The sequence below is a fragment of the Acinetobacter sp. YQ_14 genome, from assembly GCF_043102985.1.
Lineage (GTDB): Bacteria > Pseudomonadota > Gammaproteobacteria > Pseudomonadales > Moraxellaceae > Acinetobacter > Acinetobacter venetianus.
Window position 1 is genome coordinate 1 of record NZ_JBICJJ010000013.1, and the last position, 55712, is coordinate 55712.

Genomic DNA, 55712 nt, shown 5'->3' on the forward strand with positions numbered 1-55712 from the left:
CGCTTGCAACCCTGTTTTTCATTATTTTCTTTTGCATGTTTCTTTTTTCTACAAAATCATTGTTTTCGTTGTTTTTATCATCTATTTACGTATAAAAAGCAGGCTCTAGGCCTGCTTTTTATTATTTTTATTTCGATTTAGTCGGTGAAAGTCACACGTGCAATCGCTTTTTTGCCTGACTGAATGATTAAAGTTACGTTTTCTTTTACAGAGTAGCTCATATCAACCACATTCCAGTCGACTTTAACAGCGCCACGACCCACAGCGTCTTTTGCAGCGGCAGCATTCGGGTTTAAACCTGCAACTCGAAGAATAGTTGCAATAAACAACTCGCCACCAAACTCAGCACGAGAAATCGTCACTTCTGGTGTATCTTCTGGTACTTCGCCTTCTGTCACACGATTGCCTGCACTCTTATGTGCATTTTCCGCTGCTTCTGCATCATGGAAACGTTCAACCAACTCAAGCGCCAAAATACGTTTGATCTCTTGTGGATTACGACCAGCAGCCATTTCATCAAGTAGAACTTTGATTTCGTCTAATGACTTAAAGCTGAGTAAATCAAAGTAACGTTCAATCAAGCTATCTGGCATCGATAGAATTTTTTGGTACATCGCACCTGGGGTATCAAATACACCAATATAGTTACCCAAAGATTTAGACATTTTATTCACGCCATCTAAACCTTCAAGAATCGGCACAGTAATGCACACTTGTGATTCTTGACCGTAACGACCTTGTAGGGTACGTCCCATCAATAAATTAAAAGTTTGGTCTGTTCCACCTAATTCAACATCGGCTTCAAGCGCAATCGAGTCATAACCTTGAACCAATGGATAAAGGAATTCGTGAATTGCGATTGGTTGATGGTTGCTATAACGCTTTGTAAAGTCATCACGCTCTAACATACGTGAAACAGTTTGTTGGCTTGCCAATTGAATGAGATCAGCAGCAGACTTTTGATTAAACCATTCTGAGTTAAAACGTACTTTGGTTTTATTTGGATCTAAAATTTTAAAAACTTGCTCTTGATACGTTTTTGCATTGGCAATCACCTGCTCTTGTGACAATGGCGGACGCGTTGCACTTTTGCCCGTTGGATCACCGATCATCGCAGTGTAGTCACCAATCAAGAAAGTTACTTCATGACCAAGGTCTTGGAAAGTTTTTAACTTATTGATAAGTACGGTATGTCCTAAGTGTAAATCTGGAGCCGTTGGATCAAAACCTGCTTTCACACGGAGTGGGCGATTCTCTTTTAATTTCTTCAGTAAATCTTCTTCAGAAATAATCTCATGCGTGCCTCGTTGAATGAGAGCAAGCTGTTCTTCGGCGGGCAAGAAATTTGACATCACAAAACCTAAACACATCAGTTATTCAATTTGTGCGATATACTAACATTTTTTCAGCATCTTGCAGGGGAAGTTGTATATGAGCGCAATCTATATTGGTGTAATGACAGGCACGAGCATGGATGGTGTTGATTTTGTTGCAGCTTCATTTGAGCCTCTAATCATTCATGCGACTTTAACGCTTCCATTCGAGCCAGAGTTACGTGATGAGTTAATGGTATTAACATTACCTGATGACAATGAAATTGATCGCATGGGCAAAGCTGATGTGACCTTAGCGCAAATGATTGGTCATGGCATTAACCAACTTATTGAAAATAACAAGCTCGACCGAACTCAAATTAAAGCCATTGGTTCACATGGGCAAACCATTCGCCATCGCCCTGAACATGGTTTCACGCTACAAATCGGCGATCCCAATATTATTACTGAGATTACTCAGATTCCTGTTGTATCAGATTTTCGTCGTCGTGACATGGCGGCAGGCGGTCAAGGTGCTCCATTGGTGCCTGCTTTCCATCAAGCTTTGTTCCAACATGACAGTATCCACCGTGTCATTCTCAATCTCGGTGGAATTGCAAATGTGAGTATGCTACCAGCTAATAATCCTGAAGCCGTTTACGGCTTTGATACTGGTCCAGCTAATATTTTGATGGACGCGTGGTGCCAACGTCATACAGGTCACCCTTATGATGAAAACGGCGACTGGGCCGCGTATGGTCAACCAATTCGTTCATTGCTAGATCGTTTACAAACCCACGAATTCTTTGCAATCGAACCACCCAAAAGTACGGGTCGAGAAGACTTTAATCTTGAATGGCTTGATGATCAAATGATCGACTGGCGCAATGATCTTGATTATGACGAGATCGAAGATACACCCGAAAATGTACAAGCGACATTAATGAAACTCACCACACGTGCGATAAAAAAAGCGATTTATCGTAGTAAAGAATTGATGCCAACGGGTGAAGTTTATGTGTGTGGCGGTGGTGCTTATAACTCGCATTTGCTTGAGCAACTACGTTGGCGTTTACGTAAACATAACTGGTCAGTACAAACTACAGATGTACTCGGTTTAGCACCAACTTGGGTAGAAGCAACAGCGTTTGCGTGGTTGGCAATGCGTTTTGTAGATCAGTTAAGTGGTAATTTGCCAGCCGTAACTGGCGCTGCTGGTGGGCGTATTCTTGGAACGATTACGGCGGTATAAAAGAAATAAAAAAGCTTCTCAAAATAAGAAGCTTTTTTATTGAAGTATCTTTTTAGATCGAGAAAGATGAACCACAACCACAAGTTGTTGTTGCATTGGGGTTTTGCACCACAAAACGAGAACCTTCCAAACCTTCTAAATAATCAACTACAGATCCCACTAGGTATTGATAACTTAGTGAATCAACTAGCATTTTCACATCGCCATTGATGAATTCTGCATCATCTTCGTTAACGCTTTCTGCGAAATTAAAACCATAAGAGAACCCAGAACAACCACCACCTGTTACATATACACGTAACATGAGATCGTTATTCCCTTCACTTTCGCGCAATTGGCGAACTTTTTTAGCCGCATTATCCGACAATTCAAGAGCTTGAGCGTTCATGATAGAGAGTCCTCAGAATTCAGTATGTCTTTAAAAAGAAAAGACCCGATTTAAGTATAACATACTCATTATCGGGTCTGTATTTGAACTTTAAAGTGCGATTAAAGACTTTTTACAAGATTATTTGTAATTCTCTTCTTGCATACCGCATTCAAAATTCTTCGGATTCTCTTTACAACGGAACTGCCATAACAGTTTCATCATGCGTTTATCATAAATTCCTTTTGCTGTCAGGCTGATACGCGCTTCACGCATAAGTTTTTGATAACCAGGTTTATCTGAATCAGGAATTTCCATCCAATATTTCTGCGGAATATCTGCTTTCATTTTACCCAAGATTGTAAATGCACGCGGCAATTGCGACTTCACCCACTCTCTTGATTTTTGTCCAAAACCTTCAGGAAACTTGTCATGACGAATAATTAAATTTCCTGTCACTTGTAGGATAGGATAATTTACAATCGCCCCTTTCGTACCTAAACCTTTATGCAGTTCAAGTGGCTTAAATGCTGCAGCTGGAGCACCAATAATATCAACCTGACCATTATTGAACTTAGCCCCAAAATTCGTAATATCAGAACTTACTGCCTGCGCACCTACTTGTGTTGCCATGATTTTTTGTGCTTCATCATAGTCAAGAACCGCAATTTTTTTACCTGCGGCTTTTGCAACAGTGTTGATATTACGATCATTCACCAAAAGATAAGCATCACCGACTGGAATAACACCTACTACTTCGTATTTACCATTGACCATAGCTTTGGCAAAAGTCGGACTCGCCAAGCCCTGCATAATTTTCACAGCTAACTTAAGATCGGTAATCGCACCAATCGCATCTAAAGAGCCTGTGAACTGGTTAAATTGGCGACCGCGCATCCCTGTAATACTGACACCATCACATTTACCTGCTTTGAAGTCCTCAGCAATTACAGCCTCATTTGTGCCAACACGAAGATCAATATCAGCGCCCCAGTTCTTTGCTGCAAGCTGATAATCTTTCATTAGGGCATACACGTCACCGCTCTTACCCACGAGATCAAATACACAGATTGTTTGTTTGGCCTGAGTACCTGCTGACACAGCAGCAATACCTGTTGCGAGTAATAAAGTTTTAAACCATTGCATCTTATTTTTTCCTTTGCATCTATGCTGATTGTTGTGAATATTCTTAAATTCTGAATGCCACTCAATCCTAGATATGGGTCTCAAATGAATATATGTTCCTATTCAATCGTATTTAATCTTCCTGATTAAAAACATATTTTTAAATCTTCACGATTTCATTTGCTTTTTATGTCTTTATGATTGCTATATTTATTAATAAAGACAATGACTTAAATGACAACATAACAAAAACAAAAAGCCTAGAAAAATCTAGGCTTTAAGTATACTTTTTTGCAATTCTGGATTATTCACCAGGTAAAGCACATTCAAAGTTCGCTTTGTCTACTGAACAACGTGCTTTTTTCAATACAGACATCATACCAGCATCATAAATACCACGCTTAGTGAGATCCATACGACCATCACGTAATAATTTTTGGTACTTTAAAGTGTCTTCAGCAGTTAATTTCATTTTGTATTTCGCTGGGATTTCAGCTTCATAACGTTTGATCATCGAGAAAGCTTTTGGAAGTTGCTTCACAAAGTAGTCACGAGATTTTTGACCAAAACCTGCTGGGAATTTTTCTGGACGAATGACAAGATCCGCAGTCACTTGAAGTACAGGGAAGTTGAACATCGCACCATTTGTACCCAAACCTTTGCTTAACTCTAATGGTTTGTACGCATAAGCTGGAGCACCAACCATATCTACTTGACCATTGTTGAATTTAGCAGCAAAGTTTGAAATATCAGAAAGAACAGCTTGAGCACCTACACGTTGCACCATGATTTTTTGTGCATCGTCATAACCTAATACTGCGAATTTTTTACCAGCTGCTTTTTCAATTGAGTTGATGTTTTTATCACGTACAAAAATATAAGCAGCACCTAATGGTGTGATACCCGCAACTTCGTATTTGTTACCACCAAGATTGGTCGTCATTTTTGCAGCATTACGAGCATCTAGAACAAATGTGATTGCACGTTGTGCGATTTCATTGCTTGGTGCACCACCTAAAGAGTCGATAGAACCCGCAAATTTATTGTATGGACGAGCACGCATTGCTGTCATCGCTACAGCAGCACATTTACCCGCTTTAAAGTTATTGTCCGCAACCTGTTCATCTGTCAGTGCAACAAGGTTCACATCTGCGCCCCAGCCTTTCGCCGCTAAAGCCCAGTCTTGCATCATTTTGTATGATTCACCTGACTTCCCTAATAAGTCGAATACACACACGTCAACAGCTGCTTGAGTTGAAGCAGATACACCTAAGATTGAAGTTGCTGCGATAGCAAGTGCCATTTTTTTCATATTTTTCATCCTTTCACAAACTTTATGTTTGTCTCCTTGTACGAAGCAAATATTAATCATGTTTTATGAAAAAAAATAGAGCTTGTACTCTATTTTTCTTTTAACTTTGTTTAATTTTTGTCCCACCTGATGAATTAAACTTCTTTTTATAAACATATTTGTTATAAAAATTTTTCTTTTAGTTATGACCTTATATGCCATAACTAAAAGGATACTTTTATTCTCCGCTTAACGAACATTCAAAGTTAGTTCGCTCGACTGTACAACGGGCGCGTTTAAGTACGTTCATCATCGTAGAGTCGTATACTCCTTGCTTGGTTAAATTCATACGACCATCACGCAACATCTTTTGATAGCGCTCACGATCTTCATTAGACAGGGTAATCCTCTTGGCATTCATCCCTGCTTCAAGGCGCTGTACTATCGAGAAATTACTTGGTAATTTTTTAATAAACCACTGTCGTGACTGCGCACCAAAATTAGCAGGGAATTTACTTGGACGAATAATCAGATCACCTGTGATATTCACCACAGGGAAATCAAACAATGCGCCATTTGCTAAACCTTTGCTGATCTCTAAAGGTTTATATGCATATGCAGGCGCAGCAATCACATCTACTTTTCCGCTGTTAAACTTTTTCACAAAATCAGAAATATCAGAAGGAACTGCAACTAAATCAATGCTTTCAACAATCGCTTTTTGCGCCTGATCATAATGTAAGTAGGCAAACTTTTTGCCTTTAGCTTTTTCGATCGTATCAATGTTTTTATCACGCACAAAAATATACGCTAGGCCGACCTGAATAATCCCTGCAACCTCAAATTTATCACCATTTACAGTTGCTGTAAGACGATGTCTATTCCGTTTATCAAGTACATAGCTAATTGCTTTTTGTGCAATCGCATTACTGGTTACTGCACCTACAGCATCAACAGACCCTGCAAATTTATTATATTTACGAGCACGCATTGAGGTCATATAGACACCATCACATTTACCCGCATCAAAATCTTTTTCTGCCTTTTCCTCATCTTGATAAGGAATTAACTCGATATCACCCTGCCAAGTTTGTGCAGAGAGTTTCCATTCTTCAATAAGTTTATAAGACTCCCCAGCCTTACCCAATAAATCGAATACGCAAATTTCTTGTTTTGCCTGTACAGGAGTAGCCACGACAAATAGAGTTGCAGCACTCAATGCCCAAAGTCCTTTTTTCATCTTGTTTTCCCTTATTTGCTGTTTTTGCATATTTTTCCATCAGCTAGAGATCAATATAGTCAGCTTTTGATTAAAAGCCCAGCATTTTTCTCTACATACGTCGGGTTTTTTCAGTTTTTAATAATGCTCATCACATTTTTACAAATAGCGAAATGAGCTGACTTTATACGTAATCATTTCAAAGAAATGATTACGTATTCTTAAAAGAGATTTACTCGCCGCCGAGGGAGCACTCAAAACTGGTTCTTTCGACCGTACAACGAGCTCTTTTCAAAACACTCATCATAATCGGATCATAGACCCCTTGTTTGGTGAGACTAATACGGCCATCGCGTAGAATTTGCTGATAACGAACCTCATCTTCTTTAGGGAGCTTCAGTTTATATTTTGCAGGGATTTCATTTTCTAGGCGCTTCACCATCGCAAAGCTTTTCGGAAGTTGCGTTACAAACCACTCCCTTGAACGTATCCCAAAGTTAGTTGGGAATTTTTCAGGGCGAATAATTAAATCTCCCGTGATATTTACAACAGGAAATGAAAACATTGCGCCACCTGAAGCAATCCCTCTTTCAATTTCTAAAGGTTTGTACGCATAAGCTGGTGCGGCAATCACATCAACTTGGTTACTATTAAATTTTTTCACAAAATCTGAAATTTCAGATGGAACTGAAACCATTTCGAGACTATCTACAATCACCTTTTGCGCCACGTCATAATGCAAATAGGCAAATTTTTTCCCTTTGGCTTTTTCAATGGTATTTAGATTTCTATCATGTACAAACACATAGGCCAAACCAAACTGCAAAATACCTGCCACTTCATATTTCTGATTATCCACAGTTGCTAATAAACGGCGCTTATTTCGCTTATCCAGCGCAAAACTAATCGCTTTTTGCGCAACATGATTACTGGTCACGCCACCAATTGCATCAATCGAACCAGCAAAGCGATTATATTTACGTGCCCGCATAGAGGTCATATAAACTGCATCACATCGGCCTGCATCAAAATCATTTTGCGCTTTGGCTTCATCTTGATATGGAATCAAACGAATATCAGCTTGCCAACTTTTAGCCATCACAGCCCATTCTTCAGTGACCTTAAAGGTATCTCCTGCTTTGCCAAGTAAATCGAATACACATACTGTTTGCTTTGCCTGTACTTGATTCATCAACCCCATTGATGCCAAAACAGATAAAACAAATAACCCCTTTTTCATTTCGTTACCCTATAAAAATAAAATGATCAAACACACAAAAAAATTAAAATTATTCGCCCCCAAGGCTGCACTCAAAATTAGTTCGCTCAACAGTACAACGTGCTCGCTTTAAGACACTCATCATCGTTGCATCATAAATTCCACGCTTGGTAAGTCCCATTCGTGCTTCACGTAAAATTTGCTGATAACGGGTTTTATCTTCATTGCTGAGATTTATTTTGTATTTGGCAGGTAAGTCTGCTTCTATTCTTTGAATCACTGCGAAATTACTTTTGAGACGGCTCAAAAACCAAGCTCTTGAGTTTTCGCCAAAATTACTGGAGAACTTGTCTGGACGAATGATGAGATCCATCGTCATATTCACTGCGGGAAAGGTAATGATAGCACCGTCATTACCCAAACCTTTATCAAGCTCTAACGGTTTATAGGCATAAGCTGGCGCTGCCATGATATCGGCCTGACCATTATTAAATTTTTTGGCAATGTCTGAAATATCAGACAGCACCGCTTGACCGCCTAGGCTTTTTACAACGATTTTCTGTGCTTCGTCATAACCTAAAACCGCAAACTTTTTACCTTTAATTTGCTCGATGGTGTTTAACTTTTTATCTTTTACATAAATATAAGCTAAACCTATTTGTGAAATACCTGCGACTTCAAAACTTTGATTGCCAATTTTGCTCGATAAGCGATGACGATTTCGTTTATCCAAAGCAAAACTAATGGCTTTCTGTGCAATCGCATAACTCGGAACAGCACCGATGGCATCAACAGACCCTGCAAATTTATTGTAACTTCGCGCGCGCATTGAAGTCATATACACGCCATCGCATTTGCCTTGTTCAAAATCCTTTTCAGCTTGTGCTTCGTTCTGATAACTCACCAAATCAATATCAGTACGCCAAGTTTTAGCCATTAGCGCCCATTCTTCCATGACTTGATAAGCTTCACCTGATTTCCCCAGAAGATCAAAAACACAAACCCTTGCAGCATTTGTCTGTGTACTCATTCCCAAAAAAAACACTGCCCCCAGTGCAAAAAATCCCTTGTTCATCCTTAAATCCTGTTGCTCTACTTGTAGTCTTGTTACTTATTTTTTCATATAAACTAAATAATAATCTGATTTACACGACAAAAATAGAGTTTTTACTCTATTTTAATTCTTTCCATAAAACTCTGTTTTAAAATTGCCACACTCGATAAAAAGTTGCATTCACAGCTGATCATCTTAAAATGCGGCTATCTATTCGCTATTTTGCACACTCATGATCCAATTAGACCAAGTCTCATTACGCCGTGGCGGCCGTGTTCTTTTCCAAAAAGCATCTATGCAGCTTCATCCAGGCTGGAAAATTGGTTTAACAGGTGTAAATGGAGCAGGTAAATCAACTTTATTTGCAGCCTTACTCGGTGATCTTGTTGCAGATGAAGGTAATCTCACTCGCCCATCGGTGTGGACGGTGGCACATATGGCGCAAGAAATTAAAGCGTTAGAAATGCCTGCATTGGACTTTGTGCTTTCTGGTGACGAGGAATACTGGAGCATTCAAGAACAACTTGCCAATCCAGATCAGTTGAGTAACGATGATTTAGCAAAATTACATGGTCGTTTTGATGAAATTCATGGTTATGCTGCGCCAGCCAAAGCGGCACAGCTAATGGCAGGTTTAGGCTTTTTGGATCATCAATTACGGTTAAATGTTGCGAGTTTCTCTGGTGGTTGGCGTATGCGTTTGAACTTGGCGCGTACGTTGATGAGTCGTTCAGATTTATTACTTCTCGATGAACCGACCAACCACTTGGACTTGGATGCGATCTTGTGGTTAGAAGATTGGTTAAAAGCCTATGAAGGCACATTGGTTTTAATTTCGCATGACCGTGATTTCTTAGATGCAATTACCGATCATATCTTACATATCGAAAATCAAGAATTGACGCTGTACACAGGCAATTATTCAACTTTTGAAACTACACGAAGCGAACGTTTAGCACAACAACAACAGGCTTTTGAAAAGCAGCAAGAGACGCGTGCTCATCTACAAAAATTTATTGATCGTTTTAAAGCAAAGGCAACTAAAGCTCGTCAAGCACAAAGTCGTATCAAACAACTTGAACGTATGCAGCAACTCGCACCTGCACATATTGATACACCCTTTACCTTTAGTTTCCGTGAACCGACAAAAATGAGTTCGCCACTGCTCAGTCTTGATGGGGCAACGATTGGTTACGGCGATAAAATGATTGCTGAGAAAGTCCGCCTGCAAATTACGCCTAACTCACGTATTGGTTTGCTTGGGATGAATGGTGCAGGTAAGTCAACACTCATTAAAACCTTGGTTGGTGATTTACCACTGCTATCAGGTGAACGCAAAGCATCTGAATTACTCAATATTGGTTATTTTGCTCAGCATCAAATGGATGCCTTAGATGCTAATGCAAGTCCAATGTTACAGCTTGCTCGCATTGCGGACAAACAGATCAGTGAAGCATCACTGCGCGCTTTTCTAGGTGGTTTTGGTTTTAGTGGCGAGCGTATGGATACGCCATGTGAAAGTTTCTCTGGTGGCGAACGTGCTCGTCTAGCATTAGCACTGATCGTATGGCAACGTCCAAACGTGCTGATTCTGGATGAACCAACCAACCATTTAGACTTAGATATGCGCCACGCACTCAGCATGGCCTTACAAGATTTTGAAGGTGCTGTGGTCCTTGTTTCACATGAACGCCAGTTAATCGCCAGTGTTTGTGACGATTTACTGTTAGTCCATGCAGGAAAATGTACTGAGTTTGAAGGTGATCTTCAAGACTATGCGAAGTGGTTACGTGAAGCGCGACAGCAACAGATCAACGCTCAAAACGCTTTGCAACAACAAGCTTCGACTACGCAAGCACCAGTTGTCAAAATCGATAAAGAAGCTCAGCGTAAAGAAGCTGCACGTCGTAGAGAAATGACGCGACCTATTCGAAAAAACATCGAAAAAGTTGAAGCTCAAATAGAAAAAGTACAACCTCGTTTAGTGGATATTGAACACGCATTAGCGGATACAACACTGTATGAAGCAAATCGTAAAGATGACCTCATTAAGCTCATGAATGAGCAAACTGAGCTTAAAGCGAAATTAGAGCAGCATGAAGAACAACTATTAGAGCTAATGATGGAACTAGAAGAATTAGAAAGCTCTTTCGAAGCTTAATATGATCTGACCTCATCATGTCATGCGAACATGATGGGGTTTTTCATCATCTATGAAACAGCTGATGTTTAAGATACTAAAAAGTACATTGAATACTTATAAAGTTGTCATGAATTTAGCGACAGACTCAGTTAAGGTAGAAACGATAATTTTCTCGGAAAATTGAGCTTTGGTTTCAGGCTCGATATACTCAGCTCCCATTATTGTAAAGTTATAACTTTCGAGCAAATCCTGAGGGTTAAATTTATTTAATATTTTGGTACTTCAATTTGGTGAGTACTCTATTTTTGGAATCATACAAACTGAATGAATTCTTTAGATTTTATTTTTAATTTTGAACATATCCTCCCTGTCTTGGTTCAAGAATATGGTTTATGGATCTATGCAATTCTTTTTCTGATTATTTTCTCTGAAACAGCTTTTGTATTTATGTTCTTTTTACCTGGTGATAGTCTTTTACTCACCGTTGGCGCATTGTGCGCTGTAATAGAAATTATGCATCTTGGTTATATGATTAGCCTGCTATTTGTCGCCGCGGCTTTAGGTTATATGGTGAACTATCATATTGGTCGTCATTTTGGTGATCGCATCTTCAATATGGATTCACGTTTTATCAAACAAAAGTATCTTCAAAAAACCAATAAATTCTTTTTAACACATGGCGGTAAAACAATCCTTCTTGCGCGCTTTATTCCTTTTGCCCGTTCCTTTGCACCATTGGCAGCAGGTTCTAGCAATATGAATTACACCCGATTCGTCCTTTACAATATTTTAGGTGCTTTTCTGTGGATTAGCGTTTTAGTCGGTGCAGGTTATTTATTTGGACATGCTCTGATTCAAGTCAGTGATTTTGTTGATCCATAAGTTCCACGTGAAACATCTACATTCGATAAAAAAAGAGCTTAAAATCATTGATATCTTAAGCTCTTTTTTATAGATCAAATTCAGCAACGTTTTTTTTGCTTCAATGCATACTCAAATTACTTGAACTGTTGATGATATTCATTGCGAAGCTTGACCAACTTCAAAGCTTCAACTTTAGCATCCTCTAACTGCCCTTTTTCGACCAGTGCAGTCACTGCATCAATTTCAGCAATTAGTTGATCTAAACCACCTTGATAGCTTTTAACCTGATCATTTTCAGGCGTTAAACCTTCCAATTGATGCGGTAAAGATGCTTTGGAAGAAACTGCTGCTTTGCGCATTAAAGCAAGCTGCTTATTCGCCTCAGCCAAGTCATCTGTTTGAGCAAAGGCAGTCATAGTTTTGGCTAAAACATGCATATCTTTCTCAAGTTGATGTGCAGAAACAGCTTGGCTCAGAAATAATGAACCTGAGACCAAAGCACACATCAATATCCGTTTGTTCATGCATTCATCCTTAAACTAAAACAAATCGATTAAGCATCAATATCAGCATTGAGCGCATTTTCTTCAATGAACGCACGACGTGGTTCTACATCATCACCCATTAAGCATGAGAACATACGATCTGCTTCAATCGCATCATCAATAGTCACTTGAAGCATATTACGGTTCTCTGGGTCCATTGTGGTTTCCCAAAGTTGCTCAGCGTTCATCTCACCCAAACCTTTATAGCGTTGGATCATCATGCCACGGCGTGAGTCTTGCAAAATATGCTGCCAAACTTGATGGAAGTTACCGACTTGAATACGGCGCTCGCCTTTCTGTAAATAAGCACCTTCCTCAATTAACTTGAACCAGCTCTTCGAGTTTTTCAACAACCGTGCATATTCAGCAGAATTTAATAGACCAGCATCCAATAAATATGAATGCGGTAAGTTATGTACATACACAGTAACGCGTGGCCAGTAATGCGCTGATTTCTCACCTTGCGCATTTTCACGTTCAAACGCTTCTAAAGTGATTTCAGGACGCAAACTTGGTTGTAATTTTTCAATCGCAGCACGCAATTGCTCAGCCCAAGTTTCAACATATTCATGATCATCATTGTGATCTGCTTTAAATGCCTCTAACTCAAGTAAGCCATCAAGCAAGCTTGCAGGATAACGTTGAGTTAAGCGCTGTAAGCTCTTTTGCGAAACCTGATAGTCTGCAATCACACTCGCAAGTGCTTCACCAGTAATCGCAGGTGCATCAGCACTAATGTGCAATGAAAGTTCATCAATCGCGTTGGAAATCAGGAATGTTTCCAACGCCTCATTATCTTTGATGTACTGCTCATGCTTGCCTTTCTTCAACTTGTACAAAGGTGGTTGCGCGATATAAATATAACCACGTTCAACCAGCTCAGGCATTTGACGGAAGAAGAAGGTCAATAGCAAGGTACGAATATGTGAACCATCGACGTCAGCATCGGTCATGATAATGATTTTGTGATAACGTAATTTGTCTGGGTTGTATTCTTCACGTCCGATACCACAGCCCAAAGCAGTAATCAAAGTACCCACTTCTTGACTGGAAATCATCTTGTCAAAGCGCGCACGCTCAACGTTCAAAATCTTACCTTTCAACGGTAAAATGGCCTGCATTTTACGGTTACGACCTTGTTTCGCACTACCACCAGCAGAGTCACCCTCGACCAGATATAGTTCAGACAATGCTGGATCTTTTTCCTGACAATCAGCCAATTTACCTGGTAAACCTGCAATGTCTAATGCACTCTTACGACGAGTCATTTCACGCGCTTTACGAGCAGCATCACGAGCGCGCGCTGCATCAATAATTTTGCCTGCAATCGATTTTGCAGCTTGAGGGTTTTCAAGCAAATAAGCTGAAAACTCTTTGTTCATAGCCTGTTCAACAGCCGGTTTCACTTCACTCGATACCAATTTCTCTTTGGTCTGTGAAGAGAATTTTGGATCTGGCACTTTGACTGAAATAATTGCAGTTAAACCTTCACGCGCATCATCACCCGTAACTGCCACTTTCTCTTTTTTCAGTAAGCTTTCATTTTCCATGTAGCTGTTTAAGCCTCGGGTCAATGCAGCACGGAAACCTGCAAGGTGTGTACCACCATCTTTTTGTGGAATGTTATTGGTAAAGCAACGGACATTCTCTTGATAACTATCATTCCACTGTAATGCGACTTCGACACCAATGCCGTTGTCTGCATCTGTAGTGAAGTGGAAGATGTCATTCAGATGGGTTTTACCTTCGTTAATGTATTTAACGAACTCAGATAAACCACCTTCATAATCATAGATATGTTCGAGGTTCACGCGTTCATCACGCAGTACGATACGTACACCAGCATTCAAGAAAGAAAGTTCTCTTAAACGACGAGCCAAGATATCAACACTGAAAATCGTTTGGCTAAAGGTCAATTCACTCGGCCAGAAACGAACGGTTGTTCCCGATGTATCAGTTTCACCCACAACTTTTAAAGGATATTGTGGATCACCATGCGCGTATTCTTGCTCATGGATTTGCCCAGCACGATGAATCGTCAAATGCAATTTTTTAGAGAGCGCATTTACAACCGAAACACCTACCCCGTGTAAACCACCCGATACTTTATAGCTGTTGTCATCGAACTTACCACCCGCATGCAGAATGGTCAAAATCACCTCTGCTGCAGATACCCCCTCTTCAGGGTGAATGTCAGTTGGAATCCCACGGCCATTATCTGACACACTGACAGATTCATCTTCATGAATCGTCACAAGGATCTCATCACAGTGTCCAGCTAAAGCTTCATCGATGGCATTATCTACCACCTCAAACACCATATGGTGCAAACCCGTTCCGTCATCGGTGTCACCGATATACATCCCAGGGCGTTTACGAACCGCGTCTAATCCACGTAATACTTTAATACTAGAGGAATCATAAGCCTTTTCATTTGTTTGTTCTGTTTGAGAGACTGATTGAGACTCTGAACTCATGGTTACTCCCTAGTAAATATCTAATCTATCCAAAGATGAGGAAATAAAATTATGGCGCAGCAAGAATGACTTGACCGTGAACAACATGGAATAATTGAAAAGAAATCGACAAATCATGTAAGTGTTTTAATACCGACGCATGGTCTAAGGTTGTCATAAAAACCTGACTTCCTAACTGACTCAGTCGCTCAATTAAACGTTGCTGTGCAGCTAAATCTAACTCTGCTGTCAGATCATCTAATAATACCACAGTTTCCTTATTACTCGCATGCAGCATTGCAATTTGTGACAGTTTTAATGCCATGATTAACAACTTTTTTTGCCCCCGAGATAACACATCATCAGCGTTACCAAAAGGGGTTTTTAAACGCAGATCTGCCCGATGTGGACCATACTCGGTATAACGTCGATCTAGATCTTTTTGATGCTGTTGAATGAGGTCTTGGAGTAATCCTTGCTCAGTGTGAAATCCAGCACTGTACTCCAACTCAATTTCAAGATTTGGCAATAACTGTTGTAAATCCTCTTGGAAAAACTGATTCCATTGCTCCACAATTCCAACACGCTGTGAGTGCAAAATTTCGCCATAGTCACTGAGCATTTTATTCCACGGCTCTAAATCAGCCAGAGTTAAATTACGCCGTGTTTTGAGTAAACTATTTCGTTGCTTTAATGCACGTGAATAATATTGCCATGCAAAATAAAAATCAGGTTCCACGTGGAACATCAACCAGTCTAATAACTGCCGCCGTGGTTTCGCACCATGATCGATAATATCGGTACTTTGCGGATCAATATGCTGAAGAGGCAGTAACTTTGCGAGCTGCCCTTGTGTCGCAATCGTATCGCCATTGACTTTGATGAGCTGCTCACCAGACGCAAGCTTCTGCATTCCGATTCGTTCATTCGCTGATTGCGCAAAAACAATGGCATCTGCGGCATCGTATTGGATGTAATGTTTGGGAATATGGGTGCGAAACGAGCGACCTGTCGCCAATAAATGAATTGACTCTAAAATAGAGGTCTTTCCAGAACCATTTGCACCACAAAAAATATTAAACGGTTGCAACTCATTGAGTGCAACCGCTTTTAGATTCCGTACACGTTCGATATTTAAACGCGTGATTTGCATGATTTAGACTCGAATCATCAATACAAATTAAACTCGCATTGGCATCACAACATAAGTTTGATCTGGATGTGCTGGATCCTGAACCAACACAGATTGATTGGCTTCAGTCATGCTCATTTTCACATCATCACCATCTAAAACACTTAAAACATCAAGGATATATTGTGCATTAAATGACATTTCTAATGGTGCATCTTGATATTGGATCGCTAAATCTTCAACCGCTTCGTCTTGCTCAGGGTTATTTGCGCGGAGTTGTAATGAATCTTGATTAAAGTTTAAGAAAACACCACGTAATTTTTCATTACTTAGAATCGCAACACGTTGCAATGATTGCTTAAAGACATCATGCGCGATAAATACATGCTTATCCCCGCCTTTAGGAATGACACGGCGATAATCTGGGAATTTACCATCGATCAATTTCGTCGTGAAACGAACAACAATATCACCCTGCTCTTTATCACGGCTCGGGGTATTAATCGTGACATTCAACAACTCACGACCAATTAATAAAGTGAGTTGTTCATCTTCAATACTAAGTAAACGTTGTAATTCACCCACCGCTTTACGGGGAACAATCGCTTGAATCGGAGCTGATGCAGTTGATGAAGCCAATACTTCACATAACGCTAAACGATGACCATCTGTCGTCACTGTACGCAGTTGATTTTGATCAATTTCTAACAATGTACCCGTCAAATAAAAACGTACATCCTGAACCGCCATTGCAAACGCTGTTTTTTCAAATAAACGTTTTAATTCACGCTGAGTGACTTGAACTTGTGTACCCTGACTGTTTTCAGTGGTGAGTAATGGATAATCTTCTGCAGGCAATGTACCTAAAACAAAACGGCTATTCCCTGACTTTAAAATACAACGCTGATCTTCTGTGATTTGCAAATCGATCAAGGCCGCAGTAGGCAGAGATTTACAAATTTCAACCAACTTACGTGCAGGTACAGTCGTTTCACCCGCTTCTAAGCAAGCACCTTCTGCTAAGGTCGTACTTGCAACCAATTCAACTTCCAAGTCAGAACCAGTAATGGTCAAAGCTTGTTGCGTAGTTTGAATTTTTACGTTTGAAAGAATGTTCAAAGTATGACGGCGTTCTACAGCCCCCACCACATGTGATAAAACATTGAGTAAACTTTCTTTAGCGATTTTCAAACGCACGATTTTTTCCTCTTACAACGGAAGCTGAATATGAATGTTAGCAGTGTACTATGCTGCACTTAAAAGCAGTTTGCAACTCTGAAAAATAGATTAACTTTGTAACAAGCGAAGTAAATTTTTATAGTCTTCATTAAAAATAGGATCTTCTTCCCGTAAGCTCACCACTTTTTCACAGGCATGCATGACGGTACTATGATCACGACCACCAAATGCCATACCAATTTCAGGGAAACTATCCCCTGTTAATTCACGAGCTAGCCCCATCGCCAATTGACGTGGGCGCGCATAAATACGTGTTCGCTTAGGTCCAGTTAGCTCTTTCAGCGGAATACGGAAATATTCGCTGACCACACGCTGGATATTTTCTACACTGATCGTTCTTGCTCTAATCGCCAAAACATCTTTTAAAGATTCACGCACCACATCTAGATCAATCGCAGTACCTTTAAAACGTGAAATCGCGACCACTTTATTCAAAGCACCTTCAAGTTCACGAACGTTCGCAACCACTTGTTGAGCAATAAATAATGCACAATTTCGAGGTAAATCTACGCCACTATTTTCTGCTTTTTTTAATAAAATTTCGATACGAGTTTCAATATCTGGTGGCTCAACACCAACTGATAATCCCCAAGAGAATCGAGAAACCAGACGCGGATCAAGTTCGGTGAGTTCTTTTGGATAACGGTCTGATGTCAAGATGATTTGCTTAGATTCATCAAGTAAAGCATTGAAAGTATAGAAAAACTCAACAAGACTCGCTTCTTTTCCTGCGAGTAAATGAATATCATCCACCAATAATAAATCTAATGAACGGCAATTTTTCTTAAATTCTTCAACCTTGCCTTTTTGCAATGAGCTCACAAAATCTTGAACAAAACTTTCTGAAGTCATGTACATCACACGCGCATTTGGTTTTGCCTGTAATAAAGCATTACCAACGGCTTGCATTAAGTGCGTTTTACCAAGACCTGTAGGACCGTATAAAAATAAAGGGTTATGCTGAGATGCTCCCAGTTGCGTCAACACCTTGCGACAAGTTTCCGCAGCCATTTGGTTGGAACGACCTTCGACAAACAAAGAAAAAGTAAACAATGGGTTTAACTGTCTTTTCTTTGGAATTTTGCTGACGTTTTGACTTGGTTGGACTAAATCAGGTTCTTTTTTGGCTTTAGTTTGTATTGATGGTGGCGGTGTTGAACTTAGAGCGGCAGTTGTAGTCGCAGGTTGCTCATTAGATGACAAAATCGTTCCTGGGCGAGAATCCACCAAAATTTCGACTTGACGAACGCGACCTTCAGAAAGTTGTTCAGCAAGAATAGAAATTAACTCTAAATGATTGTCTTGAATATAGCGGGTCCAATAAGGGTTAGGTGCATATAAACGCATCACACCATCAACCTCTTCAGCAACCAAAGGACGAATCCACATTGCAAAGACGTTATCAGAGAGCTCTTGTCGCAAGCGAGTTAAGCAGTCTGTCCAAAGCATGTGCATCCCCTATCTATCCATTTTTTAAATTCAAAAAATAAAAACCACGCACCCTCATCTTTCAAAGGGGTCGCCATTCTAACCAAGTTATCCACATCTGTCAGGCAAATTTATAGAACTTTCGCTGAAAAATAAAACATTCGTTAATAAATTTAAATTTAAAAGCACATGTGCATAACTTTTTGCAGAAGCTGTGGATAGTTTTACACTTCAAGTTATCCACAATCCATAAAGTCAATAAAAACACCATTATCCACAAGCTAAACACATGTTTATTTTTAAAAAAAGCCAACTTTCCACAGAATAAATCCACACTAATAAGAATAAATTTAAATTTTAAAATTTGAATTTACTTATAACGATGATTCGAATTGTGGATAACTAAGCATATCGAAATTTAAATTCAAAATCCAAAGAATAAATTTAAACTGAGAAGTATGTTGTTGATAACAATGTTTGTAAGCTGTGAATATAAATGAATTGCGATATAATTTAAATAGATAGCTTGTGTATATTTTTTGTTGCTACTTAAATTATAGAAAATCAGAGAGTTGTAGTTGGTTCAAAACAACACAAACAAAATGTAAAGTTTTTGATTTTTCATTGACAGCGTAAACATTGCACAATAAAATCGCGGACCTTTATAGAAAGATCATTTTGGGAGTTTCGATATGAAACGTACTTTCCAACCATCTGAATTAAAGCGTAAACGCGTTCATGGTTTCCGTGCTCGTATGGCAACTAAAGCTGGTCGTCAAGTTTTAGCTCGTCGTCGTGCGAAAGGTCGTCATAGCTTAACTGTTTAATTACTGTTAAGTAGACCAGACTTGGGTGATGACACTTTACAGTTTTGGCACTGAATCTCGTATTCGTTGTGCTGCAGATTATAAAAGCGTATTTGATGGTGCGCTTTTTAAAGTGCATCAACCCCATTTCCTATTTTTAGCAAAATTAACCGAGCAGCCTAAAAGCCGTTTGGGTATCGTCGTTGCTAAAAAAAAGGTGCGTCGTGCACATGAGCGAAATCGAATAAAACGTCTTGCTCGAGAGAGCTTTCGTTTACATCAAGCGCAATTTAATGCTGATATCGATATTGTAGTGATGCCTAAAGTTGGTATAGAAGCAATCGCAAATAAAGAATTACATCAACAATTAGATTTTGCTTGGCAAAAATTACAACGTTTAGCAAAGAAGCATTCTAAAGTCGTTGTGGCACCCCTCCAAAATTAGAGAATCTCTAATGGTACGTTTACTGCATTGGTTGATCAGATGTTACCAAATCGCAATTAGTCCATTATTGGGTCCTCGTTGTCGCTATATTCCCACTTGCTCACAATATGCAATTGAAGCATTGCAAACACATGGTGCAGTAAAAGGTGTATGGCTATCAACGAAACGCGTCTGTCGTTGTCATCCTTGGGGCGGTTCTGGATATGATCCTGTGCCACCAAAAGCACTTCGTTTTATTTCGTTTCATCAAATAGATTCTCAAAAGCATCACGTTGCTGTACCCTTTCGTGATCGTTTATTCAAGCAAAATCTCTTTAATCATTTGGGATAATAGATATGCAACAATGGGCCAGATTTGCAATTCTTGGAGCCATGTTTGTTACCGCATATTTGCTAATTTTGGCTTGGCAAAAAGATTATGGTCATGCGCAAACAACACCGCAACAACCTGCGGCAGTTGTGACTGCACATGACGTATCTGCAGATTTGCCAAATACACAAAATGCAACAGCGGCTTCAGACTTGCCACAAGCAAATGTGACTACATCGCAAGCCACAGAAACACCTTCTGTGACTCAGCAATTGATTTCGGTAAAAACCGATCTTTATCATCTTTGGATCAATCCGAAAGGTGGTGATATTGTCCGTATTGAATTGTTAAGCCATGACGAAAGTAAAGACAGCGAAAAACCATTCGTTATGCTTGAAAGTGATGCGAAACGTACTTACGTTGCTCAATCAGGTTTAATTGGCTTAAATGGACCAGATAGCAGCCGTAATGGTCGTCCAATGTATGATGTGGAAAAAACATCTTATACCTTGGCTGATGCAAAAAGTGTTGCTGCTCAAGATGGGAAAACCAGTCAAGTTTTAACCGTTCCATTGGTTTTTAAAACACCTGAAGGCGTTGAAGTCATCAAGACGTTTACGTTCACGCAAGGTGATTATCCAATTACGGTAAAACATCAAGTGATTAACCGTAGCCAGCAAAACTGGCAAGGTCAAATGTTTGGTCAGTTGAAACGTGATAATTCGGATGACCCTGGCAAGTCTTCGCAAGGTATTTTCACTTTAGGTACTTACCTGGGTGGGGCATGGGGTACACCTGAAGAACATTATAACAAGTTGAAATTTGCGAATTTTAACGATGAAAAGTTGAATGTTGAAGCCAAAGGTGGTTGGGTTGCTATGGTTCAGCACTATTTCGTCAGTGCGTGGATTCCTGGTGATTTAAAACTTACTCAAGCGAATGGTCAGCCTTATACTGCGAAACTAGAGTCACGTCAGTCTGCTGATGGTATGAATATCATGGGCTTCACTTCTCCAGTGATTAACGTACCTGCGGGTACATCAATGGAAGTGGATGCGAAACTTTATTCTGGTCCAAAAATTCAATCTGAGCTTAAAGATTTAGCTGCTGGTTTAAACCAAACTGTGGATTATGGTTGGTTATGGCCAATTGCGAAACTCTTATTCTTGGGCTTGCAATTCTTCCATAACATCATTGGTAACTGGGGTTGGTCAATTATTTTCTTGACGATCTTGGTGAAAGCGATCTTATGGCCACTTTCTTCGAAAAGTTATCGTTCGATGGCAAAAATGCGTGTGATTGCACCTGAAATGCAGCGCATGAAAGAAGAATTTGGCGAAGACCGTATGCGCTTCTCTCAAGAAATGATGGCGTTATATAAGCGCGAGCAAGTAAATCCACTGTCTGGATGCTTACCGTTATTATTACAAATGCCAATCTTCTTAGCGTTGTACTGGGTATTGATGGAATCTGTAGAACTCCGTCATGCACCTTGGTTAGGCTGGATTCAGGATTTATCTGCGATGGATCCATGGTTTATCTTGCCGTTGATCATGGGTGTGACCATGTTTGTGCAGCAAATGTTAAACCCGCAACCGACTGATCCAGTGCAGGCAAAAGTATTCCGTATCATGCCAATCATGTTTACGGTATTCATGTTGTTCTTCCCTGCTGGTTTAGTGCTTTACTGGATCGTCAACAACAGTATTACCATTTTGCAACAATGGTTTATTAACAAAGGTGTCGAAAAAGACCGTCTCAACAAGGTTGAGTCAGCGTCTTAATCTCGAACTTTTACTGAATAAATCCGCTTAAGATGGTAATCTTAGGCGGATTTTTCTTTGTCTGTATTAAGGGTGCTTGATTACATCATCCTTGCTTTTTCTAGGTGAATTTAACATGCAACATCAAACCACAATTGCTGCGATTGCTACCCCTTTAGGTCGTGGTGGTGTGGGCGTGATTCGTTTGTCTGGGCCAAAAGCTTATGCGATTGCAGCGCAACTGACGCAAAAAAGTCTTCCTGCCGCACGTATAGCTGGTTTTCGTCAGTTCTATGATGCTGATGGTTCCGTCATGGACGAAGGGATTGTGCTCTGTTTTCCGAATCCTCATTCGTTCACGGGTGAAGATGTCGTGGAGTTGCAGGGTCACGGTGGTCCAGTCATCCAGAATGCCTTATTGGCACGTTTACTCGATTTGGGTGCGACTGCTGCAAAAGCGGGTGAGTTTTCCATGCGCGCTTTTGAAAATGGCAAGATGGATTTGGTGCAGGCTGAAGCGATTGCTGACCTGATTGATGCGACCTCACAGGCGGCTGCACGTTCTGCGGTTCGTTCATTACAAGGTGTATTTTCAACCAAAATTAATACGGTTTTAGAAAAACTCATTCATTTACGGTTACATGTCGAGGCAGCGATTGATTTTCCTGAAGAAGAAATTGATTTCCTTGCGGATGGTAAGATCTTAGCGCTATTGGATGATGTACAAGACTCGGTTAAAGCGGTACAGCAATCTGCACGTCAAGGACAGCTGTTACGTGAGGGTTTACAGGTCGTCATTGCGGGTAAGCCAAATGCGGGTAAATCGAGCCTGTTAAATGCACTTGCAGGGCATGAGCGTGCGATTGTGACGGATATTGCGGGAACGACTCGAGATGTGTTGCATGAAAAAATCAGTTTGAATGGTTTACCAATTACTTTAACTGATACCGCTGGTTTACGTGAAACAGGTGATATTGTCGAACAAGAAGGGATTCGTCGTGCCATTAAGGAAATTGAACAGGCGGATTTATTACTACTGGTTTATGATTTAAATCAAGGCGATGAACCGTTACAGCTAGCACGTGAATATTTTGCCGATCATCTTGAGCCGAAGCGTTTACTGTTAATTGGCAATAAATGCGATTTAACGGGTCAGGATGCGACTTTAAGTGATTATCAGGGCTTCCGTCATATCAGTGTGTCTGCTAAACAGGATATGGGTGTTCAGGCGCTTATAGATGCGATAACAGCGCATGCAGGCTTTCAGCCTGAGGAAGACACCTTTATTGCGAGAACGCGTCATTTAGACGCAATGAAGCGTACTCAGCGTTATTTAGCAGAGGCACGTGAGCAACTCGTTGTATTTAACGCGGGTGAGCTGGTCGCTGAATCATTGCGTTTGGCACAAAATGCCTTGGGCGAAATTACAGGTGATTTTAGTGCTGATGATCTATTAGGGAAGATTTTTGGTTCTTTTTGTATTGGTAAATAAATTTAAATAATTTAGAAACTTAACATTATAAGCATTAAAGGAAATTTCTTTTAGTGCTTTTTTATTTAGACTAAAACTGGTTTTTAAATTTATATAATATTTATCATTTAATAATTTTAATTTACTTTTTAATTTTGATTAATATAATTTAAAACAATAATTTGGAAACTAATAAAACTTTATGAATATTAGGTTATATATATTGAATCATTTGATTTTAGGTACATGCTTCTTGATGTTTTCAACATTCACTTATTCTAAAACTGAGATTTATCAATGCCGTGAAAATGGAACCGTAGTCTTTCAATCTAAGCCATGTAAGGGTGTTGGTAAAACAGTGGCAGATAAATTAAAGGAAGAGCAAGAAGCCAAGGATAAAAGACTGGCTGAAATTCAAGAAAAAGAAAAGCGTTTGCAAGAGCGATTAAAGCAACAAGATAAAAAGGAAGTCGGTTTTAAAGAGTTTATTATCAGTTTGAAGAAAAAATTTTCTAGTTATTGGGATGCTTTCAAAAAGAAATTTACAATAGATGCTTAATTTATAACAACAGATTTATTTTATAAAGTATCAAAATAAATCTATCTTTGGGATAGAGTTTAGTAAAAGAGTTAGAAATGATTGCTTATAAAGTGATTTTTGGACCCATTACAAAAACAAGTCGAGAGGATGCAGAATGGATAGTCGAAGATTATATTTCCTCTTTATTTCATAATGGACAGGTATGCGGTGAGAATTTTTTAATCGTACAAGATGGACTACTGTGTTCGTATATTCATTTGCAAGGTATTAATGCAAATCTGAAAGAATATCATTGCAAATATGGCATCGAACGACTGAAACGCGTTATTGAGTTCTTTAGTTGCGAACCATCATGGGAATGTATTGATGATGATGTTCCAGAACAAAATACCCATTGGAAAAATGTTAGTTTCCTTTATCTCTATACTCATATGGATGATTGGTGAATGGTGTGGTTTTAAAATCAAATGAAAATTTATAAAAAAGCGTAGATTTTACGCAAACCTACGCTTTTTTATATTTAAGCTTCTTCTTGCTCTTCAGCTTTTTCTTCTTCTTTCGCCATATTCAGTGCCGTTGCAGCGACAGGTACACCCTCTTGGCGGCTACTTTTCAATTTGATTTGTAAGCGTAATTCATTGACTGAATCTGCATTTCGCAACGCCTCGTCATAGCTAATCGCGCCTTCGTTATAGAGATCAAACAAGGCCTGATCAAACGTTTGCATACCCAATTCACGTGATTTGCTCATAATTTCTTTAAGCACATGGAATTGTCCTTTTAGAATATTATCTGCAATCAATGGCGTATTGAGTAGAATCTCAATTGCTGCACGACGACCTTTACCATCCTCTGTACGAACTAAGCGCTGTGAAATAATGGCTTTCATATTGGATGATAAATCCATCAGCAATTGATTACGGCGCTCTTCAGGGAAGAAGTTAATAATACGATCTAAGGCTTGGTTGGCATTATTTGCGTGTAAAGTCCCTAAACAGAGATGTCCTGTTTCCGCAAAAGCAATCGCATGTTCCATGGTTTCAGTATCGCGGATCTCTCCAATCAGAATGACATCAGGCGCTTGGCGTAAGGTATTTTTCAAAGCGTGATGCCATGAGTGGCAATCAACGCCAACCTCACGATGCGTAATCATCGATTTTTTGTGCTTGTGTACATATTCCACAGGGTCTTCAACGGTGATGATATGACCTGCTGAATTCTCATTGCGATGATCAATCATGGCTGCTAAAGAGGTTGACTTACCTGAGCCAGTACCACCAACGACCAACACTAAACCTCGCTTTTCCATGATCACATTTTTAAGTGATTCTGGTAGTTTTAGTTTTTGAAAGGTTGGAATTTCAGAGGTAATGGTGCGAATGACCATCCCGATTTGAAGTTGTTGTTTGAATACATTGACGCGGAAACGTGAAACATTTGGAACATTAATGGCGAAATTACATTCCCATTCATTTTCAAATTCTAGTCTTTGCTTTTCATTCATTAAACTATAAGCAAACAATTTGGTTTTATCAGCTGTTAGAGCCTGCTGTCCCAAAGGTCGCATTAATCCTTGTAATTTAATACTCGGAGGAAAATCAGCGGTTATAAATAAATCAGAGCCACCATATTCCACAACTTTGGTGAGCATATGGAACATAAAGGTTTTGGCTTCTTCTAATAATTCAGCATTGTACATTGATATACCCAGATTTTTTTAAAGCATTTAGAATTGCAATTAAGTTGGATGAAACTAAAAACACAGATTTAAGAGAACATATCCTTGTTTCTTAAAAATGAAGCAGCGCAATATGACAAAATTGGCGATTACGCTGCTATGAATCTTTGGTTTAGAGAGATGATTTAATTTCGATGAGATTATTCCAAAGATCAACTCTACGATCTACTTGGTTTTAAATTTATAGTAATAATTTCAATGTGATGTGATAAAAATTGTCAGCTTTTTACTTAAAATATGCTTTAACTTGAGAACTCCATCAAATTGATTGAAATGAATAGAACGTTCCACGTGAAACATGGGGCGATTGGTTTGATTTTGGTTGTGACTCCGTAAGCTTTGCAGTCTCAATAAATCAGAGTGATTACAATAGCCGCTGATTTTAAAATTGAGTTTGCGTCATGTTAAAGAAAATTGGGATTTTTTCACTTTTAGGCTGCGTCTCTGCTTTCAGCTTTGCAAATGTGGAAACATTAAAAAGCAATTTGAGTAAACAATATCCCAATATTCAAGTTACCAATATTCAGCCTACTGAAATGTCTGGTTTATATAGTGCCAATCTCGATAATCAGATCATTTATTTAGATGAAAATGCCGAGCATATGTTCATCGGATCAATGGTTCGTCTTAAAGATCAAAAGAATCTCACTAAAGATTTAGTGTTAAAGCAAAATTCGATTGATTGGAAACAACTTCCTCTCAAAGATGCGATCAAAACAGTGAAAGGCAATGGCAAAAGACAATTGGCAATTTTCTCTGACCCTAATTGCCCGTATTGTAAAAAACTAGAGGCAGAGCTAGATAAGCTAAATGATGTCACTATTTACACCTTCATTTATCCATTAAAAACACAGTCAATTGCTGTGTCTAAACAAGTTTGGTGTGAAGCAAATCCTGCATATGCATGGAAGAATCTATTGCAGAAAAATGTTCAGCCCAAAGCCAAAACTTGTGCAAATCCAATTGATCGTAACTTAGAATTAGGTCGTAAATTGGGGGTACAAGGCACACCAACCTTAATTTTTGGCAATGGCTTAAAAATGGTCGGTGGTCGTAGTGCCGAAGAAATCCAAATGATTTGGAAAGAATTAGAATTATAGAAATTCTCCCAATTCATTGATTAACGATGAATTGGGAGTTTTAACCTGAGATTAACTTTTCTTGGTCACAAGATTGTAGATAAATAGAATAATAACAGCACCGATGACTGACGCAATAAAACCAGCCGCTGAATTCTCTGCATATAAACCGAGTAATCGACCGCCGTAGGTGGCAAGTAATGAACCAGCTATCCCTAATAAGGTTGTTACGATGAAGCCTGCTTTATCATCTCCAGGATGTAGAGCACGTGCAATTAAGCCCGCAAAAAAACCAACTACAATTGCCACAATTAGAGACCACATTGTCTTTTCTCCTTGTTTTCACAATGGTATTTGTTGTTATCCTGCTTGATAGAGCTTACTTTTGTCTGTAGTGGATTGCTCACTTATGTCGTATTTTTGTGCAACTTGAGTCAAGTTAAATAAATACTCCAACAAAAAAAGGTGCTTTGCAGCACCTTGATTACAAATGATATCTTAGCAAAAATATAAACCCCAAAAATTTATCTAAAGATTCAATTTGCGAGAGATGTCAAAACATCTTAAAGACCGATCTCACCAATAAATGGCAGATGACGATATTTTTGATCAAAGTCGAGGCCATAGCCAACGATAAAGCGGTCTTCAACTTCAAAACCAAGGAATTTTACATCTAAATCAATTTCACGGCGTGATGGTTTGCTGACCAATGTACATAATTCAATTGAATTTGGATTACGGGTTTGCAGAATTTCCATCACTTTACTTAATGTCCGTCCTGAATCGATAATATCTTCAACGACGAGAACATCTTTACCTCGAATTTGACCATCAAGATCTTTTAAAATTTTAACATCACGTGAAGAAACAGTTGTACCGTTTACATAGCTAGATACAGTCATAAAATCGAGTTCATGTGGTTTTTCAATGGCACGACACAAATCTGCCATGAAAATGACTGAACCACGCAATAAGCCAATCAATACCAGTTCTTTATCACTTTGAGCATAGTGTGCGTTGATTTTATCGCCGAGTTCTTTCACTTTGGCTTGGATCTCTTCACTGGAAATCATTACGCGCATTGCAACAGTCATCGATAGAGTCCTAAAACTTAAAAACAGGAAAAATAAAAAAGGTGTTGACCAGCAACACCTCGAAATCTTGAGTTAATGTGAGAATTCTAAAACAAAATCACACGTCATGCACCTTTTGATGGTGCAGAAAATGTATCATTTTTCGGCGGACGGCTGTCACGTTTCAAAAGAACAGCACAGCCTAAAACCAACAACACCCACCCAAGTCTTTGTTTGGATGTTTGTTTAGTGGGCACTATATGCTTTTTGTCCATAAATATAAGTTGCCTCAATATTACGGTCATCACCCATGGTAAATAGTGCAAATAAGCTATCATCAATCGACTTTGAGCGTGACTGACGCAGTTGTTGCAAAGCTGTTGCTTTGAGGTTGAGCACTACAAAATCAGCTTCTTTACCGACATTAAAGTTCCCTAACTTATCATCTAAGTCTAAGGCTTTCGCGCCACCTAAAGTGGCATGATATAAGGATTCAAAAGCAGAGAGTTTGTCCCCTTGCAGTTGCTGGACTTTATAAGCCTCATTTACCGTTTGTAGGAGACTGAAAGACGTCCCTGCCCCAATATCTGTACCCAAGCCAACTTTAACTTTTTGCTCCCAAGTCTTTTTCAATGGAAATAAGCCACTGCCTAAGAACAAGTTTGAGGTCGGACAGAATGCGATTGCTGAGTCCGTATCATGCATGCACTGCCATTCAGCATCTTCCAAATGAACGCAATGTGCGAAGACCGAACGTTGTCCAGTTAAGCCATAATGGTGATAGACATCAAGATAGCCTTTTTGTTCGGGGAATAAATCTTTCACCCAAGCGATTTCATCTTTATTTTCACTTAAATGGGTGTGCACATAGACATCTGGGAATTGTGCTTTGAGCTGCCCTGCTTTTTCGAGTTGTTCTGGGGTTGAGGTAGGTGCAAAACGAGGTGTAATTGCATACAAGGCACGACCTTGACCATGCCACTTCTCAATCAGTGCTTTAGAGTCGTCGTAAGCGCTTGCTGCGGTGTCACACAGCGCTTCAGGTGCATGACGATCCATCATTACTTTACCTGCGATTAAACGCATTTGGTGCTGTTGTGCAGCTTCAAAAAGGGCATCGACTGATTCTGGATGAACCGTACAGAATACCAGTGCGGTCGTTGTTCCATTTTTGAGTAATTCATTCACAAAGAATTTAGCGATTTCTTGCGCATAAGCTTTGTCTTGAAATTGGATTTCTGTTGGAAAGGTATATGTATTTAACCAACTGAGCAGCTGTTCCCCGTATGCACCGACCATTTCAGTTTGCGGAAAATGGATATGCGTATCAATCATGCCAGGAATGATAAGTTGTTCTGGATAATGCTGAATTTCAACGTTTGTAGGTAGTTCAGACTGAGCATCTTCCCAAGCGCCAAACCAACGAATCTTACCTTGTTCAGTGATCATGATACCATCTTCGAGATAGCGAACTTGATCGGTAATTTCTGCGGCTTGAGAAACAGTGTTTTGAATATCTAAGAAGCGACCACGAATCACCGTGATAGGAGTAGCCAAAGTCATAACAACCTACAATTTTACTTTTTTCGGTTGATTGTACCTGATTTTGCCAAAGTTACTGGATTATTCGCCTATTTTAAGTGCTTAAAACGTGTATAAATGTGAGTCATTATTTGAGTCAATTCATTTTCATTGAATATTGGAATGGATGATTTATCAACACATAAGCAAAAAAGGGCCTTCCATAAAGACCCTTTTTTAAATGCTTTGTGATTATTGCGCTTGACGTTTGTTATGACGTATAGAGAGATAAGCCGTAATACTGAGCACAAGGACAATAAAACCGAGTGAAATCCAAATCGGCATGTGGAACACATCGAGCAATAACATTTTCGCACCGATGAACAATAAGATAATCCCCAAGCCATACGGTAAATAATGCATCTTGGTTGCTGCACTTGCGAGTAAGAAGAACATTGCACGTAGACCCAAGATCGCCATTAAGTTTGCGGTTAAAACAATGAACGGATCACTGGTAACAGCAAAAATCGCGGGAATAGAGTCAACAGCAAAAATTACATCTGAAGCTTCAACAAGGATTAACACCAAGAATAAAGGCGTTGCCCAAAGCACACCATTTTGGCGAATGAAGAATTTATTGCCTTCTAGTTTTGGCGTAATACGCATATGTTTGCGTAGCCATTTCAGCAATTTAATATCTTCGATATTGGTTTCTTCATCTTGTCCTTTGAGGAACTTAAAGCCTGTATAGACCAAGAACGCGCCGAAGATATACAGCACCAAAGAAAACTCTTGAACAAACCAAGCGCCGATAAAGATAAAGATAGTTCTTAGAATGATTGCCCCAAGTACGCCGTAAAGTAAAATTTTACGTTGTAGCGCGGGTGGAATCGCAAATGCAGCGAAAATCATCAGCCACACGAAGACGTTATCAATCGCAAGTGATTTTTCGAGTAGATAGCCTGCGAAGTATTCCATGGTTTTTTGGTTCGCTATGGTTGCACCCAGCGTTTGCTGAAGATAGAACCACAAACCACCGCCAAAGAGCATGGCAACCGTGACCCAAGCAATACTCCAATACGCCGCCTGCTTAATTGGAACATCTTGGTTTTGCTTTTGTTTAAAGCCTAAAAAGTCGATCAATAGCATGACAATGACAATGCCAAAGAACGCAACATACAGCCATAAATTGCCGATAGTTTCCATCACAACTCCCTATCTGGCAAATGGACATAAAAAAACCTTGACCAGTTGCCAGATGAATTAATACATCTGTTTCAACATGATCAAGGTCTTGCCTACATCACAAATGATTGTGATGCTCAGAGTCCGACTTTTTGCAAAGTGTAATGACGAAGCTCTGACACCTAAGTATTTGATCTCTTAGGTTTGGAGGAGGCTACTCCCCTTGTCAACAAATTTTGTATGGATGGTGACATCCAAATATGTGCGTAGAATTACACAAATAATCTATTTAAGCAAATGCTCAACGCATAAATTTTAAACTTGATTTTTGTATGATCGAAGCAATAGGTAAAACAGCCCAGATCGATTAAGTTATACCTGAAGAGCTTTATTTTGTTTTGAGAAATAAGAAATGAGTGTTGAAAAAATACTAAATAAACCCCTGAAATTGTTTGCCCCTCGTGACCCTGAAGAAGCACATCGTGCTGCTACCCCGTTAGAGCTTTTATTTGACCTTATTTTTGTTGTTGCCATTGCGACTGCTGGGCAGCAACTACATCATGCCATGATTGAAGGGCACTTATGGCATGCTCTGCCGACCTATTGTATGGTGTTTTTTGCTCTGTGGTGGGCATGGATGAATTTTACGTGGTTTGCTTCCGCGTATGACAATGATGACACGCTTTATCGTTGTCTTACTTTTGTGCAAATCGCGGGGTCATTAGTGATGGCAGCTGGGATTCCAGCCGTTTTTCAACAACACAATTTCGATGTGATTATCATTGGTTATGTGATTATGCGATTGGCTTTAGTCACTCAATGGATACGTGTGGCAAAGCATGATCCCGAGCGCAAAGTGACTGCTTATCGTTATGCAATTGGTATTGTATTGGTTCAGTTAGGCTGGCTGGTTGGTAATTTTAGCCCCATTCACATGACTACGTGGTTATTTCTCATTCTGGTCTTTTTTGAATTAGCCGTTCCTTTTTATGCTGAAAAGCATGCTGCTACACCATGGCATCCACATCATATTGTTGAACGTTATGGGCTACTGACCATTATTGTATTAGGCGAATCCATCATTGGCAGTTTTGCCGCTACACAGGAAGCCTTTTCGAATCGTGTGATCAATTACCAAGAAGTATTTTTAATTATTGGCGGTTTATTGATGATGTTTGCGATGTGGTGGGTCTATTTTGATCGTAGTCATCATCACCATCAACGCCGTGGTGTGCAGCCGTTTTTATGGGGCTATGGCCACTTTTTTATCTTTATCAGTATTGCTGTACTAGGTGCTGCTTTAGCTGCCGCGGTTGATGTTTCAACACAACATGCACATATTTCAAGCCAAATGATGGGATTAATTATTGCGACCAGTTTGGCGGTATACAGCACTTATATTTGGCTGTTTTATGAGGCGTTTTATTTATCAGGATGGAGGCGTTGGGTTTATCCAATTACTGTATTGATCCTGTTTTCGATTCCTTTTTTATTTACAGATATTGGCTACATCGTTTTTGCAATGGCAGTTATTTATATTCTTCGGCTGATGATTTCTAAAGTGTATTTAATGAATTGTGATGATGAGCTAAGCATTACAACGCATTAAAGTTCTTCTTCATTCGAACTAAAACCAAGTTTAGCGTTTTAATGCGCTAAATTGGTTGGCTCAAAAATTTTCAAAATTTCGTTTCGAAGAAACTGATGGCGAGGATTGTCCCGAACTGTGTCATGCCAATACATGCCCATCTTAATTTTAGGTAATTCGATGGGTAGCGGATGAATATTTAAATTTTCTGCATAATGCAGATGTTTAAGGATACTTTGTGGAATGGTTAGAATTGCATCGGGGTATTGAGCAAGCACTTGTAGCGCAGTGGAATAATGCTGACAACGCAAGAAAATTTGCCGCGACAGTTGCTGACGATTGAGATAAATATCTTCAAGCAATAAGCCTGTGCGCCTTGATGATACACCGATATGTGGTGCGGAGAGATAGTGTGATAAATCCATCTGCATTTGCTGTGTACACACCACAAAATGATCATCAATTAAGTTTTCAAACTGTAAATTGGCTTGATACGGTTGCACCAGATCAATCACAAAATCAATTTGTTGAGCTGATAAATCAGCCAGCATATTTTTACGATCCAACTTAGAACTCAGAAACTGAATATCAAGATTGAGTTGGGTGAAATGACGAACCAATTGCGGAAAAATAATCGGTTCAATTTCATCATGTATGGCAATTTTAATGCTTTGCAGCATGCTTGGTACAAAGTCTTGCTGAGGAATTGCAATATTCTGAATCGTGAGCAGCGCATTTTGAATCGGTTGATAAATTTGCTCAGCATACGGCGTTGGCAGCATTTTTTGTCCACTGCGAACAAACAGTTCATCTTGTAGTTGTGTACGTAATCGCTGTAATGCATGGCTAACCGCAGATTGGCTGATACAGAGTAGTTGCGCCGCTTTGGAAATGCTTTTTTGTTCAAAAATCGCGATGAAAAGCGGGTATAAATTAATATCAATACGATGGAAATGTCCCACTTCTAATGGGTTTTTATTATGAATCTGATTCATAGTTTTGAATAAAATAAAATCATTTCATTCATAATAAATATTCGCTTATGGTGATGTAAAGCAGCGAAGTGTTTTTCGCCAAATTTTTCATTTAGGGAGATGATGATGTTTGCATTATCTGAACGTGCACAGGATTTTATTGCTCGCGCACAGGCATTTATCCAACAAGAAATAGAACCAATAGAAAAAGCATTTTGGGATGAAACACATCGTTTAAATGTCGATGGTGATTGGACCAAATGGCAATGGCCAGCTCAACTTGAACAACTCAAAGCGAAAGCCAAAGCAGCTGGCTTATGGAATATGTTTTTGCCTGATGCAGAACTCGGCGTAGGTTTATCTGTGCAGGAATACGCACATATTGCCGAACTCACAGGACGTAGTTTACTTGCGCCGACCGTTTTTAACTGTAATGCACCCGATAGCGGCAATATGGAAGTGTTATGGCGCTATGGTAGTGAAGCGCAGAAACAACAATGGTTGCATCCGCTATTGAATGCTGAAATTCGTTCAGTGTTCTGTATGACTGAACCTGCGGTTGCATCGAGTGATGCCACCAATATGCAAGCAACGGCTGTGATTGATGGTGATGAAATCGTCCTGAATGGTCGTAAATGGTGGTCGTCAGGTTTAGGTGATCCAAATGCCAAAGTGATTATTTTCATGGCCTATACGCCAGATCCAAGCAAAGATCGTCATCATCAACATTCAATGGTACTCGTACCCATTGATACACAAGGTGTCAGCATTGAGCGAATGCTTCCAGTTTTTGGGGATTACGATGCGCCACATGGACATGGGCAAGTCAATTTTGACAATGTACGTGTGCCTGTCAGTAACTTTATCGGCGGTGCAGGACAAGGTTTTGAGATTGCCCAAGGGCGTTTAGGACCTGGACGTATTCATCACTGTATGCGTTGTATAGGCGCAGCAGAAAAAGCGCTAGAGTTGATGATTGATCGAGGCATGTCACGTAAAGCCTTTGGGAAAGAAATTCTTAAACTCGGGGGTAACTTGGAACGTGTCGCTGAAGCACGCGTGCAAATCGACCAAGCTCGGTTATTGACCCTGTATGCAGCTTATAAAATGGATACTTTGGGCAATATGGCGGCGTTAACCGAGATTTCAGCGATCAAAGTGGTTGCGCCAACTGTGTTGCAAAATGTCGTCGATATGGCGATTCAGATTCACGGTGGTGAGGGTGTGTCACGAGATACTCCACTGACTGCATTCTTTAATCAAGCACGCAGTTTACGTTTAGCTGATGGACCTGACGAAGTGCATAAAGGCATGATTGCTAAATTAGAGTTAAAAAAACGTGGTTATGGTCGCGGATAAGGATATAAGCAAATGACAGTAATTGATGTGGGTGGACAAGTTCGTCACGGTGAAGAACTGGATATTTCTGCGGTTGAAACATGGTTGAAAGATCAGGGTGTCATCTTGCAAGGTCAAGCACAGGTAACCCAATATTCAGGTGGTGCATCGAATTGGACTTATCTTCTTGAATATGACAATGTCGATTTGATTTTGCGTCGTCCTCCTAAGGGAACCAAAGCCAAATCAGCACATGACATGGCACGTGAATATAACGTGCAGAAACATCTTGCACCGTTCTACCCTGTCCTGCCTGAAATGGTAGCATTGTGCCAAGACGAACATGTCATTGGCTGTGATTTCTATGTGATGAAGCGAATTGCAGGCATTATTCCGCGTGCCAATTTACCTAAAGAATTACAGCTGGATGAGCCACAGGTGCAGCAGCTTTGTCTCAATGTTTTGGATAAATTGATTGAATTGCATCAAGTGCCTTATCAAGGTACAGAACTGGAAAAACTTGGCAAAGGCGAAGGTTATTGCCGCCGTCAGGTTGAAGGCTGGGATACACGTTATCAAAAAGCATTAACGCCGAATGTGCCTGATTTTGCTTTTGTACGTCAGTGGCTACAAGAGTACATCCCTACTGACTCTAAAACTTGTGTGATTCATAATGATTGGCGCTTTGATAATGTTATTTTAGATCCACAGCAGCCAATGAAAGTGATTGGTGTATTGGATTGGGAAATGGCAACGTTGGGTGATCCCTTAATGGATTTGGGCAGTGCCCTCGCCTACTGGATTCAAGATGACGATGACGCACTGATGAAATCCAGCCGCCGTCAACCGACCAATCTAAAAGGCATGCTGACACGTCAGCAAGTGGTGGATTATTATCTGGAAAAAACAGGCTTACAGCCGACGAACTGGGCATTTTATGAAGTGTTTGGTTTATTCCGTTTAGCCGTGATTGCTCAGCAAATTTATTATCGTTATTACCATCAGCAAACAGATAATCCAGCTTTTAAAGACTTTTGGATTATGATCCACGCTTTACATATTCGAGCATTAAAGCTCATTGCAGAAAATAATGTAGAAACACAGCAGTTGATCCCTGAATATGCAGCAAAATTACAGGATATTTTAAAACGATGAGCACGATTTATTTAGTGCGACATGGGCAAGCCTCGTTTGGAGCTGCAAGCTATGATCAACTATCTGCCAAAGGTGAGCAGCAAGCACAGGTGGTGGGTGATTTCTTTCAATCAACACTAAAACATACTCCGCTTGTGATTGCTGGGTCAATGCAGCGTCATCAACAAACCGCGCAGTTGGCTCTGGCTCAGAGTTTTCAAGACGTTGTGGTGCAAACAGAGTCTGCTTGGAATGAGTTTGATCATCAGCATGTGTTTGCTCAGTATGAACCGCGTTTTAATCAACCTGAATTATTGAAGCAAGATGTTGCTCAAGTTGCCAATCCACGTGTGTATCTGGCTAAAATTTTTGATGGTGCGATTGACCGCTGGATCAGCGAGCAATATGACCATGAATATCATGAAACATGGTTAGCCTTTCAGACCCGTGTAGAAATGGCTTTGCAAAACCTTTGTGCCAATATTGATGTAACAGGACACAAACAAGCCGTAGTATTTAGCTCAGGTGGAGTCATTTCTGTGGCTGTGGGCAAGGTCTTGGGATTGAATGCGAAACAGATTTTTGCATTGAATTGGTCGATTGCCAACGCCAGCGTCACAACACTGCGTTGGGTAGATGGTCGTTTGCAATTACTCAGCTTTAATGAGCATCATTATTTAAAAGCACGTGATGCTGAACTTTTAACATGGATTTAAATAAAAATAGGTGGCCGGCATGGCAAAGACAATTTTAATTACAGGTGCAAGTTCAGGTTTAGGTGCAGGTATGGCAAGAGAGTTTGCTGCCAAAGGCTACAATCTGGCGTTGTGTGCACGACGTTTGGAACGTTTAGAAGCATTACAACAAGAGCTGCAAAGTCAGTTTTCTATTCAGGTCAAGATTAAGACGCTTGATGTGACTCATTACGATGATGTTTTTACGGTTTTTAAAGCTTTTCAGCAAGAATTTGGCAGTGTTGATCGCATTATTGTCAATGCGGGTGTAGGTGATGGTCGCCGTATTGGTAAAGGTCATTTTGACGTGAATCGTGCTACAGCGGAAACCAATTTTATTTCAGCACTGGCACAATGCGAAGCAGCGATTGAAATCTTTAGAGCACAAAATAAGGGGCATTTGGTGGTGATTTCTTCGATGAGTGCGATGCGTGGTTTACCCAATCATTTGTCGACTTATGCTGCGAGTAAAGCAGCTGTCGCGCATTTGGCAGAAGGGATTCGTGCCGAGTTGTTGCATACACCAATCAAAGTCTCAACGATTTTCCCTGGTTATATTCGAACTGAATTGAATGAAGGTGCGAAGAAGTTACCGTTTGAAGTGGATGAGAAGACAGGAAGCAAGGCTTTGGTGAAAGCCATTGAGAAGGAACCAGTGAAGGCGTATGTGCCGCAGTGGCCGTGGTTGCCAATGGGTATAGCAATGAAGATTTTGCCGTTAAAATTGGTGAATAAACTGAGTTGATTGCCATTAAAATGAATCGGAGATATCTCTATTTGGCAAGTTTTCACAGCCTCATATAGGCTGAATAGTCGAGTTGTTTGGGTATAGGCGTTTCCTTACTTTTCAAAGATGAAAAGTAACAAAAATCTTTTGTTGGACTGATGGTATATCCCTATACCACAGTCCAACGGGCGGCATCCATGCCGCCTGTCACGATAGTGAATACCGTTCTAAAATTATGAAAAGCTCGATTAAGATAAAGCCGTAATCAACTTTTGGTGTAAACCACCAAAACCACCATTGGACATGATCACCACAGCGTCACCCTCACCTGCTTCATTGACTACACGAGCAATAATGTCATCCAGTGAGCGGCTGACTTCAGCTTTGTTTGATGATGCAGAGATGACAGGTTGTAAATCCCAATCCAAGCCTTCAGGTTGATACCAAATCACTTCATCTGCTAAACGCGCAGAGTGCGCCAAACCATCTTTATGACTGCCCATACGCATGGTGTTTGAACGAGGCTCGATAATCGCCCATAGCTTACGTTCGCCTAGACGTTTACGTGCGCCGTCTAAAGTCGTTTCAATGGCAGTTGGATGATGGGCAAAATCATCATAGACTTCGATACCACGAACCGTTCCCAAAAGCTCCATGCGACGCTTCACACCACCAAAGTTAGATAAGGCTTCGCAAGCTTGCTCAAGGCTAACACCGACATGCTGAGCCGCTGCAATCGTTGCCAATGCATTAGCAACACTATGCTGTCCTGTCATATTCCATTGTACTTCGCCAACCACGTTGCCATGTTCAAGCACGTTAAAGTGGCTACCATCGGCACTGATCAGTTCAGCAGATAAAGCCGCTTGATCATTCGGCTCAAGGCTAGTACGAACTACAGGCGTCCAACAGCCCTGCTCCAGTACTTCATCAATATTAGTTTCAGTGATTGGTGCAATAATACGACCTTCACTTGGAATGGTACGCACGAGGTGATGGAATTGTTTTTGAATCGCAGCAAGGTCATCGAAAATGTCAGCGTGGTCAAATTCAAGGTTATTTAAAATCGCAGTTTTAGGGTGATAGTGAACGAACTTCGAACGTTTATCGAAGAATGCAGAATCATATTCATCTGCTTCTACACAGAAGTATTTTCCACCACCTAAACGTGCGCTTTCGCTAAAACCAAGCGGTACGCCACCAATCAAAAATCCAGGATTTAAACCTGCTTGATCCAGCACCCAAGCTAACATTGTGGTCGTTGTGGTTTTACCATGAGTACCAGCAACACCGAGTACATGTTTGCCTTGTAAAACATGGTCAGCCAAGAACTGCGGGCCTGAAATATAAGGTAGACCTTCATTAAGCATGTATTCAACGGCATCAATACCACGTTTCATGGCATTACCGACAATCACGAGATCAGGATGGGGTTGTAAATGGCTACGATCGTAGCCCTGCATTAGTTCAATACCTGCATTTTCGAGTTGGGTAGACATTGGCGGATAAACATTGGCATCTGAACCTGTGACTTTATGTCCTAAATCTCGTGCTAATAGAGCCAGAGACCCCATAAATGTGCCACAAATACCCAAAATATGCAGATGCATAACTCGCCTACTCCACTGCTTTTGATACAGCACAACTTGGTGTCTGTATTTGTCATTATCAATAAAAATCAATCGCAACGATAGCAAGGCTTGCAGTGAAAAGATAGTCAAAATTCGTTGTTGTTGTTTAGGAATCAGATTGCGAATAAATGATAAAATATAAGGTCTGTTGGATGATCTTCCCATACCCTGCAAGGCACATTTTAAAGCCTGAATTTTTCTAAAAGGATAAGACTTTGAGCCCGACTCTTATAGCGCTATGTTTCCTTATCATTTCCAATTGTTTTATGACTTTAGCGTGGTACGGGCATTTAAAATTTTTGCATCATGCGCCCCTTTGGCAAGCCATTTTATTTGGATGGTGTATTGCCCTACTTGAATATAGTTTTATGATTCCAGCAACCAAACTGCTCAATGCAAATGGCTGGAGTTTGGGTGAGATGAAAATTACCCAAGAAGTGGTAACGCTGATTGTATTCGTCCCCTTTATGATTTTTCTATTCAAACAACCATTCAAGCTAGACTACGTCTGGGCGATGTTATGTCTATTGGGCTGTGTCTACTTTGTTTTCCGCAATCAAAGCTAATTTGATTCGAAATCATTCGCAGCGTTCTTTTGTTGGGGATGATTGAAAAAAACGCTATAATATTTGCCAATTTCTTCCTTCGTGCTTGGCGCAAGTCGAGATACTTCTCTATTTTTATCATGTTTTGGAAAAGCCAATGAATGCGGTCGCAACAGATAGCCAACCTTTAGTCGGGATTATCATGGGTTCTCAATCAGATTGGGCAACTCTCGAACATACTGCAAATATGCTCAAACAATTGGGTGTACCTTTCGAAGCTGAAGTGGTTTCTGCGCACCGTACACCAGATCGTTTGTTTGAATATGCTGAAACAGCACGTGACCGTGGTATTCAAGTGATTATTGCGGGTGCTGGCGGTGCAGCGCATTTACCGGGTATGTGTGCAGCTAAAACTGACTTACCTGTACTTGGTGTTCCTGTTAAATCTTCGATTTTAAATGGCGTTGATTCATTGCTTTCAATCGTACAGATGCCTGCTGGTATTGCAGTAGGAACATTAGCGATTGGCCAAGCAGGTGCGACCAATGCTGCGATTATGGCAGCGCAAATCTTAGGTTTAACGCGTCCTGAAATTGCTAAAAATGTTGCTGACTTCCGTACTGCTCAAACCGAAAAAGTGTCAGGCAATAACATTCCTGGTCAAGTTTAACGGAGCTGATCATGAATAAAACCATTGGCATTTTTGGTGGCGGTCAGCTTGGACGCATGATGGCGCAAGCAGCGTTACCGCTTAATATTCAATGCAGCTTTTTTGAAGCAGAAACAGACTGCCCAGCAGCGATTCTAGGTCCAGTTTTTTCAAGCAAAACTGAGCAAGGTTTACAGGACTTTATTGCGAGTGCAGATGTTTTCAGCCTTGAGTTTGAAAATACCCCTGTGGCTGATGTAGATGTTTTGACACAAACCAAGACACTGCACCCTCCTCGCCTTGCTTTGGCAACTGCCCAGAATCGTTTGGCTGAAAAATCCTTATTTGATGAATTGAATATTCCTGTTGCGCCGTATCGTGCTGTGGATAGCTTAGACAGCTTAAAACAAGCGGTGGCTGATCTAGGTTTACCAATCGTGTTGAAAACGGTGACAGGTGGTTACGATGGCAAGGGTCAATTTGTTCTTCGTTCAGAAGATCAGATTGATACAGCGTGGGCTGAACTTGGTCCGGCGAAAAGCTTGATCGCTGAAAGTTTTGTGAAATTCAGTCGTGAAGTTTCGATTATTGCAGTTCGTGGTCAAGATGGCGATGTCAAAACTTGGGCACTCGCTGAAAACCACCACCATAATGGTATCTTGTCACACTCGATTGTACCTGCGCCAAATAGCACAGATCTGCAACCTGTTGCGCAAGATTATATTACCCGTTTGTTGAACCACTTAAATTATGTCGGTGTTCTTACACTCGAGTTATTTGTGACTGAGCAAGGTTTATATGCCAATGAAATGGCATGTCGTGTACACAACTCAGGTCATTGGTCGATCGAAGGTGCAATTTGTTCGCAATTTGAAAATCATATCCGCGCTGTGGCGGGTTTACCTTTGGGTTCAACCGATGTGGTTCGCCCAACGGTGATGATCAATATTATTGGTCAACATCCAAAATCTGAAGATGTATTGGCGCTGCAAGGTGCACATTTACATCTCTATAATAAGTCAGAGCGTACTGGTCGTAAGTTAGGTCATATTACCTTGATGCCGAATAATTCGGATGATTTAATAGGCCTATGCCGTCAATTAGCACAGATTTTACCTGTACCTTTAGCATTGACGGCTGATATGAATCTCTAAACTTATCCACAATGCCGTAAAAAAAGCGATCTTCGGATCGCTTTTTTATTGTCTATCCATTTTTAAATTTAAAAAGTATGGAGAATCGAGCTTGTGGATAACTTTTATTTGTCATTTTGAATTTAAAGTATGACCCTGAATTTGAATTCAAATGAGTTGGGCTACGAGTTTGCGTTTTTAAATTCAAAAATAGAGGGTGTTTTTAAATTTAAAAGCATAGTTAAATCTGTGTTTTGAATTTAAACTTTCATCTGTGGGTAACTCCTTAACTAATCTTAGTATTTTGAAATATAAGGAATTAAAAAAACAATCTATTGTTTTTCATGTTTTGGCTAAATTGAAATGAATTTAAAAGAGGTTGATTTTTTGAATTCAAAAGCATGAGTGTTATGAGCTTGGCCTTTGAATTTAAAGTGCGAGTGGTGGTTGAGTGTTGTTTTGAATTTAAAAAAGTGATGTGTTTTATTTTGAATTTAAAAATTAGATCGAATTATGAATTTAAAAGTTGTGTTTTAAATTTAAAAGACAAGAAATGAATTCAAATTTACGTTTCCAAACTATACATCTGGGAGTGGCATGTTATGGTGAGGGAGAAATTTAAATTTAAAAATTCTGGTTTTAGACATGAAACAACATTTTTCTTTTTTTCTAGGCACTGCCTTATTTGCTTTTTTCAACCAAGCTCATGCAGAGCTTGTTATTAATGGTGCAACGGTGTCAGCGCCGACAACAACAGCACTATCTAACAGTACTTATTCACCAAACTCAAATTTCCAAGCATGTATTGCCAATTTGCGTTCCCAAGCCATTTCATCTGGCGTATCGGGTGCGACTTATGATCGTTACACGCAAAATTTAACGCCTGATTATTCCGTCATTGATAAATTAAATTATCAGCCTGAGTTTTCTACGGCGATCTGGGACTATTTATCGGGTCTGGTTGATAACGAGCGTGTTCAAGCTGGACAGCAAAAACTTGCACAACACCGTGATGTGCTTCGACGTGTAGAGCAGACCTATGGTGTGCCTGCTGAAACGGTTGTGGCCGTTTGGGGTGTGGAAAGTAACTATGGTGATATTTCTGGTAAATATCCTTTATTACAAGCACTAGGTACTTTGAGTTGTGAAGGTCGCCGTCAAAGTTATTTCCGTGGTGAATTTTTTGCGACGATGCGTATTTTACAACGTGGTGATTTAACACAAGATCAATTATATGGTTCGTGGGCGGGTGCATTTGGGCATACCCAATTTATGCCATCAACTTATGAGCGTTTAGCGGTTGATTTTGATGGTGACGGTCGCCGTGATCTGGTTTCAAGTACCACAGATGCATTGGCATCGACAGCGAATTTTTTAAAACGAGCAGGGTGGCAAACGGGAATGCCTTGGGGCTTCGAGGTAAAAATTCCACAAGGGATGTCGATTTCAGGCGAAAGTCGTCGTAATAAAAAATCATTAAATCATTGGATTGCACAAGGGGTAACGCGCGCAGATGGCACCGCTTTAATTCAAGGAAATTTATCTGGCAGTACACCAGCGGGATTGATTGCGCCAGCAGGAGCAAGCGGGCCAGTTTTCTTGGTATTTAAAAATTTTGATGCGATTTACAGCTATAATGCAGCAGAAAGTTATGGTTTAGCGATTGCACATTTATCAGATCGTTTGAAAGGTGGAACACCATTTTTAACAGCTTGGCCAACCGATGATGCAGGGACTTCTCGTGCGGAACGTCGTGAAATTCAACAGTTTTTAATTAAACGTGGCTACGATATTGGTGCTGTAGATGGATTGATTGGTGATAAAAGTCGTCAAGCGATTCGCCAAGAACAAACTCGTTTAGGATTAAATCCAACAGGGCGTGCAGGACAACAAATCTTGCAAGCTTTCCGCCAAGAACAGGCAAAAGAAATGATGCAATAAATCTAAGAGATGATAAAAAGGTCTGCATAAGCAGACCTTTTTATTTTAAGGTGCAGCGTCGAGTTTAACTGCTTCTAAAATATCAAAAATGACGGCAGTCACATCTTGGCTTAGATCGCGATCATTAAAGATTTCATAAGCTGAAATAGTGACATCAGTATCGCTTGGGAGTTGTTTTTGTTCTTCTTCAATCAAGTGTTCAATCGGTAATAAAGTTTGTTTTACTTCTAAATGTAGAATTTCATCATAACCAACATTTTCATCCTCGAGTTCAACCTCTTGCTCATTAAAATAAGGAATTAAAATAGAATGGAGATATGGACTAATGTCTTGAATGTCCATGATTTCAACATCACGAGTTTGCTCAATCGTACTGATATGGTCGCTCACTTCGATGAGAATATGATAGTAACTCATGTTGTTCTCCATTAAGACTAAGATGATGTTTTATCAACACAATAACATGAAAAAAACAAAATAAGCGACCCATTCTTGTTACCTAAGTTTAAAAACATCATCTCTATAATTTAGTTGATTTATCTACTAAATTTAGTCAGCAAAGCCTAACAGTTTTAAATCGGTATTGGTCAGCTGAAAGTCTTTAGCATCCTGTTCTTTAATTCTTGGATACATTAAAGATTTTGGGTCTTGAGTATGTTTCAGACCTAAAGCATGACCAAACTCGTGAGCTAAAGTGAGGCGTAGATCATCCAGTGATGAAAACTCATAAATAAAAATCTGCTTACCATCAAACTGTCCTTTATGAAGTACTTGTGGCTTAAATGTCTGATTAAATTCATCGACTGACTGAACGAGTTGCTGACGTAATTGATTCGATTTTTCGGATTGTTTTTGGAGTTGCTGTACTTTTAGATTGTGATTTTGGATACGTGCTTGTAAAAGTTGGCTTTGGCTTTCAAGTGCGTGTTGTTGCTTTTGCAATTTTTTTGCCAATGACTTTTTAGAGTGAGCAGCATTCAGTTGTTCTATAGCGGTTTGATAGGATTTCACTTGTGCTTGGTATTCGGTTTTTTGTAATTCTAATTGTGTATCAGCATAGCGCAGTTGCTGTTTAAGTATCTGTAATTGTTGGTTCTGATCGCGCCAAATTTGTTGCTGTTTTTCTAATTGATGTAAATTCTCAGCGCGTTTTATACTGCGTATCTGACGTTGATCAAATACTAAATTTATGACAAATGTTGCTGAAGGATCATAAACAAAATAGTTTTGTCCTGTGTCTTTTGACCAGATTGCGGCAGCTTGTTGGCTTAGCTCGATTACTTGTTGTTTGTTGAGATTTAAGCGCGGGTCTAGCTCTGCGATTCTATAACGTAAAGGATTCTCGGTGCTATAGCGAATTTGAGGAGATGTTGAACTAGAAGAAACTTTAGCTAAAGCTGAAGGAGAGAGCAGCATGAAAAAACATGTAGCCAACATAAAAATAAAGGGGTACATACAGGGAGATAAAATTGAAAAAGGACGTATTTTAATCAGGTATGTTTAGTAGTCAAACTTATAAAAAAGAGAGTAATTCATCAATTTATACAATATTTCCATAAAATAAAGATAAATGAATATATGGAAATATTGAACATAAATTCGAGTATTGATTATGAATTAGACGAAATTTACATGAAACACAGTCATTTATTTTGAATTATACATATCGAATTTTTTAGTATTTTATGTGAATTTGAAAATTTATTAATATTTTATTTTTCACGTAAAATAAAAGTTTATTTGTTTAATAAATATACCGTTTGGTGAAAAATTACGTTTAACGAACAGTCGTGCGATGACTTGTTATTTAATTCATTGCTCGTACCAGTTCTTGATCCGCTTTTGTGAGTTCAAACTTTTGTAAGTTTTGTTTTTGAATGACTGGATACATGATTGACGTTGGATCATCTGTGTGTTCTAAACCGAGCGCATGTCCGAGTTCATGAGCCAGTGTTAAGCGTAAATCTTCTTTAGACGTAAATTCATAAATATAGATTTGTTTACCGTTGAAATGGCCTTTATGAAATAAACGAGGTTGAAAGTTTTTGTTAAATTGATTTGCTGATAACACTAATTGTTTATTATTTTGATTTAGGCTTTGAATTGCTTGGTTTAACTGTTGAGTTTTTTGTTTATGTTGAGCTATTTCTTGCTTTAAAGAATTTGATTGAAGTTGTAGTTCTTGTTGGCGTTGTGCGAGCTGGTCAGCCATTTGCTTAGACGAAGAGCGAAGTTGATTAAATTGTTGTACATCAGCGTTATATTGTTGAAACTGAGAGGTCAGTTGGGTTTGCTTACTTGCTATGAGCGCCGTCATTTTCTGGATCTCATCTTTCACTTGTTGTAGTTGTAGCCTTTGATTTTCCCATTGTTGTTGTTGTTGATTGAGCTGATCTAAGTTCTCTACACGATTTTTACTATGTTGTTGGCGTTCATCGTAAACAAAGTTAATCGTAAATTCAGCTTGTGGATCATAAATAAAGTTTTTTTGTCCTGTTTCTTGTTCCCAAATTTTCGCCGCTTGCTGTGTAAGCTCCAAAACTTGTTGGCTATCTAAATTAAAGCGTGGGTCAATGTCTGCAATTCGGTAATGCAATGGCATTTGCATAGATTCATGTGTATGTGAACCCGCTGTATGTGATGCATTTTGGGCATAGCTTAGATTGGGTAGACCCATGCATAAGCATGCAACTATAACGGCTAAACCTTGTTTGCGCATGAGCCAAACTCCCCCAAATAAGATTTATTTTTGAGCAATATTATTTTGCCGTCAAAACGCTATCTACTTAATAAACAAGGTTTAAAAGTGTGACTTTTTTCCATAAAATAAAAAAATGAATGCTGTGAATAACACAACAAAATAAAACTGAGATGGAATATATTATGTCTTTTTATTCTAAATAAAATGATACAAATCATAATCTTGTGGTTTATCGATTGGCTTAAAGTGTAGAGAAGTGGAAGAAAATCAATAAAAATCACTTTTGTTGTTTTTTTGTAAATAAATGAAAGAGTGAGAAATACTTCACTTTTTAGTTAAAACTTTCACTTTTATCCATGCTATCTGTTGATTAAAAGCTCACGATCAGCTTGGGTCAGGCGAAAATTTTCAGCATTTTGATCTTTCATTAATGGGTACATGAGCGCGGCTGGATCATTTGCATGTTGTAGCCCAAGAGCATGACCTAACTCGTGTGCGAGCGTTAAGCGTAGATCATCTTCGGATTCAAATTCATAGATTAGAATTTCTCTACCATTAAATAACCCTTTATGAAATAAATGTGGTTGAAAGCGTTGTTTATATTGGTGAACAGACTGATCAAGCTGTTGGTTTAATTGATTTAACTCATCAACTTGCTGATTCAAACTGCTAATTTTCTGATTGTATTGGGTGATTTCTTGCTGTACTTGTTGAATATTGTCCTGTAAGGCTTGTTGTCTTCGTTGAAAATAGTCCCGATCAACTATGGATGCAGGGCGTTGTTGAGCAATCAGTTGCTCTTGGTTATATTGCTGAATTTGTTGATTGAGTTGTTGCTGTTTTAAATCGAGAAACTGTTTATTATTCAGAATTTCCTGTTCAGTTTGATCAAGTCGTTGCTTCTTATCCAGCCATTGTCGTTGACCTGTTTCGAGCTGGCTCAAATGTTCTCGGCGTTGTTCACTTTCAATTTGGCGCTCATCGTATATAAAATGGATAGCTAATTGTGCATTTGGATCATAGACGAAGTAATCTTGACCAGTTCCATCTTTCCAAATTTGTGTGGCTTGTACGCTCAGTTGTTTCACTTGTTCTGTTGTGAGTTTAAAACGAGGATCAACATCAACGATTCTATATCGCAAACGTGTATCAAAAGGATGAGTAATACGATCTAAAAGTGAATTGAACTTGAGTTGCGGATGTTGATGCGTCTGATAGCCTGACCATAACAGAAAAAATACCAGTCCAAGAATAGTAAAAAAACGAATCATTTTATTTTGTTTTTCTCGACATAGAATAAAGATTATTCTAAAGGTGAAGATATGTTCAAATATAAGCAATCTAAATCAATATAGCAAAATAGGGCGATACTGAAAAATACAGATGCATTTTGGATATTAAAAAGCAATAACGAAGGATATAAAAGAAATTCAAGGGATAGAGATGCTGAAATATTTACTGAAAGCGCCTGATACTGCATGGACAGCAGATTCTCCTGCAGAGGCAAACGTTAAAAATTTAAAAATCAAATATTTGGGAACTGCTGGATTTATCCTTTCAGATCAGTATCGTACTTTGGTTTTAGATCCATTTATCAGTCGTCCGAATTTAAGGCAGACCTTTACGCAGCCCTTATTGAGTGACCCTTCTTTAGTCCACAAATATATCCCTTCTGCCGATGATGTGCTGATTGGTCATGCACATTATGATCATATTCTAGATGCGCCTGAGGTTTGTAAACAAACAGGAGCACGCTTAATTGGTTCTCAGGCCACCATGATGTATGCACGCTCAGCAGGGTTATCTGAACAGCAAATGCTTCAAACAAAAGGGAGAGAAATTATTAATTGTGGCAAATGGCAAGTTGTTGGCTTGCCATCAATCCATGGTAAGGCCTTGTTTGGTCGTGTTCCATTACCGGTAGATATGACCACACCACCACCATACCCACCTAAGTTTCACCATCTGAAGCATGGTCAGGTATTTAATTGGTGGATTGATACAGGGCATTTAAGCATTGTACATATTGATTCGGCGGATTTTATTGAGCAGGAACTACAAGCGAAGCAAGCTGATATTGTGTGTTTATGTGCGATTGGGCGGAAATATCGCCCTAACTATGTCAAAGACGTTGTGAAGCTATTGAAGCCGAAATATATCATTCCATGTCATTGGGATACGATGGTCACGCCGATTGATGCACCACCCCAGTTATTGCCAGGGGTGAATATTCCTGAGTTTATTGAAGAAATTAAAGCCTGTGGTGTAATCCCTTTATTTATGCCGATTTTGGGTGAACTATATTTCGATCAACTTAATGAATCTTAAAACAAAAAAACCGCGCTTACGCGCGGTCTTTTTTTAAAGAGACAAATTATTTTTTGTCATCTTTTACTTCTGTGAACTCAGCATCTACAACGCCATCGTCCGCTTTTTGTTGTTGACCCGCATCACCACCTTGGAATGCATTTGGATCAAAACCTTCAGCGCCACCACCTGCTTGTTGAGCTTGCTCATAAGCACGTTGTGTAATAGGCATCAAGATGTTTTGTAACGCTTCAGTTTTCGCTTTGATTGCATCAACATCATTTTCTTTTGTTGCTGCTTCAAGTTCAGAAACCGCCGTTTCAACCGCAGTTTTTTCTTCAGCAGTTACTTGTTCACCAAGATCTTTAACCGCTTTTTGTGAGCTTGAAATTAATGCATCAGCTTCGTTACGTGCTTTAGCAAGTTCTTCAAACTTACGATCTTCTTCAGCATTTGCTTCAGCATCTTTGATCATTGCTTCGATTTCAGCATCAGACAAACCTGAGTTTGCTTTGATCTGGATTGATTGCTCTTTACCAGTGCTCTTATCTTTTGCAGATACTTTTAAGATACCGTCAGCGTTAATGTCGAATGATACTTCAATTTGCGGTACGCCACGTGGAGCAGGTGGGATATCGCCTAATTGGAAGTTACCCAACAATTTGTTTTGTTGAGCCATTTTACGTTCACCTTGGTAAACCGAAATGTCTACAGCTGGTTGGTTGTCAGCAGCAGTAGAGAACACTTGAGATTTCTTCGCAGGAATCGTGGTGTTTTTCTCAATGATCGGAGTTAATACGCCGCCCATTGTTTCGATACCTAAAGTTAAAGGTGTTACGTCTAATAAAAGAACGTCATTTTTGTCACCAGACAATACCGCACCTTGAATCGCAGCACCAATCGCTACAGCTTCGTCAGGGTTCACGTCTTTACGTGGCTCTTTACCGAAGAATTCTTGAACTTTCTGTTGAACCATTGGCATACGAGACTGACCGCCGACCAAGATTACGTCAGAGATTTCAGAAGTTGAAAGACCAGCATCTTTAAGCGCGATACGGCAAGGCTCAATCGTACGAGCAACTAAGTCAGCAACTAAACCTTCAAGTTTCGCACGTGTTACGTTGATCACTAAGTGTTTAGGACCAGTCGCATCAGCAGTGATGTATGGAAGGTTGATTTCAGTTGCGTTAGAAGAAGAAAGCTCAATTTTTGCTTTTTCAGCAGCTTCTTTCAAACGTTGCAACGCAAGTGGATCATTCTTCAAGTTTACGCTTTGCTCTTTCTTGAACTCTTCAACCAAGAATTCGATCAATGCGTTGTCAAAGTCTTCACCACCAAGGAATGTATCACCGTTAGTTGACAATACTTCGATTTGTTGGTCGCCATCTAAGTCTGCGATTTCAATGATCGATACGTCAAAAGTACCACCACCTAAGTCGTAAACAGCAACTTTACGATCGCCTTCTTTTTTGTCCATACCGAACGCAAGTGCAGCAGCAGTTGGTTCGTTGATGATACGTTTAACATCAAGACCTGCAATTTTACCTGCATCTTTAGTTGCTTGACGTTGTGCATCGTTGAAGTAAGCAGGAACAGTGATGACTGCTTCAGTTACTGTTTCACCTAAATAGTCTTCTGCAGTTTTTTTCATCTTTTTCAAGATTTCAGCAGAGATTTGTTGAGGTGCAAGTTTCTTATCGTTTACTTCAACCCAAGCATCACCATTGTCAGCTTTGATGATTTTGTATGGTACAAGACCGATGTCTTTTTGTACTGCTTGATCTTCGTAGCGACGACCGATTAAACGCTTGATTGCGAATAATGTGTTTTTCGGGTTTGTTACAGCCTGACGCTTAGCGCTTTGACCAACTAAGATTTCGCCATCTTTGTATGCAATGATCGATGGAGTTGTACGTGCGCCTTCTGCGTTTTCAATTACTTTTACTTTGTCGCCTTCAAGTACAGCAACACATGAGTTGGTAGTACCTAAGTCAATACCAATAATTTTCGCCATTTGATGTGTTCCTCTAAAATTTTGTGAATCCCCCTCATATGCTTTTCGGTAAAGGGGATTTGCTTGTTATTCGATATGAGAGTCAATCGTTTTTTTTCAAGCATTTTTATGAAAAAAAACTGAAAAACTCTCAAAATACTGGATTTATTGTCCGACCATGACCATTGCAGGGCGGAGTAGGCGACCATTTAAGGTATAGCCCTTCTGTAAAACCGTACCAATTTCATTGGCTTTAGCATTTGGATCGATACCAACCGCTTGATGAAGGTCTGCATTAAAACCATTTTTTGTGTCTGCTTCTACGACACCGAATTTTTCAAGCGTCGTAAGCAATGATTTTAAAGTCAGTTTTACACCTTCTAATACAGGTGTTTCTTCTGCACCAGCTGCTTGAATCGCACGTTCAAGGTTGTCGACAGAATCCAATAGCTCTTTCGCAAATTTCTCAAGCACAGTGTCTTTATGCTTTTCTGATTCACGTTGAATACGTTCAACACTTTTCTGTGCTTCGTAAACTGCATTGGCAGTACGTGCTTTTTCGAGTTTTAGGCTTTCTTCGAGTTTAGTGATTTGCGCTTGTAAATCTTCAACGCTAAGCTCGTTTGCTTGCTCTACACCTTCAGCTTGAGTTTGTTCAGTCTGTTGCTCATTTTGAATGTCTTGAGCTTGCTCATTGTGCTCATTAGCCATTGATGATCTCCGTTTAAAAAAGTTCTCAAACATGTACAGTCCTTTTGGCATTGATGCTCATAGGGTCAAACCCGAACTGCCACGTATAGGTCATTCATAGATACGGATGAAGTATGGGCAACGCGACAAAATTCAAGCGTTCAGGTCGATTTAAATCTTTTAATTTTGCTTATTTAAGTAAAAACTTAAGTTTTCGATGACGAAAGCAATAAATTCTTGGGTTATTTTCGGTAAATGTTGTCTTGATGCATACACCAAAGACAAGGTGAGATCGGGCGCAGAAAAATCTGTAAACACTCGTTCTAAGCGCTGCTCGGCAAAATCTTGACGTACTAACAAAGTCGGTAGCATGGAAACACCTTGCGCTTTGAGACACATCTGATAGAGCGCGATCACATCATTGCTCTTAAACGTAACATTTAACGGATAGTTCTGTGGTTGCTGATCTGTATCAAAAAGCGTCCAATATTGATTGTGGGTATGATGAGCAATACATTCATGCTGAATCAATTGGCTGGGATGAGAGAGAGGAGGGTGATCTTTTAAATAATGTGGATGTGCGCAGAACACAGATTCAATTTGGCAGACAGGGCGAGCAATCAGTCCATCAGCAACTTTTTGCGTAATCCTAAGTGCGAGATCAACTTGGGCATCCATGAGATCAACGGTATTTTCAGTTAAATACACATCAAAATGAATGTGCGGATAACGTTTTTTAAATTGCTTGATGCATTCATTGACACCCAATTGAAATAAGAACAAGCCACACGTAAAACGAATAGTACCGCTATGTTGTTCTGGCGCTGCTAAACTTTCCAAGAGTTGTTGTTGTTGTAAAATATTTTCACAATAGACCAGTGCTTTTTCACCTGCAGGCGTCAGTGAAACTTTGCGAGTATTGCGTTGAAACAGTCGAGTGGAAAATGTTTGTTCAAGGTGTTCCAAATAACGCGACACCATTGCTTTAGAGTAGTCTAAATGTTCTGCAGCTTTGCTGAGATTGCCTTGTTGTGCAATACAGACAAAGACTTGAATGGCTTTTAAGGTATCCATATTTATTTTGATTGTTGCAAGATATGCAACATTTTATCTTAATTCAGGGTGTTTATTCAGCAATAATTGCAATTTAAAGTGTTCCTTATCAGATTGGAGACAACATATGAAAATGAATCCTTATGCAATTGCATTCGCAACCATTGCAACATTAACAGTAGCATCAACGACATTTGCCCAAGACTTAACACTCCAAAACTTTTTAGCGAAGCCTGAGCATTTTGGTGTCACTTCTACCTTGATTGAAGGGGATAAAGAAGTCCTGTTGGTCAATGCTCAATTTTCAAAATCAGAAGCGCTTCGTATTGCAGCGGATATTCTAGACAGTGGAAAAACGCTGAAAATAATTTTTGTGAGTTATGGTGATCCAGATTTCTATTTTGGTTTAGATGTATTTAAACAATATTTCCCGAATGTACAAATCATTGCTACGCCTGAAACGGTTAAACATATTCAGGATACGCAAGCGCTTAAAGTGGATTACTGGGGTCCAAAAATGGGTGCCAATGCTCCAAGCAAAATTATTGTTCCACAAGCATACACAGCCAAAACATTGAAACTTGAGAATGAAACCATCGAAATCAAGGGTCAAAAAGAACTGACTTATTTATGGATTCCAAGTGTAAAAGCGGTGGTTGGCGGCATTCCAGTATCTTCAGGTATTCACCTTTGGACAGCAGATACCCCAACTACGAAAGATCGTGCTGAAGTGATCAAAACATTGGAATCGGTCAAAGCGCTGAAACCGCAAACAGTTGTTCCTGCACATATGAAGGCTGGTGCTGCTGAAGGTTTAAATGCGGTGAACTTTTCAATTGATTATTTAAAGCAATACGAACAAGCCGTTAAATCTAGCAAAAACTCAGAAGTGTTGATTAAAACCATGCAACAGAAATATCCGACGCTGACTGAAACAAGTAGTCTTGAGTTAGGTGCTAAAGTTGTTAAAGGTGAGATGCAGTGGCCTTAAGCCTAAATTAATCATAAAGCCGTAATCTTCTGATTGCGGCTTTTATTTAGATTAAAGTAACTATTAACCTATTCTTTGTAATTGTAAGCTTTTGGGTATGTTCTACGAGGTTTATATAAATTATAAAAAATGAAGATGTTCGAATTTTTCTTTAATAAATTCAGTTTATATCAACAAAAGTTATGAATAGATAAGTGCTTAGCCAATTTTTATGATCAGGAAAATATGTGAAATCTGCTTTTAATTGATTAAATAAAAGTTGCAAAAGCACTCTGTATAAATAACAAACCGCTACTAATCCGCATCACGCCAGCAGAAAAAATTGTGAATGATAGGCAACGCAAAGATAACTTTGCTATTTGTCATAATGAAAGGAAATACACAATGAAAAAGTTAGCATTGATCTCTATGGTTGTAACTGGTGTTGCATTCACAGCTGTGGGTTGTTCGACTCAAGGTGGTTTAGATGCTTCTGGTTCAGCTCAAACTAGTGCAGGCCCAACAGGCGTACAAGGTGGTGTTGGTGTACAAGCTGGTACATCTGTAGATGTTCAACCAGGCGGTGCTTCAGCAGATATTTCAGGTTCAGTATCTGGCTCAGCTGGTGCTGATGCAGCAGGCCAATAATTTTTTATGCTAAGTCGGCTTGCAATAGATTGAATGTTAGATGCCAAAAATCAATTTATAGATGTACTGCTATATATCATGCATAGCGACTTTATTCATAAAAATGACACTTTTTAAGTGCTATAAAACCAGAGTTGAGTCATTCAGTTCTGGTTTTATAATTTCTAAACAAAGCATTAAAATCTGTTGTTAATTGGCAGAAAAAACGAAATCGAATAAGCATAATGGTTAATGACTTTTAAAGAATAGCCCTTTAGCGTACGACATATTTTGAAATCTTATTCTTGATCTATGACTTTATAAAAGCATATAGTCAACGAGAACAAGAATTATGGACAGTGTGAGAGAAGGGGACGACAGTGACAGCATTACCTCAAAAAATTCAAACAATTTTAGATAAAGGACAAGGTCCTGCTGCACGAGCACTTGATAAGCTGCCCAAGATCGTACAAGAATCCCTCGCTAAACTTTTAGGCTATCCGTATCAATATCCAGATTTGGATGCATTTACCAAATGCCTTATGGCTGTTCAGATTAAACAAGGACGCATTGGCTTTATTGGAGATGATCCAATCGAATCACGCCGACAATTCGATGCGCAAATGTTGGCGATTTTAAATAAATCAACATCGATTGATTCAGTTGAAGATATTCGCTTACCACTACAAAGTGGAACTGTTTTCGCAAGACATTATCATCCTGCACCAAATAAAAAACTTCCAATGATTGTGTTTTATCATGGAGGAGGTTTTGTTGTCGGTGGTTTAGATACTCATGATGAAGCCTGTCGACTTATTGCCAAATATGCAAAAGTACAAGTCTTAAGTATTGACTATCCACTTGCGCCAGAAGTGTCGCCGCAACTCCTAATCAAATCATGTGAAGATGCATTAGCATGGGTTTATCAAAACCGCCGTCAGTTGAAAATTTATAAAAACCGTATTGCGGTTGCTGGCGATAGTGCAGGTGGAAACATCAGTACTGTTGTTGCACAGCACGCCGCAGGTAAGTCATACGCACCGCAAGCACAATTACTTATTTATCCAGTTGTCGATTTCAAAAGTCGACATCCTTCATTTTATGCATATGGAGAAGGGCTGGTGTTAACAAGTAAAGATGTAGATTACGTTACAGATTATTATGCAACGCAGCACAATGTTGCTTTGGATGACGCACTTATTTCTCCAACTTATGGCAGTCTTAAAAAGCTTGCGCCAGCATATGTGATTACTGCTGGACATGACTTACTGCATGATGAAGGTGAAATATATAGCCATAAGCTCAGACAAAGCGGTGTTAAAGTGCAATACATCGATTACCCTGAACAAACTCACGGTTTTATTAATTTAACTCCAATTTCGAGCAAGGCTAAACGAAATACGATCGAGATAGCTAAGAACTTCAGAAAGTTTTGGGATAAGCATCACTAATACTTTCAAACCGATGTTTCACGTGAAACATCGGTTTTGTGTTTTTAGAAGATAACAAATAGAAATAGCAAAAAAAGATTGATAAAACTAAGATGACTCGCTACAACAAATCTATTTCTGTACAGAGAAAAGCAATCATGAAAAAACTGTTCATTACAACAGCTCTAATTTTGGCGAGTAGTCATTTATTTGCAAATACGATGGTGGATATGAAAACCAGCATGGGTAATATTGAAATCGAATTATTTGATGATAAAGCCCCAGTATCTGCAAAGAATTTTGAGAACTATGTAAAAAGCAATTTTTATTCAGGAACAATCTTTCATCGTGTCATCCCCGGATTTATGGTTCAAGGTGGCGGTTTAGATGCCAATATGATTGAGAAGGCAACAAAAGCTCCAATCGTCAATGAAGCAAATAATGGACTGAAAAATAATCGTGGTACTTTGGCAATGGCGCGTACCAGTAACCCAAATTCTGCTACAAGCCAATTTTTCATTAATGTGGCTGATAACAACTTTCTAAATCGTTCGAATATGGATGCTGGCTATGCTGTATTTGGTAAGGTAACGAAAGGGATGGAGGTCGTTGATAAAATCGTTAATGCACCAACAGGAAACTATGGAATGCATCAAGATGTACCTAAACAACCAATTAAAATTATCAGCGTACAGATAAAGAATAAGAAATAAAATATAAAAGCAGAAATATTAAAAATATATTTCTGCTTTTATTTCAATTATTTGCTGCTTTATTTTGGTGTTTTTAAAGCTATTTGTGTGTAAAAAAAGAACACTTGATAAAACAAAGAGTTAAAAAAGCTTGCGCACCAAAAAAAATCTCCTATAATGCACACATCCCGACGCAATGAAGCAAAAATAACTTAGCTTTACGGTTAAGTTGTTAAATATTTATTGCGTTTTATTTATCGCTGACGAGGCGATAAA

Annotated in this window: 51 protein-coding genes; 25 read left to right on the forward strand and 26 right to left on the reverse strand. The window is 39.5% G+C overall.

Annotation, left to right across the window (positions count from 1 at the left end; translation table 11 throughout):
- Nucleotides 1-137 precede the first annotated feature (137 nt).
- The gene (gene tyrS, locus ACF8D3_RS06935) at nucleotides 138-1370 is read right to left on the reverse strand and encodes a tyrosine--tRNA ligase (protein ID WP_007482103.1); all 1233 of its coding nucleotides are present in this window, start codon (nucleotides 1368-1370) and stop codon (nucleotides 138-140) included.
- A gap of 61 nt (nucleotides 1371-1431) precedes the next feature.
- On the opposite strand from tyrS, the gene ACF8D3_RS06940 reads away from it, so the two are divergent.
- Complete coding sequence (locus tag ACF8D3_RS06940; RefSeq protein WP_392470863.1) at nucleotides 1432-2565, forward strand: anhydro-N-acetylmuramic acid kinase; 1134 nt, start codon at nucleotides 1432-1434, stop codon at nucleotides 2563-2565.
- Between the two features lie 52 nt (nucleotides 2566-2617).
- On the opposite strand, the gene erpA is transcribed toward ACF8D3_RS06940, so the two are convergent.
- From erpA to ACF8D3_RS06970, 6 genes are all read right to left on the reverse strand, one after another.
- Nucleotides 2618-2953 carry an iron-sulfur cluster insertion protein ErpA gene (gene erpA / locus ACF8D3_RS06945; protein WP_004882264.1) on the reverse strand — a complete coding sequence of 112 codons (336 nt, stop codon included), beginning with the start codon at nucleotides 2951-2953 and terminating at the stop codon, nucleotides 2618-2620.
- Between the two features lie 120 nt (nucleotides 2954-3073).
- Nucleotides 3074-4078 (reverse strand): putative solute-binding protein, encoded by a 1005-nt coding sequence (locus tag ACF8D3_RS06950; protein WP_004882262.1) that lies wholly within the window; start codon nucleotides 4076-4078, stop codon nucleotides 3074-3076.
- A 283-nt stretch (nucleotides 4079-4361) separates the two neighbouring features.
- Entirely contained in the window at nucleotides 4362-5369 is a 1008-nt protein-coding gene (locus ACF8D3_RS06955; RefSeq protein WP_004882261.1) for a putative solute-binding protein, read from the reverse strand.
- Nucleotides 5370-5586: 217 nt separating this feature from the next.
- Nucleotides 5587-6588, reverse strand: coding sequence for a putative solute-binding protein (locus ACF8D3_RS06960; RefSeq protein ID WP_392470865.1), 1002 nt, complete (start codon nucleotides 6586-6588; stop codon nucleotides 5587-5589).
- 211 nt (nucleotides 6589-6799) lie between these two features.
- Nucleotides 6800-7807: a putative solute-binding protein gene (locus ACF8D3_RS06965; protein ID WP_004882258.1), complete on the reverse strand. Its 1008-nt coding sequence runs from the start codon at nucleotides 7805-7807 to the stop codon at nucleotides 6800-6802.
- Nucleotides 7808-7856: 49 nt separating this feature from the next.
- The gene (locus tag ACF8D3_RS06970; protein WP_392470866.1) at nucleotides 7857-8861 is read right to left on the reverse strand and encodes a putative solute-binding protein; all 1005 of its coding nucleotides are present in this window, start codon (nucleotides 8859-8861) and stop codon (nucleotides 7857-7859) included.
- Between the two features lie 211 nt (nucleotides 8862-9072).
- On the opposite strand from ACF8D3_RS06970, the gene ACF8D3_RS06975 reads away from it, so the two are divergent.
- Nucleotides 9073-11001, forward strand: a complete 1929-nt coding sequence (locus tag ACF8D3_RS06975) for an ATP-binding cassette domain-containing protein (protein WP_392470868.1) — start codon at nucleotides 9073-9075, stop codon at nucleotides 10999-11001.
- 306 nt (nucleotides 11002-11307) lie between these two features.
- Nucleotides 11308-11865 (forward strand): VTT domain-containing protein, encoded by a 558-nt coding sequence (locus tag ACF8D3_RS06980; protein ID WP_004882253.1) that lies wholly within the window; start codon nucleotides 11308-11310, stop codon nucleotides 11863-11865.
- A 116-nt stretch (nucleotides 11866-11981) separates the two neighbouring features.
- Here ACF8D3_RS06980 and cybC read toward each other — a convergent pair whose 3' ends face one another.
- The 5 genes from cybC to dnaA form a co-directional block, all read right to left on the reverse strand.
- Entirely contained in the window at nucleotides 11982-12371 is a 390-nt protein-coding gene (gene cybC / locus ACF8D3_RS06985; protein ID WP_392470870.1) for a cytochrome b562, read from the reverse strand.
- A gap of 29 nt (nucleotides 12372-12400) precedes the next feature.
- Nucleotides 12401-14869: a DNA topoisomerase (ATP-hydrolyzing) subunit B gene (gyrB, locus tag ACF8D3_RS06990; RefSeq protein WP_061397105.1), complete on the reverse strand. Its 2469-nt coding sequence runs from the start codon at nucleotides 14867-14869 to the stop codon at nucleotides 12401-12403.
- Nucleotides 14870-14918: 49 nt separating this feature from the next.
- Nucleotides 14919-16001 carry a DNA replication/repair protein RecF gene (gene recF / locus ACF8D3_RS06995; protein WP_392470871.1) on the reverse strand — a complete coding sequence of 361 codons (1083 nt, stop codon included), beginning with the start codon at nucleotides 15999-16001 and terminating at the stop codon, nucleotides 14919-14921.
- A 27-nt stretch (nucleotides 16002-16028) separates the two neighbouring features.
- Entirely contained in the window at nucleotides 16029-17177 is a 1149-nt protein-coding gene (dnaN, locus tag ACF8D3_RS07000; protein WP_004882247.1) for a DNA polymerase III subunit beta, read from the reverse strand.
- 90 nt (nucleotides 17178-17267) lie between these two features.
- Nucleotides 17268-18668: a chromosomal replication initiator protein DnaA gene (dnaA, locus tag ACF8D3_RS07005; protein ID WP_004882244.1), complete on the reverse strand. Its 1401-nt coding sequence runs from the start codon at nucleotides 18666-18668 to the stop codon at nucleotides 17268-17270.
- A 671-nt stretch (nucleotides 18669-19339) separates the two neighbouring features.
- Between dnaA and rpmH the strand changes: the two genes are divergently transcribed.
- The 7 genes from rpmH to ACF8D3_RS07040 all read left to right on the forward strand — a co-directional run bounded on the left by rpmH (nucleotide 19340) and on the right by ACF8D3_RS07040 (nucleotide 24429).
- Nucleotides 19340-19474: a 50S ribosomal protein L34 gene (gene rpmH / locus ACF8D3_RS07010; protein WP_000831329.1), complete on the forward strand. Its 135-nt coding sequence runs from the start codon at nucleotides 19340-19342 to the stop codon at nucleotides 19472-19474.
- Nucleotides 19475-19502: 28 nt separating this feature from the next.
- Nucleotides 19503-19898: a ribonuclease P protein component gene (rnpA, locus tag ACF8D3_RS07015; protein ID WP_019385918.1), complete on the forward strand. Its 396-nt coding sequence runs from the start codon at nucleotides 19503-19505 to the stop codon at nucleotides 19896-19898.
- A 10-nt stretch (nucleotides 19899-19908) separates the two neighbouring features.
- Nucleotides 19909-20229 carry a membrane protein insertion efficiency factor YidD gene (gene yidD / locus ACF8D3_RS07020; protein ID WP_004882239.1) on the forward strand — a complete coding sequence of 107 codons (321 nt, stop codon included), beginning with the start codon at nucleotides 19909-19911 and terminating at the stop codon, nucleotides 20227-20229.
- A gap of 5 nt (nucleotides 20230-20234) precedes the next feature.
- The gene (gene yidC / locus ACF8D3_RS07025) at nucleotides 20235-21992 is read left to right on the forward strand and encodes a membrane protein insertase YidC (RefSeq protein WP_392470875.1); all 1758 of its coding nucleotides are present in this window, start codon (nucleotides 20235-20237) and stop codon (nucleotides 21990-21992) included.
- Nucleotides 21993-22107: 115 nt separating this feature from the next.
- Complete coding sequence (mnmE, locus tag ACF8D3_RS07030) at nucleotides 22108-23463, forward strand: tRNA uridine-5-carboxymethylaminomethyl(34) synthesis GTPase MnmE (protein ID WP_392470877.1); 1356 nt, start codon at nucleotides 22108-22110, stop codon at nucleotides 23461-23463.
- Nucleotides 23464-23665: 202 nt separating this feature from the next.
- On the forward strand, nucleotides 23666-24001 hold the full coding sequence (locus ACF8D3_RS07035; RefSeq protein ID WP_392470879.1) for a hypothetical protein: 336 nt from the start codon (nucleotides 23666-23668) through the stop codon (nucleotides 23999-24001).
- 77 nt (nucleotides 24002-24078) lie between these two features.
- Nucleotides 24079-24429: a DUF2310 family Zn-ribbon-containing protein gene (locus tag ACF8D3_RS07040; RefSeq protein ID WP_392470880.1), complete on the forward strand. Its 351-nt coding sequence runs from the start codon at nucleotides 24079-24081 to the stop codon at nucleotides 24427-24429.
- A 74-nt stretch (nucleotides 24430-24503) separates the two neighbouring features.
- On the opposite strand, the gene ACF8D3_RS07045 is transcribed toward ACF8D3_RS07040, so the two are convergent.
- Nucleotides 24504-25682 (reverse strand): PilT/PilU family type 4a pilus ATPase, encoded by a 1179-nt coding sequence (locus tag ACF8D3_RS07045; RefSeq protein WP_392470881.1) that lies wholly within the window; start codon nucleotides 25680-25682, stop codon nucleotides 24504-24506.
- Nucleotides 25683-26122: 440 nt separating this feature from the next.
- On the opposite strand from ACF8D3_RS07045, the gene ACF8D3_RS07050 reads away from it, so the two are divergent.
- Nucleotides 26123-26821, forward strand: a complete 699-nt coding sequence (locus ACF8D3_RS07050; RefSeq protein WP_004882231.1) for a DsbC family protein — start codon at nucleotides 26123-26125, stop codon at nucleotides 26819-26821.
- A 51-nt stretch (nucleotides 26822-26872) separates the two neighbouring features.
- Here the strand turns inward: ACF8D3_RS07050 and ACF8D3_RS07055 are convergent, their stop codons facing one another.
- From ACF8D3_RS07055 to ACF8D3_RS07070, 4 genes are all read right to left on the reverse strand, one after another.
- Nucleotides 26873-27124, reverse strand: coding sequence for a GlsB/YeaQ/YmgE family stress response membrane protein (locus ACF8D3_RS07055; protein WP_023012777.1), 252 nt, complete (start codon nucleotides 27122-27124; stop codon nucleotides 26873-26875).
- Between the two features lie 239 nt (nucleotides 27125-27363).
- Nucleotides 27364-27894 carry a hypoxanthine phosphoribosyltransferase gene (gene hpt / locus ACF8D3_RS07060; RefSeq protein WP_007482163.1) on the reverse strand — a complete coding sequence of 177 codons (531 nt, stop codon included), beginning with the start codon at nucleotides 27892-27894 and terminating at the stop codon, nucleotides 27364-27366.
- Between the two features lie 225 nt (nucleotides 27895-28119).
- Entirely contained in the window at nucleotides 28120-29436 is a 1317-nt protein-coding gene (gene guaD, locus ACF8D3_RS07065; protein WP_392470882.1) for a guanine deaminase, read from the reverse strand.
- 210 nt (nucleotides 29437-29646) lie between these two features.
- Nucleotides 29647-30600, reverse strand: coding sequence for a TerC family protein (locus ACF8D3_RS07070; protein WP_392470884.1), 954 nt, complete (start codon nucleotides 30598-30600; stop codon nucleotides 29647-29649).
- Between the two features lie 391 nt (nucleotides 30601-30991).
- On the opposite strand from ACF8D3_RS07070, the gene ACF8D3_RS07075 reads away from it, so the two are divergent.
- Complete coding sequence (locus ACF8D3_RS07075) at nucleotides 30992-32188, forward strand: low temperature requirement protein A (protein ID WP_392470886.1); 1197 nt, start codon at nucleotides 30992-30994, stop codon at nucleotides 32186-32188.
- A gap of 38 nt (nucleotides 32189-32226) precedes the next feature.
- Here the strand turns inward: ACF8D3_RS07075 and ACF8D3_RS07080 are convergent, their stop codons facing one another.
- Nucleotides 32227-33162 (reverse strand): LysR family transcriptional regulator, encoded by a 936-nt coding sequence (locus tag ACF8D3_RS07080; protein WP_392470888.1) that lies wholly within the window; start codon nucleotides 33160-33162, stop codon nucleotides 32227-32229.
- Between the two features lie 105 nt (nucleotides 33163-33267).
- Between ACF8D3_RS07080 and ACF8D3_RS07085 the strand changes: the two genes are divergently transcribed.
- From ACF8D3_RS07085 to ACF8D3_RS07100, 4 genes are read left to right on the forward strand one after another with little or no spacing between them, the layout of a single operon-like run.
- Complete coding sequence (locus ACF8D3_RS07085) at nucleotides 33268-34500, forward strand: acyl-CoA dehydrogenase family protein (protein WP_392470889.1); 1233 nt, start codon at nucleotides 33268-33270, stop codon at nucleotides 34498-34500.
- A gap of 12 nt (nucleotides 34501-34512) precedes the next feature.
- Nucleotides 34513-35634, forward strand: a complete 1122-nt coding sequence (locus ACF8D3_RS07090; RefSeq protein ID WP_392470890.1) for a phosphotransferase family protein — start codon at nucleotides 34513-34515, stop codon at nucleotides 35632-35634.
- A complete protein-coding gene (locus ACF8D3_RS07095; protein WP_392470891.1) occupies nucleotides 35631-36329 on the forward strand; it encodes a histidine phosphatase family protein in 699 nt (232 codons plus the stop codon). Before ACF8D3_RS07090 ends, ACF8D3_RS07095 begins: the two co-directional genes overlap by 4 nt.
- A gap of 19 nt (nucleotides 36330-36348) precedes the next feature.
- Complete coding sequence (locus ACF8D3_RS07100) at nucleotides 36349-37092, forward strand: SDR family oxidoreductase (protein WP_392470893.1); 744 nt, start codon at nucleotides 36349-36351, stop codon at nucleotides 37090-37092.
- A 230-nt stretch (nucleotides 37093-37322) separates the two neighbouring features.
- On the opposite strand, the gene mpl is transcribed toward ACF8D3_RS07100, so the two are convergent.
- Complete coding sequence (gene mpl / locus ACF8D3_RS07105) at nucleotides 37323-38684, reverse strand: UDP-N-acetylmuramate:L-alanyl-gamma-D-glutamyl-meso-diaminopimelate ligase (protein WP_392470894.1); 1362 nt, start codon at nucleotides 38682-38684, stop codon at nucleotides 37323-37325.
- Between the two features lie 236 nt (nucleotides 38685-38920).
- Between mpl and ACF8D3_RS07110 the strand changes: the two genes are divergently transcribed.
- From ACF8D3_RS07110 to ACF8D3_RS07125, 4 genes are all read left to right on the forward strand, one after another.
- Nucleotides 38921-39271, forward strand: coding sequence for a DMT family protein (locus ACF8D3_RS07110; RefSeq protein ID WP_031234702.1), 351 nt, complete (start codon nucleotides 38921-38923; stop codon nucleotides 39269-39271).
- A 136-nt stretch (nucleotides 39272-39407) separates the two neighbouring features.
- The gene (purE, locus tag ACF8D3_RS07115) at nucleotides 39408-39920 is read left to right on the forward strand and encodes a 5-(carboxyamino)imidazole ribonucleotide mutase (protein ID WP_004882201.1); all 513 of its coding nucleotides are present in this window, start codon (nucleotides 39408-39410) and stop codon (nucleotides 39918-39920) included.
- Nucleotides 39921-39931: 11 nt separating this feature from the next.
- Nucleotides 39932-41053: a 5-(carboxyamino)imidazole ribonucleotide synthase gene (locus ACF8D3_RS07120; RefSeq protein ID WP_392470896.1), complete on the forward strand. Its 1122-nt coding sequence runs from the start codon at nucleotides 39932-39934 to the stop codon at nucleotides 41051-41053.
- Nucleotides 41054-41677: 624 nt separating this feature from the next.
- Nucleotides 41678-42973, forward strand: a complete 1296-nt coding sequence (locus tag ACF8D3_RS07125; RefSeq protein WP_392470897.1) for a lytic murein transglycosylase — start codon at nucleotides 41678-41680, stop codon at nucleotides 42971-42973.
- 45 nt (nucleotides 42974-43018) lie between these two features.
- Here the strand turns inward: ACF8D3_RS07125 and ACF8D3_RS07130 are convergent, their stop codons facing one another.
- From ACF8D3_RS07130 to ACF8D3_RS07145, 4 genes are all read right to left on the reverse strand, one after another.
- Nucleotides 43019-43402, reverse strand: coding sequence for a hypothetical protein (locus tag ACF8D3_RS07130; protein ID WP_165593500.1), 384 nt, complete (start codon nucleotides 43400-43402; stop codon nucleotides 43019-43021).
- A 120-nt stretch (nucleotides 43403-43522) separates the two neighbouring features.
- Nucleotides 43523-44428 carry a matrixin family metalloprotease gene (locus tag ACF8D3_RS07135; protein WP_392470898.1) on the reverse strand — a complete coding sequence of 302 codons (906 nt, stop codon included), beginning with the start codon at nucleotides 44426-44428 and terminating at the stop codon, nucleotides 43523-43525.
- 352 nt (nucleotides 44429-44780) lie between these two features.
- Nucleotides 44781-45692: a matrixin family metalloprotease gene (locus ACF8D3_RS07140; RefSeq protein WP_392470899.1), complete on the reverse strand. Its 912-nt coding sequence runs from the start codon at nucleotides 45690-45692 to the stop codon at nucleotides 44781-44783.
- A gap of 341 nt (nucleotides 45693-46033) precedes the next feature.
- Nucleotides 46034-46945 carry a matrixin family metalloprotease gene (locus tag ACF8D3_RS07145; protein ID WP_392470900.1) on the reverse strand — a complete coding sequence of 304 codons (912 nt, stop codon included), beginning with the start codon at nucleotides 46943-46945 and terminating at the stop codon, nucleotides 46034-46036.
- Nucleotides 46946-47117: 172 nt separating this feature from the next.
- Between ACF8D3_RS07145 and ACF8D3_RS07150 the strand changes: the two genes are divergently transcribed.
- Entirely contained in the window at nucleotides 47118-48002 is an 885-nt protein-coding gene (locus tag ACF8D3_RS07150) for an MBL fold metallo-hydrolase (protein WP_392470901.1), read from the forward strand.
- A gap of 46 nt (nucleotides 48003-48048) precedes the next feature.
- Here the strand turns inward: ACF8D3_RS07150 and dnaK are convergent, their stop codons facing one another.
- From dnaK to ACF8D3_RS07165, 3 genes are all read right to left on the reverse strand, one after another.
- Complete coding sequence (gene dnaK, locus ACF8D3_RS07155; protein WP_004882189.1) at nucleotides 48049-49995, reverse strand: molecular chaperone DnaK; 1947 nt, start codon at nucleotides 49993-49995, stop codon at nucleotides 48049-48051.
- A gap of 144 nt (nucleotides 49996-50139) precedes the next feature.
- Nucleotides 50140-50685 carry a nucleotide exchange factor GrpE gene (grpE, locus tag ACF8D3_RS07160; RefSeq protein WP_007482191.1) on the reverse strand — a complete coding sequence of 182 codons (546 nt, stop codon included), beginning with the start codon at nucleotides 50683-50685 and terminating at the stop codon, nucleotides 50140-50142.
- Between the two features lie 159 nt (nucleotides 50686-50844).
- Entirely contained in the window at nucleotides 50845-51738 is an 894-nt protein-coding gene (locus ACF8D3_RS07165) for a LysR family transcriptional regulator (protein ID WP_007482193.1), read from the reverse strand.
- Nucleotides 51739-51844: 106 nt separating this feature from the next.
- Between ACF8D3_RS07165 and ACF8D3_RS07170 the strand changes: the two genes are divergently transcribed.
- From ACF8D3_RS07170 to ACF8D3_RS07185, 4 genes are all read left to right on the forward strand, one after another.
- Nucleotides 51845-52708, forward strand: a complete 864-nt coding sequence (locus ACF8D3_RS07170) for an MBL fold metallo-hydrolase (protein ID WP_392470902.1) — start codon at nucleotides 51845-51847, stop codon at nucleotides 52706-52708.
- Nucleotides 52709-53092: 384 nt separating this feature from the next.
- Nucleotides 53093-53335, forward strand: coding sequence for a hypothetical protein (locus ACF8D3_RS07175; RefSeq protein WP_004882185.1), 243 nt, complete (start codon nucleotides 53093-53095; stop codon nucleotides 53333-53335).
- Nucleotides 53336-53694: 359 nt separating this feature from the next.
- Entirely contained in the window at nucleotides 53695-54765 is a 1071-nt protein-coding gene (locus ACF8D3_RS07180) for an alpha/beta hydrolase (protein ID WP_007482199.1), read from the forward strand.
- Nucleotides 54766-54902: 137 nt separating this feature from the next.
- On the forward strand, nucleotides 54903-55457 hold the full coding sequence (locus ACF8D3_RS07185) for a peptidylprolyl isomerase (RefSeq protein ID WP_023012798.1): 555 nt from the start codon (nucleotides 54903-54905) through the stop codon (nucleotides 55455-55457).
- The last annotated feature ends 255 nt before the right edge of the window (nucleotides 55458-55712 follow it).

What these genes read in the sequence shown, in the direction of transcription:
- tyrS (WP_007482103.1), bottom strand. Translation starts at nt 1,370, where the DNA reads ATGTGTTTAGGTTTTGTGATGTCAAATTTCTTGCCCGCCGAAGAACAG.
- ACF8D3_RS06940 (WP_392470863.1), top strand. Translation starts at nt 1,432, where the DNA reads ATGAGCGCAATCTATATTGGTGTAATGACAGGCACGAGCATGGATGGT.
- erpA (WP_004882264.1), bottom strand. Translation starts at nt 2,953, where the DNA reads ATGAACGCTCAAGCTCTTGAATTGTCGGATAATGCGGCTAAAAAAGTT.
- ACF8D3_RS06950 (WP_004882262.1), bottom strand. Translation starts at nt 4,078, where the DNA reads ATGCAATGGTTTAAAACTTTATTACTCGCAACAGGTATTGCTGCTGTG.
- ACF8D3_RS06955 (WP_004882261.1), bottom strand. Translation starts at nt 5,369, where the DNA reads ATGAAAAAAATGGCACTTGCTATCGCAGCAACTTCAATCTTAGGTGTA.
- ACF8D3_RS06960 (WP_392470865.1), bottom strand. Translation starts at nt 6,588, where the DNA reads ATGAAAAAAGGACTTTGGGCATTGAGTGCTGCAACTCTATTTGTCGTG.
- ACF8D3_RS06965 (WP_004882258.1), bottom strand. Translation starts at nt 7,807, where the DNA reads ATGAAAAAGGGGTTATTTGTTTTATCTGTTTTGGCATCAATGGGGTTG.
- ACF8D3_RS06970 (WP_392470866.1), bottom strand. Translation starts at nt 8,861, where the DNA reads ATGAACAAGGGATTTTTTGCACTGGGGGCAGTGTTTTTTTTGGGAATG.
- ACF8D3_RS06975 (WP_392470868.1), top strand. Translation starts at nt 9,073, where the DNA reads ATGATCCAATTAGACCAAGTCTCATTACGCCGTGGCGGCCGTGTTCTT.
- ACF8D3_RS06980 (WP_004882253.1), top strand. Translation starts at nt 11,308, where the DNA reads ATGAATTCTTTAGATTTTATTTTTAATTTTGAACATATCCTCCCTGTC.
- cybC (WP_392470870.1), bottom strand. Translation starts at nt 12,371, where the DNA reads ATGAACAAACGGATATTGATGTGTGCTTTGGTCTCAGGTTCATTATTT.
- gyrB (WP_061397105.1), bottom strand. Translation starts at nt 14,869, where the DNA reads ATGAGTTCAGAGTCTCAATCAGTCTCTCAAACAGAACAAACAAATGAA.
- recF (WP_392470871.1), bottom strand. Translation starts at nt 16,001, where the DNA reads ATGCAAATCACGCGTTTAAATATCGAACGTGTACGGAATCTAAAAGCG.
- dnaA (WP_004882244.1), bottom strand. Translation starts at nt 18,668, where the DNA reads ATGCTTTGGACAGACTGCTTAACTCGCTTGCGACAAGAGCTCTCTGAT.
- rpmH (WP_000831329.1), top strand. Translation starts at nt 19,340, where the DNA reads ATGAAACGTACTTTCCAACCATCTGAATTAAAGCGTAAACGCGTTCAT.
- rnpA (WP_019385918.1), top strand. Translation starts at nt 19,503, where the DNA reads ATGACACTTTACAGTTTTGGCACTGAATCTCGTATTCGTTGTGCTGCA.
- yidD (WP_004882239.1), top strand. Translation starts at nt 19,909, where the DNA reads ATGGTACGTTTACTGCATTGGTTGATCAGATGTTACCAAATCGCAATT.
- yidC (WP_392470875.1), top strand. Translation starts at nt 20,235, where the DNA reads ATGCAACAATGGGCCAGATTTGCAATTCTTGGAGCCATGTTTGTTACC.
- mnmE (WP_392470877.1), top strand. Translation starts at nt 22,108, where the DNA reads ATGCAACATCAAACCACAATTGCTGCGATTGCTACCCCTTTAGGTCGT.
- ACF8D3_RS07040 (WP_392470880.1), top strand. Translation starts at nt 24,079, where the DNA reads ATGATTGCTTATAAAGTGATTTTTGGACCCATTACAAAAACAAGTCGA.
- ACF8D3_RS07045 (WP_392470881.1), bottom strand. Translation starts at nt 25,682, where the DNA reads ATGTACAATGCTGAATTATTAGAAGAAGCCAAAACCTTTATGTTCCAT.
- ACF8D3_RS07050 (WP_004882231.1), top strand. Translation starts at nt 26,123, where the DNA reads ATGTTAAAGAAAATTGGGATTTTTTCACTTTTAGGCTGCGTCTCTGCT.
- ACF8D3_RS07055 (WP_023012777.1), bottom strand. Translation starts at nt 27,124, where the DNA reads ATGTGGTCTCTAATTGTGGCAATTGTAGTTGGTTTTTTTGCGGGCTTA.
- hpt (WP_007482163.1), bottom strand. Translation starts at nt 27,894, where the DNA reads ATGACTGTTGCAATGCGCGTAATGATTTCCAGTGAAGAGATCCAAGCC.
- guaD (WP_392470882.1), bottom strand. Translation starts at nt 29,436, where the DNA reads ATGACTTTGGCTACTCCTATCACGGTGATTCGTGGTCGCTTCTTAGAT.
- ACF8D3_RS07070 (WP_392470884.1), bottom strand. Translation starts at nt 30,600, where the DNA reads ATGGAAACTATCGGCAATTTATGGCTGTATGTTGCGTTCTTTGGCATT.
- ACF8D3_RS07075 (WP_392470886.1), top strand. Translation starts at nt 30,992, where the DNA reads ATGAGTGTTGAAAAAATACTAAATAAACCCCTGAAATTGTTTGCCCCT.
- ACF8D3_RS07080 (WP_392470888.1), bottom strand. Translation starts at nt 33,162, where the DNA reads ATGAATCAGATTCATAATAAAAACCCATTAGAAGTGGGACATTTCCAT.
- ACF8D3_RS07085 (WP_392470889.1), top strand. Translation starts at nt 33,268, where the DNA reads ATGTTTGCATTATCTGAACGTGCACAGGATTTTATTGCTCGCGCACAG.
- ACF8D3_RS07090 (WP_392470890.1), top strand. Translation starts at nt 34,513, where the DNA reads ATGACAGTAATTGATGTGGGTGGACAAGTTCGTCACGGTGAAGAACTG.
- ACF8D3_RS07095 (WP_392470891.1), top strand. Translation starts at nt 35,631, where the DNA reads ATGAGCACGATTTATTTAGTGCGACATGGGCAAGCCTCGTTTGGAGCT.
- ACF8D3_RS07100 (WP_392470893.1), top strand. Translation starts at nt 36,349, where the DNA reads ATGGCAAAGACAATTTTAATTACAGGTGCAAGTTCAGGTTTAGGTGCA.
- mpl (WP_392470894.1), bottom strand. Translation starts at nt 38,684, where the DNA reads ATGCATCTGCATATTTTGGGTATTTGTGGCACATTTATGGGGTCTCTG.
- purE (WP_004882201.1), top strand. Translation starts at nt 39,408, where the DNA reads ATGAATGCGGTCGCAACAGATAGCCAACCTTTAGTCGGGATTATCATG.
- ACF8D3_RS07120 (WP_392470896.1), top strand. Translation starts at nt 39,932, where the DNA reads ATGAATAAAACCATTGGCATTTTTGGTGGCGGTCAGCTTGGACGCATG.
- ACF8D3_RS07125 (WP_392470897.1), top strand. Translation starts at nt 41,678, where the DNA reads ATGAAACAACATTTTTCTTTTTTTCTAGGCACTGCCTTATTTGCTTTT.
- ACF8D3_RS07130 (WP_165593500.1), bottom strand. Translation starts at nt 43,402, where the DNA reads ATGGAGAACAACATGAGTTACTATCATATTCTCATCGAAGTGAGCGAC.
- ACF8D3_RS07135 (WP_392470898.1), bottom strand. Translation starts at nt 44,428, where the DNA reads ATGTACCCCTTTATTTTTATGTTGGCTACATGTTTTTTCATGCTGCTC.
- ACF8D3_RS07140 (WP_392470899.1), bottom strand. Translation starts at nt 45,692, where the DNA reads ATGCGCAAACAAGGTTTAGCCGTTATAGTTGCATGCTTATGCATGGGT.
- ACF8D3_RS07145 (WP_392470900.1), bottom strand. Translation starts at nt 46,945, where the DNA reads ATGATTCGTTTTTTTACTATTCTTGGACTGGTATTTTTTCTGTTATGG.
- ACF8D3_RS07150 (WP_392470901.1), top strand. Translation starts at nt 47,118, where the DNA reads ATGCTGAAATATTTACTGAAAGCGCCTGATACTGCATGGACAGCAGAT.
- dnaK (WP_004882189.1), bottom strand. Translation starts at nt 49,995, where the DNA reads ATGGCGAAAATTATTGGTATTGACTTAGGTACTACCAACTCATGTGTT.
- grpE (WP_007482191.1), bottom strand. Translation starts at nt 50,685, where the DNA reads ATGGCTAATGAGCACAATGAGCAAGCTCAAGACATTCAAAATGAGCAA.
- ACF8D3_RS07165 (WP_007482193.1), bottom strand. Translation starts at nt 51,738, where the DNA reads ATGGATACCTTAAAAGCCATTCAAGTCTTTGTCTGTATTGCACAACAA.
- ACF8D3_RS07170 (WP_392470902.1), top strand. Translation starts at nt 51,845, where the DNA reads ATGAAAATGAATCCTTATGCAATTGCATTCGCAACCATTGCAACATTA.
- ACF8D3_RS07175 (WP_004882185.1), top strand. Translation starts at nt 53,093, where the DNA reads ATGAAAAAGTTAGCATTGATCTCTATGGTTGTAACTGGTGTTGCATTC.
- ACF8D3_RS07185 (WP_023012798.1), top strand. Translation starts at nt 54,903, where the DNA reads ATGAAAAAACTGTTCATTACAACAGCTCTAATTTTGGCGAGTAGTCAT.